The 56,005-nt window shown below is 65.9% G+C and carries 60 protein-coding genes and 2 pseudogenes (1 of these 62 cut by a window edge); 37 read left to right on the top strand and 25 right to left on the bottom strand.

Annotation, left to right across the window (positions count from 1 at the left end; translation table 11 throughout):
- A protein-coding gene (locus ACH438_RS43760; RefSeq protein ID WP_397016744.1) for a decaprenyl-phosphate phosphoribosyltransferase crosses the window boundary here: on the bottom strand, nt 1-205 show its 5' portion. It extends 743 nt beyond the left edge of the window; only the first 205 of its 948 coding nucleotides appear in the window; it begins with the start codon at nt 203-205; its stop codon lies off the left edge, out of view.
- A 280-nt stretch (nt 206-485) separates the two neighbouring features.
- On the opposite strand from ACH438_RS43760, the gene ACH438_RS43755 reads away from it, so the two are divergent.
- Nucleotides 486-1,478 carry an aldo/keto reductase gene (locus tag ACH438_RS43755; RefSeq protein WP_397016742.1) on the top strand — a complete coding sequence of 331 codons (993 nt, stop codon included), beginning with the start codon at nt 486-488 and terminating at the stop codon, nt 1,476-1,478.
- Between the two features lie 159 nt (nt 1,479-1,637).
- Entirely contained in the window at nt 1,638-2,219 is a 582-nt protein-coding gene (locus ACH438_RS43750) for a nitroreductase family protein (RefSeq protein WP_397016740.1), read from the top strand.
- 232 nt (nt 2,220-2,451) lie between these two features.
- Here the strand turns inward: ACH438_RS43750 and ACH438_RS43745 are convergent, their stop codons facing one another.
- Nucleotides 2,452-3,318: an oxidoreductase gene (locus ACH438_RS43745; RefSeq protein ID WP_397016738.1), complete on the bottom strand. Its 867-nt coding sequence runs from the start codon at nt 3,316-3,318 to the stop codon at nt 2,452-2,454.
- Between the two features lie 74 nt (nt 3,319-3,392).
- Between ACH438_RS43745 and ACH438_RS43740 the strand changes: the two genes are divergently transcribed.
- A complete protein-coding gene (locus ACH438_RS43740; RefSeq protein WP_397016736.1) occupies nt 3,393-4,022 on the top strand; it encodes a TetR/AcrR family transcriptional regulator in 630 nt (209 codons plus the stop codon).
- Nucleotides 4,023-4,249: 227 nt separating this feature from the next.
- Here the strand turns inward: ACH438_RS43740 and ACH438_RS43735 are convergent, their stop codons facing one another.
- Nucleotides 4,250-4,414 carry a hypothetical protein gene (locus tag ACH438_RS43735; protein ID WP_397016734.1) on the bottom strand — a complete coding sequence of 55 codons (165 nt, stop codon included), beginning with the start codon at nt 4,412-4,414 and terminating at the stop codon, nt 4,250-4,252.
- Between the two features lie 229 nt (nt 4,415-4,643).
- Between ACH438_RS43735 and ACH438_RS43730 the strand changes: the two genes are divergently transcribed.
- Nucleotides 4,644-5,081 carry a hypothetical protein gene (locus ACH438_RS43730; protein ID WP_397016732.1) on the top strand — a complete coding sequence of 146 codons (438 nt, stop codon included), beginning with the start codon at nt 4,644-4,646 and terminating at the stop codon, nt 5,079-5,081.
- 84 nt (nt 5,082-5,165) lie between these two features.
- Here the strand turns inward: ACH438_RS43730 and ACH438_RS43725 are convergent, their stop codons facing one another.
- Together ACH438_RS43725 and ACH438_RS43720 are read right to left on the bottom strand one after the other, a co-directional pair.
- A complete protein-coding gene (locus ACH438_RS43725; protein ID WP_397016730.1) occupies nt 5,166-5,816 on the bottom strand; it encodes an HAD family hydrolase in 651 nt (216 codons plus the stop codon).
- A gap of 54 nt (nt 5,817-5,870) precedes the next feature.
- On the bottom strand, nt 5,871-6,470 hold the full coding sequence (locus tag ACH438_RS43720; RefSeq protein ID WP_397016728.1) for a TetR/AcrR family transcriptional regulator: 600 nt from the start codon (nt 6,468-6,470) through the stop codon (nt 5,871-5,873).
- A gap of 63 nt (nt 6,471-6,533) precedes the next feature.
- Here ACH438_RS43720 and ACH438_RS43715 point away from each other — a divergent pair, with 63 nt between their 5' ends.
- A complete protein-coding gene (locus ACH438_RS43715) occupies nt 6,534-6,911 on the top strand; it encodes a hypothetical protein (protein WP_397016726.1) in 378 nt (125 codons plus the stop codon).
- A 99-nt stretch (nt 6,912-7,010) separates the two neighbouring features.
- Here ACH438_RS43715 and ACH438_RS43710 read toward each other — a convergent pair whose 3' ends face one another.
- The 3 genes from ACH438_RS43710 to ACH438_RS43700 all read right to left on the bottom strand — a co-directional run bounded on the left by ACH438_RS43710 (nt 7,011) and on the right by ACH438_RS43700 (nt 10,164).
- Complete coding sequence (locus ACH438_RS43710; protein ID WP_397016724.1) at nt 7,011-7,349, bottom strand: MmcQ/YjbR family DNA-binding protein; 339 nt, start codon at nt 7,347-7,349, stop codon at nt 7,011-7,013.
- A gap of 288 nt (nt 7,350-7,637) precedes the next feature.
- Nucleotides 7,638-8,414, bottom strand: coding sequence for a helix-turn-helix domain-containing protein (locus ACH438_RS43705; protein ID WP_397016722.1), 777 nt, complete (start codon nt 8,412-8,414; stop codon nt 7,638-7,640).
- Between the two features lie 220 nt (nt 8,415-8,634).
- Nucleotides 8,635-10,164, bottom strand: coding sequence for an MFS transporter (locus tag ACH438_RS43700; RefSeq protein WP_397016720.1), 1,530 nt, complete (start codon nt 10,162-10,164; stop codon nt 8,635-8,637).
- Between the two features lie 50 nt (nt 10,165-10,214).
- Here ACH438_RS43700 and ACH438_RS43695 point away from each other — a divergent pair, with 50 nt between their 5' ends.
- Nucleotides 10,215-10,643 (top strand): MerR family transcriptional regulator, encoded by a 429-nt coding sequence (locus ACH438_RS43695; RefSeq protein ID WP_397016718.1) that lies wholly within the window; start codon nt 10,215-10,217, stop codon nt 10,641-10,643.
- A 286-nt stretch (nt 10,644-10,929) separates the two neighbouring features.
- Here the strand turns inward: ACH438_RS43695 and ACH438_RS43690 are convergent, their stop codons facing one another.
- Nucleotides 10,930-11,166 carry a hypothetical protein gene (locus ACH438_RS43690; protein WP_397016716.1) on the bottom strand — a complete coding sequence of 79 codons (237 nt, stop codon included), beginning with the start codon at nt 11,164-11,166 and terminating at the stop codon, nt 10,930-10,932.
- 366 nt (nt 11,167-11,532) lie between these two features.
- On the opposite strand from ACH438_RS43690, the gene ACH438_RS43685 reads away from it, so the two are divergent.
- On the top strand, nt 11,533-12,519 hold the full coding sequence (locus ACH438_RS43685) for a hypothetical protein (protein ID WP_397016714.1): 987 nt from the start codon (nt 11,533-11,535) through the stop codon (nt 12,517-12,519).
- Nucleotides 12,520-12,738: 219 nt separating this feature from the next.
- Nucleotides 12,739-13,227, top strand: a complete 489-nt coding sequence (locus tag ACH438_RS43680; RefSeq protein ID WP_397016712.1) for a nuclear transport factor 2 family protein — start codon at nt 12,739-12,741, stop codon at nt 13,225-13,227.
- A gap of 104 nt (nt 13,228-13,331) precedes the next feature.
- Here ACH438_RS43680 and ACH438_RS43675 read toward each other — a convergent pair whose 3' ends face one another.
- Nucleotides 13,332-13,919, bottom strand: coding sequence for a TetR family transcriptional regulator (locus tag ACH438_RS43675; protein WP_397016710.1), 588 nt, complete (start codon nt 13,917-13,919; stop codon nt 13,332-13,334).
- Nucleotides 13,920-14,108: 189 nt separating this feature from the next.
- Here ACH438_RS43675 and ACH438_RS43670 point away from each other — a divergent pair, with 189 nt between their 5' ends.
- Both ACH438_RS43670 and ACH438_RS43665 read left to right on the top strand, forming a co-directional pair.
- A complete protein-coding gene (locus ACH438_RS43670; protein WP_397016708.1) occupies nt 14,109-14,975 on the top strand; it encodes an aldo/keto reductase in 867 nt (288 codons plus the stop codon).
- Nucleotides 14,972-15,985, top strand: a complete 1,014-nt coding sequence (locus tag ACH438_RS43665) for an NADPH:quinone reductase (RefSeq protein WP_397016706.1) — start codon at nt 14,972-14,974, stop codon at nt 15,983-15,985. Before ACH438_RS43670 ends, ACH438_RS43665 begins: the two co-directional genes overlap by 4 nt.
- Before the next feature lie 55 nt (nt 15,986-16,040).
- On the opposite strand, the gene ACH438_RS43660 is transcribed toward ACH438_RS43665, so the two are convergent.
- From ACH438_RS43660 to ACH438_RS43645, 4 genes are all read right to left on the bottom strand, one after another.
- Entirely contained in the window at nt 16,041-16,439 is a 399-nt protein-coding gene (locus ACH438_RS43660; protein WP_397016704.1) for a hypothetical protein, read from the bottom strand.
- Entirely contained in the window at nt 16,436-17,308 is an 873-nt protein-coding gene (locus ACH438_RS43655) for an alpha/beta fold hydrolase (RefSeq protein ID WP_397016702.1), read from the bottom strand. Before ACH438_RS43655 ends, ACH438_RS43660 begins: the two co-directional genes overlap by 4 nt.
- A gap of 56 nt (nt 17,309-17,364) precedes the next feature.
- On the bottom strand, nt 17,365-17,817 hold the full coding sequence (locus ACH438_RS43650) for a winged helix-turn-helix transcriptional regulator (protein WP_397016700.1): 453 nt from the start codon (nt 17,815-17,817) through the stop codon (nt 17,365-17,367).
- A 71-nt stretch (nt 17,818-17,888) separates the two neighbouring features.
- On the bottom strand, nt 17,889-18,329 hold the full coding sequence (locus ACH438_RS43645) for a MarR family winged helix-turn-helix transcriptional regulator (protein WP_397016698.1): 441 nt from the start codon (nt 18,327-18,329) through the stop codon (nt 17,889-17,891).
- Between the two features lie 104 nt (nt 18,330-18,433).
- On the opposite strand from ACH438_RS43645, the gene ACH438_RS43640 reads away from it, so the two are divergent.
- The gene (locus tag ACH438_RS43640; protein WP_397016696.1) at nt 18,434-20,020 is read left to right on the top strand and encodes a nitrilase-related carbon-nitrogen hydrolase; all 1,587 of its coding nucleotides are present in this window, start codon (nt 18,434-18,436) and stop codon (nt 20,018-20,020) included.
- Here the strand turns inward: ACH438_RS43640 and ACH438_RS43635 are convergent.
- Nucleotides 19,992-20,306, bottom strand: coding sequence for an ArsR/SmtB family transcription factor (locus ACH438_RS43635; protein ID WP_397016694.1), 315 nt, complete (start codon nt 20,304-20,306; stop codon nt 19,992-19,994). The genes ACH438_RS43640 and ACH438_RS43635 overlap by 29 nt on opposite strands.
- Before the next feature lie 103 nt (nt 20,307-20,409).
- On the opposite strand from ACH438_RS43635, the gene ACH438_RS43630 reads away from it, so the two are divergent.
- On the top strand, nt 20,410-21,120 hold the full coding sequence (locus ACH438_RS43630) for an SDR family oxidoreductase (RefSeq protein ID WP_397016692.1): 711 nt from the start codon (nt 20,410-20,412) through the stop codon (nt 21,118-21,120).
- 224 nt (nt 21,121-21,344) lie between these two features.
- On the opposite strand, the gene ACH438_RS43625 is transcribed toward ACH438_RS43630, so the two are convergent.
- Nucleotides 21,345-22,745, bottom strand: coding sequence for a serine hydrolase domain-containing protein (locus ACH438_RS43625; RefSeq protein WP_397016690.1), 1,401 nt, complete (start codon nt 22,743-22,745; stop codon nt 21,345-21,347).
- Between the two features lie 213 nt (nt 22,746-22,958).
- Nucleotides 22,959-23,831 (bottom strand): SAM-dependent methyltransferase, encoded by an 873-nt coding sequence (locus ACH438_RS43620; RefSeq protein WP_397016688.1) that lies wholly within the window; start codon nt 23,829-23,831, stop codon nt 22,959-22,961.
- Between the two features lie 86 nt (nt 23,832-23,917).
- On the opposite strand from ACH438_RS43620, the gene ACH438_RS43615 reads away from it, so the two are divergent.
- Nucleotides 23,918-24,430, top strand: a complete 513-nt coding sequence (locus tag ACH438_RS43615; protein WP_397016686.1) for a MarR family winged helix-turn-helix transcriptional regulator — start codon at nt 23,918-23,920, stop codon at nt 24,428-24,430.
- Between the two features lie 10 nt (nt 24,431-24,440).
- Here ACH438_RS43615 and ACH438_RS43610 read toward each other — a convergent pair whose 3' ends face one another.
- Together ACH438_RS43610 and ACH438_RS43605 are read right to left on the bottom strand one after the other, a co-directional pair.
- Nucleotides 24,441-25,130 (bottom strand): class I SAM-dependent methyltransferase, encoded by a 690-nt coding sequence (locus ACH438_RS43610; RefSeq protein ID WP_397016684.1) that lies wholly within the window; start codon nt 25,128-25,130, stop codon nt 24,441-24,443.
- A gap of 32 nt (nt 25,131-25,162) precedes the next feature.
- Nucleotides 25,163-26,014 (bottom strand): class I SAM-dependent methyltransferase, encoded by an 852-nt coding sequence (locus tag ACH438_RS43605; RefSeq protein WP_397016682.1) that lies wholly within the window; start codon nt 26,012-26,014, stop codon nt 25,163-25,165.
- 332 nt (nt 26,015-26,346) lie between these two features.
- Here ACH438_RS43605 and ACH438_RS43600 point away from each other — a divergent pair, with 332 nt between their 5' ends.
- Nucleotides 26,347-27,006, top strand: coding sequence for a hypothetical protein (locus tag ACH438_RS43600; protein ID WP_397016680.1), 660 nt, complete (start codon nt 26,347-26,349; stop codon nt 27,004-27,006).
- Here ACH438_RS43600 and ACH438_RS43595 read toward each other — a convergent pair.
- Nucleotides 26,975-27,681 (bottom strand): annotated as a pseudogene (locus ACH438_RS43595) (cysteine hydrolase family protein). The gene ACH438_RS43600 and the pseudogene ACH438_RS43595 sit on opposite strands and share 32 nt — an antisense overlap.
- Nucleotides 27,682-27,690: 9 nt before the next feature.
- A pseudogene (locus ACH438_RS43590) lies at nt 27,691-28,931 on the bottom strand (purine-cytosine permease family protein); the annotation flags it as partial.
- Nucleotides 28,932-29,275: 344 nt separating this feature from the next.
- Here ACH438_RS43590 and ACH438_RS43585 point away from each other — a divergent pair.
- Nucleotides 29,276-30,079, top strand: a complete 804-nt coding sequence (locus tag ACH438_RS43585) for an alpha/beta fold hydrolase (protein ID WP_397016678.1) — start codon at nt 29,276-29,278, stop codon at nt 30,077-30,079.
- Between the two features lie 48 nt (nt 30,080-30,127).
- Nucleotides 30,128-30,520 (top strand): hypothetical protein, encoded by a 393-nt coding sequence (locus ACH438_RS43580; protein ID WP_397016676.1) that lies wholly within the window; start codon nt 30,128-30,130, stop codon nt 30,518-30,520.
- 59 nt (nt 30,521-30,579) lie between these two features.
- Here ACH438_RS43580 and ACH438_RS43575 read toward each other — a convergent pair whose 3' ends face one another.
- Entirely contained in the window at nt 30,580-31,395 is an 816-nt protein-coding gene (locus ACH438_RS43575) for a helix-turn-helix domain-containing protein (protein ID WP_397016674.1), read from the bottom strand.
- Between the two features lie 130 nt (nt 31,396-31,525).
- On the opposite strand from ACH438_RS43575, the gene ACH438_RS43570 reads away from it, so the two are divergent.
- Nucleotides 31,526-32,386, top strand: a complete 861-nt coding sequence (locus tag ACH438_RS43570) for an alpha/beta fold hydrolase (protein WP_397016672.1) — start codon at nt 31,526-31,528, stop codon at nt 32,384-32,386.
- Between the two features lie 14 nt (nt 32,387-32,400).
- Here the strand turns inward: ACH438_RS43570 and ACH438_RS43565 are convergent, their stop codons facing one another.
- Nucleotides 32,401-33,435: an alpha/beta hydrolase gene (locus ACH438_RS43565; RefSeq protein ID WP_397016670.1), complete on the bottom strand. Its 1,035-nt coding sequence runs from the start codon at nt 33,433-33,435 to the stop codon at nt 32,401-32,403.
- 256 nt (nt 33,436-33,691) lie between these two features.
- Between ACH438_RS43565 and ACH438_RS43560 the strand changes: the two genes are divergently transcribed.
- From ACH438_RS43560 to ACH438_RS43530, 7 genes are all read left to right on the top strand, one after another.
- Entirely contained in the window at nt 33,692-35,107 is a 1,416-nt protein-coding gene (locus tag ACH438_RS43560; RefSeq protein WP_397016668.1) for a condensation domain-containing protein, read from the top strand.
- A complete protein-coding gene (locus ACH438_RS43555) occupies nt 35,104-36,552 on the top strand; it encodes an MFS transporter (RefSeq protein ID WP_397016666.1) in 1,449 nt (482 codons plus the stop codon). The genes ACH438_RS43560 and ACH438_RS43555 overlap by 4 nt, the downstream gene beginning before the upstream one ends.
- 293 nt (nt 36,553-36,845) lie before the next feature.
- On the top strand, nt 36,846-38,336 hold the full coding sequence (locus ACH438_RS43550) for a glycosyltransferase family 39 protein (protein WP_397016664.1): 1,491 nt from the start codon (nt 36,846-36,848) through the stop codon (nt 38,334-38,336).
- Nucleotides 38,333-39,301 carry a glucosyl-3-phosphoglycerate synthase gene (locus ACH438_RS43545; RefSeq protein ID WP_397016662.1) on the top strand — a complete coding sequence of 323 codons (969 nt, stop codon included), beginning with the start codon at nt 38,333-38,335 and terminating at the stop codon, nt 39,299-39,301. The genes ACH438_RS43550 and ACH438_RS43545 overlap by 4 nt, the downstream gene beginning before the upstream one ends.
- 9 nt (nt 39,302-39,310) lie before the next feature.
- Nucleotides 39,311-39,790: a universal stress protein gene (locus tag ACH438_RS43540; protein ID WP_397016660.1), complete on the top strand. Its 480-nt coding sequence runs from the start codon at nt 39,311-39,313 to the stop codon at nt 39,788-39,790.
- A 6-nt stretch (nt 39,791-39,796) separates the two neighbouring features.
- The gene (locus tag ACH438_RS43535; RefSeq protein ID WP_397016658.1) at nt 39,797-40,423 is read left to right on the top strand and encodes a TetR/AcrR family transcriptional regulator; all 627 of its coding nucleotides are present in this window, start codon (nt 39,797-39,799) and stop codon (nt 40,421-40,423) included.
- Nucleotides 40,420-40,923, top strand: a complete 504-nt coding sequence (locus tag ACH438_RS43530) for a thioesterase family protein (protein WP_397016656.1) — start codon at nt 40,420-40,422, stop codon at nt 40,921-40,923. Before ACH438_RS43535 ends, ACH438_RS43530 begins: the two co-directional genes overlap by 4 nt.
- Here ACH438_RS43530 and ACH438_RS43525 read toward each other — a convergent pair whose 3' ends face one another.
- Nucleotides 40,924-41,856, bottom strand: a complete 933-nt coding sequence (locus ACH438_RS43525; protein ID WP_397016654.1) for an alpha/beta fold hydrolase — start codon at nt 41,854-41,856, stop codon at nt 40,924-40,926.
- Between the two features lie 235 nt (nt 41,857-42,091).
- Between ACH438_RS43525 and ACH438_RS43520 the strand changes: the two genes are divergently transcribed.
- The 13 genes from ACH438_RS43520 to ACH438_RS43460 all read left to right on the top strand — a co-directional run bounded on the left by ACH438_RS43520 (nt 42,092) and on the right by ACH438_RS43460 (nt 54,770).
- A complete protein-coding gene (locus ACH438_RS43520; RefSeq protein WP_397016652.1) occupies nt 42,092-42,919 on the top strand; it encodes an SDR family oxidoreductase in 828 nt (275 codons plus the stop codon).
- A 188-nt stretch (nt 42,920-43,107) separates the two neighbouring features.
- Nucleotides 43,108-43,860, top strand: coding sequence for an SDR family oxidoreductase (locus tag ACH438_RS43515; RefSeq protein ID WP_397016650.1), 753 nt, complete (start codon nt 43,108-43,110; stop codon nt 43,858-43,860).
- Between the two features lie 82 nt (nt 43,861-43,942).
- Nucleotides 43,943-44,704, top strand: a complete 762-nt coding sequence (fabG, locus tag ACH438_RS43510) for a 3-oxoacyl-ACP reductase FabG (RefSeq protein WP_397016648.1) — start codon at nt 43,943-43,945, stop codon at nt 44,702-44,704.
- A 15-nt stretch (nt 44,705-44,719) separates the two neighbouring features.
- The gene (locus ACH438_RS43505; RefSeq protein WP_397016646.1) at nt 44,720-45,757 is read left to right on the top strand and encodes a phosphotransferase family protein; all 1,038 of its coding nucleotides are present in this window, start codon (nt 44,720-44,722) and stop codon (nt 45,755-45,757) included.
- A 23-nt stretch (nt 45,758-45,780) separates the two neighbouring features.
- The gene (locus ACH438_RS43500; RefSeq protein WP_397016837.1) at nt 45,781-47,001 is read left to right on the top strand and encodes an acyl-CoA dehydrogenase family protein; all 1,221 of its coding nucleotides are present in this window, start codon (nt 45,781-45,783) and stop codon (nt 46,999-47,001) included.
- Nucleotides 46,998-48,107, top strand: a complete 1,110-nt coding sequence (locus tag ACH438_RS43495) for an acyl-CoA dehydrogenase family protein (protein ID WP_397016644.1) — start codon at nt 46,998-47,000, stop codon at nt 48,105-48,107. The genes ACH438_RS43500 and ACH438_RS43495 overlap by 4 nt, the downstream gene beginning before the upstream one ends.
- Before the next feature lie 41 nt (nt 48,108-48,148).
- Nucleotides 48,149-49,384, top strand: coding sequence for an acyl-CoA dehydrogenase family protein (locus ACH438_RS43490; RefSeq protein WP_397016642.1), 1,236 nt, complete (start codon nt 48,149-48,151; stop codon nt 49,382-49,384).
- 28 nt (nt 49,385-49,412) lie between these two features.
- On the top strand, nt 49,413-50,414 hold the full coding sequence (locus ACH438_RS43485) for an NADP-dependent oxidoreductase (RefSeq protein WP_397016640.1): 1,002 nt from the start codon (nt 49,413-49,415) through the stop codon (nt 50,412-50,414).
- A gap of 32 nt (nt 50,415-50,446) precedes the next feature.
- Complete coding sequence (locus ACH438_RS43480) at nt 50,447-51,067, top strand: TetR/AcrR family transcriptional regulator (RefSeq protein WP_397016638.1); 621 nt, start codon at nt 50,447-50,449, stop codon at nt 51,065-51,067.
- Between the two features lie 93 nt (nt 51,068-51,160).
- The gene (locus ACH438_RS43475) at nt 51,161-52,081 is read left to right on the top strand and encodes an SGNH/GDSL hydrolase family protein (protein ID WP_397016637.1); all 921 of its coding nucleotides are present in this window, start codon (nt 51,161-51,163) and stop codon (nt 52,079-52,081) included.
- Nucleotides 52,082-52,158: 77 nt separating this feature from the next.
- The gene (locus ACH438_RS43470; RefSeq protein WP_397016635.1) at nt 52,159-52,548 is read left to right on the top strand and encodes a hypothetical protein; all 390 of its coding nucleotides are present in this window, start codon (nt 52,159-52,161) and stop codon (nt 52,546-52,548) included.
- An 18-nt stretch (nt 52,549-52,566) separates the two neighbouring features.
- Entirely contained in the window at nt 52,567-53,475 is a 909-nt protein-coding gene (locus ACH438_RS43465) for an SGNH/GDSL hydrolase family protein (protein WP_397016633.1), read from the top strand.
- On the top strand, nt 53,472-54,770 hold the full coding sequence (locus ACH438_RS43460) for an acyltransferase family protein (RefSeq protein WP_397016631.1): 1,299 nt from the start codon (nt 53,472-53,474) through the stop codon (nt 54,768-54,770). Before ACH438_RS43465 ends, ACH438_RS43460 begins: the two co-directional genes overlap by 4 nt.
- 257 nt (nt 54,771-55,027) lie before the next feature.
- Here ACH438_RS43460 and ACH438_RS43455 read toward each other — a convergent pair whose 3' ends face one another.
- Nucleotides 55,028-55,948, bottom strand: coding sequence for a zinc-binding dehydrogenase (locus tag ACH438_RS43455; RefSeq protein ID WP_397016835.1), 921 nt, complete (start codon nt 55,946-55,948; stop codon nt 55,028-55,030).
- Nucleotides 55,949-56,005: the final 57 nt, after the last annotated feature.

Genomic DNA, 56,005 nt, shown 5'->3' with positions numbered 1-56,005 from the left:
CGATGTGCACGTCGCGCGTGAGGTCGGCGATGGCGAAGCTGTCGGTCCCCGGAATCGTCCCCGCGGCCAGCGGTGCCGCCAATACCAGGACATTCTTGACCCACTGACGAGGCCGCACAGCCTTGACCAGGCCGCCGGCCAGGGTCTTGGGTGGTCCGACAAGGACGGCCTCGTCGAGTTCGAGGGTGGTCGGCTCTTCGCTCATAACAACGTGACTGCTTCCTATGGATGCGGACGAATCTTTTTCAGTGGCTGGCACTTTGCATCGACGACACCGCGTTCGTGACGACCGCAACACGGCCCCCGACATACTCCCAAACACCGGCTCGCCTGTCTCGGGTCAATCTTTCGGCAGGATCCACCGGATCTCCGCCGACGAGACCCGGCTCCGGGTTGACTTGGAGTGCACTCAAAGTCCTAGTGTCGGAGGCGTTCTCGTTCCTCGAGGTATCGACCGGTCCGTCGGGCAGGAGGAGTATCCGCGCATGATCAAACGAACCACGCTCGGCTCGCCCGGGCTCACCGTCAGCGCGATGGGCCTGGGGTGCATGGGGATGAGCGAGAGCTACGGCACCGCCGACTGGGACGGTGGCCTGGCCACCATCGACCGGGCCCTGGAGCTGGGCATCACCTTCCTGGACACCGCCGACGCCTACGGCACCGGGCACAACGAGGTGCTGGTGGGCCGGGCCATCCACGGCCGCCGGGACCAGGTGCAGCTGGCCACCAAGTTCGGCATCGACCGCAGCGCCGGTGACCGGGCTCGCCGCATCCGCGGTGCCCGCGACTTCGTGCTGCGCTCCTGCGACGCCTCGCTGCTGCGGCTGGGCGTCGAAGTGATCGACCTGTACTACGCCCACCGCCCACCCCAAGACGTGGAAATCGAGGAGACCGTCGGGGCTATGGCCGAGCTGGTCGAGGCGGGCAAGGTCCGCCATCTGGGCCTGTCCGAGGTCGACGGCGAGCTGCTGCGCCGGGCACACGCGGTGTATCCGATCACCGCGGTGCAGAGCGAGTACTCGCTGTGGACCCGCGACGTCGAGACGGTCACCCTGGTGATGGCCGAGCTGGGGGTCGGGCTGGTGCCGTACTCGCCGCTGGGTCGGGGGTTCCTCACCGGCACCCTGGACCGTTCCGCGCTGGGCGAGAAGGACTTCCGGCGCACCAACCCCCGCTTCGCCGGCGCGGCGGGCGAGGCCAACGAGAAGATCGCGCAGACCGTGCGCGAGGTGGCCGACCGGCTGAGTGCCACCCCGGCCCAGGTGGCGCTGGCCTGGGTGTACGCCCAAGCCGAGCGGCTCGGAGTGGCGGTGGCGACCATTCCGGGCACCCGCAGCCCGGCCCGACTGCAACAGAACGCGGCCGCGCTGGAACTCACCCTGGACGCCGAGGCCCTGGCCGCGCTGGACCCGCTCAGCGACCAGGTGACGGGCGAACGCTACACCCCCGCGCACACCGCTGAGGTCTCGCGGGGCTAGCCGATGGGCTCGACCCGAACGACGTCCAGCTCGACAACCGCGTTGACCTCTTGCCCACCGGTGCGGCGAGAAACCCGGCACGATCGCTCGCCACCTCACCGGACACGAGGAACTGAGGGAGCCGAACGTCACGCCCTGCGGGTCACCGCTCTGCCCGGCGTGCAGCGCGAGAACGTCTTTCTAGCGGCGCCGTCGAATTCCAACACCCAGCCGTGGACCGTCGACGTGGTCAGCGGCCCGGCACGTGACCGACTGAGTGAGGCATTACTGGTTGCGCACGCACAGCGGCACCTGTCCGTGGACTTCCCCTACCGCGACGAGCTCTATACCGACCTACATCGCCGACGCCGCAAGCACTTCGGGGAAACGGTCTACGCGGCTCTGGGCATCGCCCGTGACGATCACCCGGCGCGGGAGGCGCACAACGCGGAAAGCCTGCGCTTCTACGGCGCACCACACGTCGCGCTGATCTTCGCCCCGACCACCGCCGACGAGCGGATGGCCGCCGATATCGGCATGTACGGACAGACCCTGCTGCTGGCCATGACTGCTTACGGAATCGCCAGCTGCCCACAGGGTCTGCTCGGCTTCTACGGGAACACGATCCGCGACCAACTCGAAATCACCGATGGCAAGGTGCTTTTCGGAGTGTCCTTCGGCTACGCCGACACCGCTGCTCCGGTCAATCACACCCGGATCCCGCGCGCGAAACTCTGCGAGACCACAAGATTCCACCGTTAGGCTCGCCCATCGCTTCGCACTCCCATCCCGCGTGGCGCGCGGTCACACAACGCTCCCGAAAGATCAATGGGCAAAGAGCATCTCGACTCGGCGAATGTGCGCACATGCCGCCGACCGAACCGGCCAGCGCAGGCAGGCGAAGATCAACCGACCGTGCCGATCCTGGCCGGGATCCGATCCTGACACCAGCCTCTTACTAGCCGAAATAGCGGCCGTTCGTAAGGATGCCGGGTCAGCCGGGCAATTGCGCCCCTTCCGGGAAATCGGTCGTGCGCGATAGGTAGGCCCATTTCTCGATCTCGGCATCCACGGCCGCTCGGCCGGTTCGCACCAGCCGCAGGGCATCGGAGCCGAGCAGCAGGTGTGTCGGCGGGGTGACTGAGTCGATCACCGAAAGTATTGCAGCCGCAGCCTTTTCCGGATCTCCGAGCTGATTGCCGTCGGCGGCTTGACGGTGTGCGCGTACCGGATCCATCAGCTCGTCGTAGTCCGGGATGGAGCGTTGGGTGCGAACCATGGATCGCCCCGCCCAATCGGTGCGGAACGAACCGGGCGCGACTGCGGTGACGTGGATGCCGAACCCGGCGACCTCCTTGCCTATGGTCTCGAGGATTCCTTCCAGGGCGTATTTGCTGCCGTGGTAGTAGGCCAGGCCGGGCACGGTCATGAGCCCGGCCATGGAGGTGATGCCCAGAATATGGCCCGATCGCCGGGCTCGTAGGTGGGGCAGCACCGCCTGGATGGTGGCCACCGCGCCGAAGACGTTGACCGCGAATTGATTTCGCAGCTCGGTCATCGGTGATTCCTCGAACACCCCTTCGTGGCCGTACCCGGCGTTGGCGATGACGACATCGATGGGGCCGACAGTCGATTCGATGCCGTTCACCGTGTCCAGGACGGCCGCGTCGTCGGTGACATCGAGAATGCGGGCGAGTGCCCGGCTGGGGTGCAGCGCCTGGAACTCCCCGGCATCGGCCTCGCGCCGAACCGTGCCCACCACGACGTGCCCTTCCTGAATCGCCTTGCGCGCGATGGCCTGCCCGAACCCGGAACTCACGCCGGTGATCAGGAAGGTCTTGACGGTTGTTCGATCGGTCATACCGAGAATCTACACTCCGTTAGCTAAAATTGACACAGCGTAGAAAATAGTTGCCGCGGAGTAGAGTGAGGCTCGTGCCCGAGACCGGAACCACCCGCGCCCGCCGCCGCACAGCCCCCACCAAGGGCGACCAGCGCGAGCAAAACATCCTCGACACCGCCGAAAAACAGCTGGAAACAATCGGATTCGACCGAATGACAGTCGAGACGATCACCAAAGCGGTAGGCATCACCCGCGGTGCGTTCTACTTCTACTTCGCTTCCAAGGACGCAGTCCTGGCCGCCCTCGTTGAACGAACCGTCGCTACGCTACGCACGCAAATCGAATCCGCTGACTCCTCCGGCGAACCGGCCCTCGCTCTGCGTCGCAGCATCGACCAAACCCGCGATATGTGGCGCGACCACGGCAATGTCATGCGCGCCGCCGTCGAACTCACACCCGCCATCGCAGCAATCGGCGAGAGCTGGCATTCGGCCGTCACCGCCATCCGCGACATCACCCGGGCCATCGCCGAACGCGCCGGGCTTCCCGATGACGACGGACCGACCGGTGCGCAGGCCGTTACCACCGCACTCGTATGGATGACCGAACGCGCCTTCTATCAGGCGTCGAAGACCGGAATCTCGCTCGACGACACCGCGGCAACCCTCACGCACCTCTGGCTCAACGCCATAATTGAGACACCGAGCCCCTCGCCCCCGTAGCCATCACCACGCGACATTCAACGGCCAACACCCCCACCGGCTCGACAACACCAAGACATTCACATGCCGCTGGTCGCGCGGATTCGAATGGCCACGGGCTGTCATGCGGGCGTCCCGATAACGGTAATGATCGTGTCATGGCTGGCGAAGCATCTGATGGCGAGCAGTTTCGGTTTCTTGTTGAGGTGGCCTGCAGCGATCGCCCTCTGGTTCCGGAGCCCCATAAATCAGACTTCGAGCGCGGTGACCTCATCGTCGGCGAAACCGAAGGCTAGCAGCAGCTCGCCCAACGTCCGCAGCTGCCGCGTGGCGCGCGGACCGAACCGGCCAGCGCCGCGCCGCGGAAGGTCAACGAGCCCTTGCTGATCGGAGGCCGGCCAGTGTCCGCGCATGCCGAATATCCGAACGTTGGAATACCCCACGTGAACTGCTCGAACGTCTCGGGCAACGGTAAGGCAAAGTACGGATATCATTCCCAGTGGCACCTCATGCACTGAATACTGCCAGGTCAGACCCCCGGGATGCCCGGATAATGCGGAGTTGCACGAGAGACCCAACCTCTGTGGGGACGCTGTGCACGAACGAGACGATACGAGGGTCGGTGTGGGTTTTAGAACTCTGGTGATCTCTGCGGATCTGCCGTTTGCGCTGCCGTCGTGGTTCGTCGAGGCCCATCCCGAGCTGCACTTCGGCAACAACGGGGACGGATCGTCTCGCCTCCCGATCGCAAGTCGCAGTGAGCGCAAGTTCTACGGCTCCAAGGACGATCGGCTCTTTCTCGACCTACAGCGGGTGTTGAACGAAACTCCGTCATGGAGCCACAATGTCGAGCTGATCCTGTTCCATGAGTGCGGTGGGATTACCAAGGTACTGGTCACGCCCGACCGGATACGCATGGCCGAACCCACGGGATGGTCCGAAGTCGACGAGATCGAACACTGGTACTGCGGCTGCTCATTCGACACTCAAATCGAGCCCGAGCGCCCCGAACCCGAAGAGCAGAGCCGCACCGGGATCGGAAAGGCCGTCGGACCACAGGTCGGCCCGGATGAAGAGTGACGATCCGATCGGACCGGCCGCGGTGGCCTCCATCCGGATGAAGGCAGGAGCCTGCGGCCAGCTCGACCGCGTACCTGACTTGGTCTACGACAACAGTGCGTCCAGCGTCGAGATCGTTCTCGCATTGCTCTCGTGAAGGATCGCGGTGATACCCACCGACTCGGCTCCGGTCACCGCCATCTCGGAGTCATCGACGAATACCGCCTCACCAGGCTCGACACCGAGCCGCCGACACGCGAGAAGGTAGATCTCCGGATCCGGCTTGGTCATTCCGACCTCGTGGGAGTACACGATTTCATCGACGAGCTCTTCGAAACCGTAAGCGGCACTTTCACGTTGGCGCGCACCGACGAAGCTGTTGCTCAACAGCCCTGTCCGGAAACGAGGCCGCAACCTTGCCACGTAGTCGATGAGCTCGGTGTTCGCCACTCCGAGGTACTGCTTCCACATGTCGGTGATAACCGCATCCGCGATCTGCTGATCAACCGACAACCCGGTGCGGATCGCTTCCCGCACTTGGGATTCAGTGACAGTGCCGAGCTCGCCCGCTGCCCAGATCTCGATCAGCTCCGGCCCGACGTCATCGAAGCTCAACCTCAGTCGACCCAGCCAGTCCGCGATGAACGTCATAGCCGAGGTCACCTCGAGGACTCCGCCGATATCGAAAATGGCCGCTCGCACCCCCACGGCCACCAGCCTACTGATGCACCACTCAGCGCTGCAGAGGGTAGTCATCGCTGCCTGTGATCGGCTCGAACCGCGAAGCTCACCAGTGCGCGAATCATGGTTTCAACAGGTCAAGTCGGATGCGAGGGCGTGGGCGACATCGGCGAAATACTGCTCGTCGGCACCCTGAGCGAGGCCGAGGATGACGCCCTGACTGAGGCCGACGAACAGTGCCCTGAGCGCCACGACCAGGCGTTGTGCCTGATGCGGCGTCACGGTTTTGCCGTTGTGGGGTCTGCCGGTGAACAACGCGATCAGCTGGTTCTCCTGCGTCCGAATAGAAGCGGCGAGCTGGGAACCCAACTCGGGGTCGTGCACGGCCATGTCCAACAGGGTGATCTGTAGCGACAGGCCGGCCGTCGCGTCGGGGGCGTCGCAGCTGCGCCGGTAGTGACGGGCAAAGGCGTCGACGGCGTCGAGGAGGTCGGTGTCGGCGGGAACCGCCTGTTCGATCTGTTCGTAGTGGGGCTGCAGATAATCGCTGATCAAGGCGACCACCAGGCCGTTCTTGCTGCCGAACAGCGAGTAGATGGCGCCGGTGGTCATCTCGGCCAGTTCCGCGATCTCCTCGAGCTTGGCGCGATACCCGTCTCGGGACACGACCTGGAAGGCGGCATCGAGCAGTGCTCGCCGGTTGCGTTCCTTGGTCTCCGCTCTCGTCATTCGCATAATCTCATTATTGTCGTAATCTGATTATGAAATAAAGGGCTTCGAGGAGGACGTGTCATGACATCCACAGCGGCTCGCCCGAGGGTGGTGGGGATCATCGCCGACGGCGTCGTCAAGGTGCTGCTGGGCGCCGCCTTCGCCGTCGGCGCGGTCCCATTCGGTGATCTGCTCGGCGTGCCCGTCTGGCTGATGGCCGTCGCAGGCATCACCCTGCTGGTCGGCGGCGGGATAGAGATCAGATATGTACACCGCCGCCCGTTACGCAGCTACACGCGGCTCATGGTCGCCTACGACAGCGGCTGGGTGCTGGCGACACTCGCCGGCCTGCTGATGGCATGGCAGGGCGGAAGCGGCGGGGGTGAGGTATGGATCGGATACCAGATCGTCGCCCCTGCTGCATTTGCCGCACTACTGATAGCCGCCGGCCCTGAGTAGAGGATTTCGGGCATCGACGCACGGGACTTCCCGCGCTGACCGGGCCGATCGGATTCGACCATTGATCACGACCGGGTTCTCGGTGGTGGGACGACGCTGTCAGCCGTTGCTATCGAGGAGGTGTCGGGGTGCGGCTTGTTGCCATGAATCGAGAATGATGGCCTCGAGTTCGTGCTTGTCATCGAGGGCAGCGAGACGCACACGGACCCAAGCGTTGTTGGCTTCGTGCGTGGCGATCCAGAACTTGTTCGGCTCCGCGACGACCAACTCGTCGCGGTCGACGATCGGGCAGCGGACCGCCACCGAGGTTTCGGCCTCCGGGAGAGTGAGGAACAGCTTGCCGGCGACCCGGAAAACCGGCATCCCCCAGGAGAACTGTTCCGATGTCTCGGGCAACGACAAGGCTATAGCGCGGACATCGTCCCCAGTGGCACGCATGCGCCGATCCTTCCAGACGACCGGGCTACATGGATCGCCGGCGGTGACACGGCCTTGCTCTATGTATCCCGAAGGCGCACCAGCACCCCTGAGTGCCGCGGAGCGCCCCGGCTGAACTGGCCGGTGCGTCGCGCCGGAATGTCAACGCGCGGTGTCGATCGGAGGCCGGCTGATGCGGTGGACGTTCAGTCAGCCGCAGCCCCGTGGCTGGTCGAACGCCCGCGTATGCCGACGAACGGTAGCCGTGGGTTCTTCTGCTAATTGCGCGGTATCGCATCAAACATGGTGTCAATGCTCGTGGTCGATATTGAGCTGTGCACCCATGCGCGCCAGGTCGGTGGGAATGAATCCGAACATGCGGTGGAACACGTCGGTGTAGTGCGACGGTGTCGAGAACCCTGCATCGACCGCGCACCTGGTGGCATCGTGGCCCAAGAGGTAGCCGTGAGCGGCCCGCAGCATGCGCGCCCACTGCACGTAGCGACGGAAACTGGTCCCGGTTTGCTCGGCGAAAAGCCGGAAGAAGTAGGCCTGCGACAAACCCACCTCGGCGGCGAGCTTCGCCGCCCGGCGCGGGCTCGCCGGGTCGTCGCGAATGATGCTCGCCGCCAGAGCGATTCGCTGATCTCGAATCGTGGTCGCGGGAACACTTGCAAGCTCCAGGACGCGGTCGATGTCCAGACTGGGACGGTTGCAAAGCGCGATGAGCTCCGCTTCTCGGTGGTGATCGACCCCGTATCCGAGGACGGTGCGACTCATTCCTCCGAGGCTGCGTGTCATTCGCGCCGAGGTCGGGTCGAAGTAACAGAACAGCAAGCGACCGGCGCTCTGAACCACCTTGTGCTGCTTGCGGGCTCGAAAGAGGAAGCTGCGTGCGGTGATATCCGGACACCCGTCAGGCCGGACCGTGAACGGCTCGTCCACCCCGACGCCCAGACATGCGAGCGCACTGGAATGGGTGTCCAGCTCCATCGAGGCCCCCACGCTCACCACATGGCCCAGCCTCAACCACACATTGAACGGCTGCGCTTGATGGCACGTTTCTGACAGCGCGAAGGAGGCCACCTCGGCAACCATACGGACCAGTGCCGGCTGACGAAGGGGCGGCAAATCTGTAGGGGAGCAACCGACTATGCCGAACGACATACCCGTGTCAGTCGAGACTTTCGTCAGGGGTTTCGCGGACGCATGGGCAGACCCGACAACCGAACGCCGCAGCGCCGTGGCGAGACGGAGTACCGGCCAAGCCGTCGAATTTCCCCAGCGGGGTATAGCCGGCGTTGACCTATTCGAGTTGTCTCAGCCGCCGTGAGGCGGGTCGAGCGATCTGGATGCGTCGCGAGCGGCCGCCCGAATCCGGGTCACTCATGCTTTCGGCGGTATACCGGGCTGTATCTTGCGCCCAGGCGGTGGTGGTCAGGTAGCCGAGCGAAACAACCGTGAGCCCGAGGGCTGTCACAATCCACCAACAGGGGTGAGTGGCCTGCGCGAATCGTTGCTCGATCCCAGTGCCGTGTTCGGTGCCGGCGATGGCACCGAACACGGCCACGCCGAGCGTCATCCCCATCTGACGGCTGGTGGTGGCGATCGCGGACGCGACGCCGGCTTGCACCGGGGGCATCCCGGAGACTGCAGTGTTACTGATCGGCGGGTTGACCAACGCGACGCCGAGGCCCAAGACCGCAAAAGCGGTGAGCAGGTACAGCATCGACGTGTTGGGTGTGAGGCCGGTCAGCATCGAACCGCTCGCCGACACCGCGAGACCACCGACGAGCATGCAGGGGCGAGGACCGTATCGCCCCGTCAAACGCCCGGACAGTGGTGCGACAACGGTCATCACCATTGCGGTGGGCAGCAGGTCCAGACCCGCGTGCAGCGGTGAGAGTCCGCGCACATCCTGCAGATAGAGCGTGCCCAGGAACAGAAATCCGCCGAGACATGCCAAGAGGCACACTGCGATCGCGTTGGCCCCGGCGAATGGGACGCTGGCGAAGAACCGCATCTCCAGCAGCGGTTCGGTTCGGTTCCGCTCACAGAACACCAGCGCCGCGAGGCAGCCCAGAGAGATGGCCAGCGAGATGACGACCCGATGTGCGCCGAACCCGACCTGGCCGCCCTCGATGATCGCGAACGTGAGCGGGGCCAGCGCAGTGATCACCAGGAGCTGTCCGATCGGGTCGGGGCGTCGGGGTCGCGGTGCTCTGGACTCGGGCACGAACCGCGCTGCCATCGCGATCACTGCCAGCCCGATGGGCACGTTGACCATGAACACCGCCCGCCAGGAGATCGAGGAAACCAGGAACCCGCCCAGCACCGGACCGACAGCCATCGAGACACCGAACATCGCCGCATACACCCCGATCGCCCGAGCCCGCTCACTCGGATCCTCGAAGGTGTTGCGGACGATCGACATCGTGGCCGGACTGAGCATCGCCCCGCCGACTGCCTGCAATACCCGGAAGACAATCAGAAGGCCGAGGCTGGGGGCGAGCGCACAAGCCAGCGAACCGAGCGAGAACACAACGAGCCCGGTTTGGAAGACACGACGGCGTCCGAGCCTGTCCGCGGTGGAGCCGCACAGCATCAGCAGACTCGCCAGCACCAGCGTGTAGGCGTCGACGCTCCACTGCAAGCCCGTCAGGGTGGTCCGAAACGAGTGGCCGATGGCAGGCAGGGCGACATTCACGATCGTGGCGTCCATCCCGACGATCAACAGACTCGTCGAGCAGATGGCCAGGATCAGTTGGCGCCGTCGACGGTCGGACTCGCTGTGTCTCGATGTATCGGCTTGCGGGATAGGGATGTTCACCGACATCACCGTAGAATCTAGAGTCGACTCTAGGTCAAGGTTGTATCGTGAGGACCGTGGCTGATCTCGACGCAGAGCCGGACGACGATATGAGCATCGGGGAGGTCTCGCGGCAAACTGGCCTCGGCGTGCATACGTTGCGCTACTACGAGCGCGAGGGCTTGATGCTCTCCCAAAACGTCATGCGCGGAACCGGTGGTCACCGCCGCTACAGTCGGCAGGACGTGTTCTGGCTGCGAATGTGCATCAAACTGCGAGCGTCGGGAATGCCACTGGCGCAAATCCGCCGCTATGTCGAGCTGGTTCGCGAAGGGCCGGGCAACGAGCAGCCGCGCCTGGAACTACTCCGCGCCCAACAAACCCGCGTCGAGCACCAACTCGCCGAACTCCAGGAATGTCTTCGAGTCATCAACCGCAAGATCGGCATCTACGAGCAGCACGTCGCCGTCGGCACTGCTTCCGACCTATGGACGTTGACGAATTAGCACGAATCCGCGCGCCGCAATCCCGCGTACTCGACCTGCACGCCATCTACGCACAAGTGGGATGTCTTGCCAGATATCTTGACGTGGTTCCGCCCAGATCGGGCCGCCGCGAACGCAGTACTCTGCCGTGGACCGCGCTGACCGAACCGGCCAGCGCTGTGCAGCGGAAGATCAACGGGCTGAGGTCTTTTCGAGTACCGGTAAGGTCCGGCATTGCCGATGGGTGTGTGTTCGGTCCGCCTGTGAGTGGGGTCGCTGTCGGCCCTGTGGTTGTTGCGTCGATTCGTCAGTCGACGGGCCCTCGGGCCGTCAGGACGATCCTCAGCACGTGCTCGACCGCAGATTCGAACAGTGCTCCCCGCAGTTCATTTCGTTCGGCGAGGTTGCGGGTGGCGAGGTCGAGCATCTGATCGGGGGTCAGGCGGCGCACTACCAGGGCGGCGACGTCTTCCAGATCGAGTTCGTTGGTCGCGTTATCCAGTCTGGTCAGCGCAAACGCGACGATGATCTCCTCGTCGGTCATAGTTCGCCTCCGCCGGTCGCTCGTTCGGCCACGCCTTGGTAGCCAGGACCAATACTACGACCGTGGTCGATCGGGTTCACCCTGCTGATAGATGACGGCGGCGATCCGAGTCCTGCGTGAGGGCGCGGACCGCGCTGACGGAACCGGCGTGTGCCGCACCTTCGAAGGTCAACTGGCCGAGGGCATCTGACGTCGGGCTGATTGTGTCGAACAGCGCCCGTGCAGGTCACCGAATCATGTTCTACTGCAACTGAAAGTCGATCGGCTCGACGGGCGCCGCCATTCGCCGTGCCATAGGCTGGGCGGTCGGTGACGAATGGGGGGCGGATGCGGTGGTCGCTGTGGTGGCGACGGACGTGGATTACCGTGCTGACGGTGCTCGGGCTCGTCGTCGCCATAGTCGGCGGAATGGTTCTTGCGCTGCGGCTGGAGTATGCGGGGACACCGACGGCGCACACCAGGGGGCGCGACGCGCTGTGGCTGGGGCACGAGTGGATCGATGGTCGCAAGGACGAAGGCGACCTCGCCGCGTTGAAGGCGCAGTTGGCCGACACCGGCATCAAGGATCTCTACGTCTTCTCTGGTCCGCTCGACTCCGATGGAGGCCTTCCCGACGACCGGCATCCCAACGCGTCATGGTTCGTCGACGCCGTGCACCGCGAAATTCCCAACGCCCGGGTGCAGGCCTGGCTTGGAAACTTCGTCGCTCCGGAATACCCGGACGAATTGCACCTCGACGCCCCCGACGTGCGAGGAAACATCCTCACCTCGACCCGACAGCTGCTGGATCTCGGATTCGACGGCGTGCATTACGATTTCGAGCCGATTCGTTCGGGCACTACCGATTTCCTGACGCTGCTCGACCAAGCCCACGCCCTCACCACGGGCCGTCACGCCCTGCTGTCGATCGCCGCTCCTCAAATCGACCCGCTACCTGGATTACACGCGCCCTACCTTGCCGTCGCTGGGCATGAAAAGTGGTGGTCGCAAGCGTATTTCGCCGCGGCGGCACATCGGGTGGATCAGATCGCGGTGATGTCCTACGACACGGCCATGCCCTACCGGTTCATGTACGGCGGCTACGTCGCCGAACAGGCCACACTCGCCCTACAGGTCACGCCCCCATCCGTCGACCTGTTGATGGGCCTCCCGGCCTATCAGTGGGACAGTATCGCCCACCACAGCTCAGCGGAGACCGTTGATGTGGCAATCCGGGCGATCCGGCTGGGCTTGGGCCGCACTGACCCCAGCCGGCCCGCTTTCGGTGTCGCCATCTTCGTCGACTACACCGCCACCCCCGCGGACTGGGCCGCCTACCGATCCAACTGGGTTTCCACCACGTCGACCAAGTGACGGAAACCAACTCCGCCGCACACCATTACGCTGACGAGGCCGATCGCCGAGCCCTCATCGAATACGCGTTGGTCCGCGACGTCGACGACCTGGCCGGCGAGCGGACATGCTCGGCCGGCCGAGGTCCTACGATCTCGCTGGTGTTGCCTCTATCGTCGAGTGTCGGACTGCTCGTGAACCGTTTAATTCGGCTGTCCTCGGACAGGAAGCGGAGTGCAGATGGCTCAGACGACCGAGAACATCGAGTCCGATGAGATCCGGCGATGGATCGACCACGCGGAGATCACTGAGCTGATCAACCGCTACGCCAAGGTTTTCGACGAACGAACGTTCACCGCTGCTCTGCCCACACTGTTCATTGACGACGTGCACGTCGAACTGCCGCCCGGCGATCATCGCGGCATTGTGGATATGGACCAGTTTCATGCCCAGGTGAGGGCGCCCTTTGGGTGTACGCAGCACATCCTCACCAACGTGCTCACCGAGGTCGACCTCACGCGGGCAGTGTTTCGCGCCAACACTTACGTCACCCATGTCGTTCTTCCCGCAACCGGCAGCAGCCACGATGAGCCGGATAACCTGTTCGTTGCAGGCGGAATCCTCAGTGGCACAACGGTTCGGACAGCGCAGGGCTGGCGGTTTCAGAACGTCGTACTCGATGTCGTGTGGCGCTCCGGCGACTTCGGCCCGCCCCCGCCGGAGAACTGAACGAAAGACCCGAGTGCACGCTCATACCGCGAGGCGCGCGGTTTGAACCGTAGGGCGGGGGAGTAGCTGCCCGGTTTCGGTGGGCCAACGTCACCCCGTGGATGTCAGCGGGTTCGGAGGCCGTCGAGGATGAGCGAGACGACTGCCGCGGAGTCGGCTTCGGTCTCGGGGGATTGCCATTCTGCGGCGTGGGTCGGGTCGTGGAAGCGGCTGGTCGCGTTGAGCACTGCTCGCGCGATCAGTTCCGGTTCGCCCGAGGCGAAGTCGCCGGTGGCGATACCGTCGATGATGATGTCGCGGACCTGGGTGAGCAGGAAGCCGACGTGGTCGGAGGACACGGTGCTGTGCTCGGTCGCCAGTACTCGGAAGGTGGCGAACAGCTCGGGATCTTGCCTGGCTTTCGCCCATTTGACGGCGAACATCGTGGTGAGCAGTGCTTGCAATCGTTCGACCGGGGGCAGTTCGGAGTTTCGGGCCACGACGGTGAGTTCGGTGCGTACCTGGTCGAGCCAGCGCCGGATCACGGCCTCGCGGAGGGCGGCCTTGGAGGCGAAGTGGCGGTACACGCTGCCGTGGCTCACGCCGAGTTGTCGTGCGACGTCGAGCACCGTTGTCTTGTCCGGGCCGTGACGGCGTAGGACCTCCTCGGTGGCCGACACGATCGTCTCCGCGTCGAGCGGCTCCCCGCGCATCCGGGCCTCCTGGTCATGTCGTCAGCCACGCGAACTTATGTCGCCTCGGCGTCGGCGGTCAAACCTCATCGTATGACTGACAACTATTGAACTCTGTCAGCCATTCTATCTACAGTGTGTTCATCGCTCGACCATCGACCGAGGAGACTCGTCATCAACACATCCACCGCTTCCCTCGCCGGTCGCTCCGTGTCCCGGATCGGCTACGGCGCAGCCCAACTCCCGCGATTGCACGACCGCCACGACGAAGCCTCCGCCCTGCTCCGGCGTGCAATCGCACTGGGCGTCAACCACATCGACACGGCCGAGTTCTACGGCTTCGGCTTCGCCAACACCGTGATCCGCGAAACCTTGCGCCCTGAAGACGGCGTCCTGGTCGTCACCAAGGTCGGCGCCGACCCCAACCCGGGCGGGCAACTGCCGCTGCGGATCGCGCAGCGGCCCGAACAGCTGCGGGCCAGCGTCGAGAACAACCTGCGCAGTCTGGGCGTCGATCAGCTCGCCGTGGTCAACCTCCGGCGCCTGGACACCGGCCCCGGATTGCGCCCCGAGGGCGATCAGGTGGTCGACCTCGACGACCAGCTGGCGGTCATGACTGCCCTGCGTGACGAGGGCAAGATCGGCGCGATCGGCCTGAGCAGCGTCACCCTCGATGTCCTGCGCCGCGCGCTGCCGGCCGACATCGCTTGCGTGCAGAACGCTTACAGCCTCGCCTCCCGCGACGACGAGGACATGCTGCGGCTGTGCACGGCCGAGGGCATCGCGTGGGTGCCGTTCTTCCCGCTCGGCGGAGGATTCCCGAACCTGCCCAAGGTCACCGACGAACCGGCTGTGCACACCGTCGCCGAATCCCTGAACGTGACCCCATCGCAGGTCGGCCTGGCCTGGCTGCTGCACCACGCGCCGAATATCCTGCTCATCCCCGGCACCAGCGACTCCACTCACCTGGGAGCCAATATGGCGGTCGGCGAGATCAGCTTCGACGCGGACACGCTGGCCACCCTCGATGCCGTCGAATCCCGTTCCAACAATGTCGTGATCGGCGCGGAGTCGTGAAGGTTGTCGTCTACCGCGACAACGGTGGTCCCGACGTTCTCCAGCTGGTCGATCGCGAACCACCCGTGCCCGCGGCCGGTGAGGTCCGTGTCCGGGTGGCCGTGTCCGGGGTCAACCCCGCCGACTGGCAAGCCCGCGTCGGCCAGGCCATGGCGTTCCCGGAGATCACGCCGCACCTCGACGGTGCCGGTGTGATCGACGCCGTCGGTGCGGGCGTCGATCAGAGCCGGATCGGCCAGCGGGTGTGGGTGTACATGGCCGCTGCGGGCCGGGCCACCGGCACCGCGGCCGAGTTCACCGTCGTGCCGGCCGGGCAGGCTGTGCCGCTGCCGGACGAGGCCGGGTTCGATGTCGGCGCCGCGCTCGGCGTTCCCGCGCTGACTGCTCACCGCGCGCTCACCGTTGCCGAGGACGGGCCGAGCCGGCTGCGGCCCGGCGCGCTCGCGGGCAAGGTGGTGCTCGCCGTGGGCGGTGCCGGGGCGGTCGGGCACGCGGTGATCCAGCTCGCGCGCTGGGCCGGTGCCACCGTGATCAGCACGGTCAGCAGCCCGGAGAAGGCCCGGCTGGCCACCGCCGCCGGGGCCCACCATGTGGTCGACTATCGCGAAGGCGACCCCGCCGCCGAGATCCGCACGATCGCAGCTGACGGCGTGGACATCGTGGCCGAGGTGGCGCTGGGCGCGAATCTCGCCCTGGACCTGGCCGTGTTGCGGCCGCGTGGCACGATCTCGACCTACGCCAACGACGGTGGTCGTCCGGTCGAAGTGAATGTGCTGCTGAGCATGGTGCGCAACATCCGCATGCAGTTCATCGTGCTCTATACGGCCGGTCCTGACGTTCGCGCCGCGGCCGTCGCAGATATTGCCGCCGCTGTCGGTGACGGCGCTCTGCCGGTCGGTGAGGAGCATGGTCTGCCCCTGATCCGCTTTCCGCTTGACCGCACCGCGGATGCCCACCGGGCAGTCGAGGCAGGTGCGATCGGCAAGGTGCTCGTCGACGTCCTGCCGTGACAGTCCAAATCCGTTCTGCCACCGCCATTGTCGGCTCGCAGGTCGGCGCTGCCTGCTACATGACCGCGTCGGTCTGCAGTGGACCTGCTGTGATGCGAATCATCTTGATACGGACGGGTTCTCGGTCGTCGAGGTAGAAGATGTGCATGAACGGGGCGTGCACGACAATGTCGGGTTCGGTCTTCTTGGCCATGGTCGCCTCGCCGCGCAGCAGGCATACCCCGCCGGGTGCGGTCCAGAATTCGAGGACATCGTGGGTGATATGCAGGGGTTCGTCGATCTTGACGAAGAACGCCTTGATGGCCTCGGCGCCGACCAGATGTGCGGTGCCGAAGTACATTTCGGTCTCCTCGGTCATGTGCGCGAACCCCTCGCCGAAGGCGAGGGTGTCGATCTCGTGCATGATCTGCAGGAGCCATTGCGGCAGCGCGGCCGGAGTCGCGGTGTGCGTCATCGCTGTGCTTCCGTCAGGCCGCGAAGAGGCAGTTCGGCGAGGAAGGCGTCGATCTCAGCGTTGACCTCGTCCGGGTTTTCCCGGGCCGCGAGGTGGCCGGTGTGCAGCAGGACCCGGAAGGTGCTGCCCTTGATCGCGTCGGCCATCTTCCGCACCACGTGCACAGGGAACTGACTGTCCTCCTCGCCGGCGATGATCAGGACCGGGATGTCGGCGGGGATGGTGGCCAGCCTGCGATGCTCGTCTTTGCGACCGATGAGGATGCTGCGCAATGCCCACGCCACCGATTTCGGGTCATCGCCCAGCACGAAGTCGGTGAACTTCACGAACTCCGGATTGCTCTGCTCGGCAGTCGGCCCTGCGAAGGCGGCTCGGGCTGCTTTCGCCGCGAGCGCGGGCATTCTGGCGTGCAGCGACAGGTAGGTGGCAAGCGCTGTCGCCCAGACGCTTTCGAATGTGGTGGGCAGCGAGGCCGTGGCATTGATGCCCACGGTGGCGGCCGTGCGCCCCGGGTAGTACGCCGGGAAGACGCCCGCGAGCATGCCGCCCCAGCTGTTGCCGACCAGCACGCACTTCTCGATGCCGAGTGCGTCGAGGATTTCCACCAGTGCGTCGGCGCAGTCCTTCAGGTCGATGATCTTGCGCAGTGCCTCGGACTTGCCGTGACCGGGGCTGTCGATGAGCACCATCCGGTAGGCCGGGGCGAAGTGTTCGTACTGGTACTGCCACATGGTCGCGTCCATCATCAGGCTCGGCCAGCACACCATGACCGGACCATCGGCGCGCCCGCCCTCGTACACGTTGATCAGGCCCAATGTGGTCGGGATCAGCTTCTCGGTGATGCCTTCCGGCCAAGTCGCGGTTGTCATCAGGGTCCCTCTCGATTTCTAACTAGTAGTAAATCAGTACTAGTTAGAAAGTAGCACTAGTCTGAGGGTGTGGCCAGAGGCTCGAGGGTGGCGGCTTCGATGGGCTGGTGGCAGCTGCTGCAGGCGAGATACGGCTCGGTTTGGTTTCCGCAGGCGGTGTGCAACAGCGGCCGCGCATCGAGGGACTGACCGCTGGCGGAGGTCTCCGCCCAACGAGTGATCGCCACGAGAGCGGGCACGACCAGTTCGCCCGCGGCATCGGTGAGCCGGTACTCGTACCACTGCTTGTCGGGCCGGTACAGGTGCTTGTCCAGCAGTCCCATTTCCGTCAGATCGTTGAGCCGCGTCGTGAGCATGGTCGCCGAAATGCCCAGTGCGCGTTTGAGTTCGCCGAAGCGGCGGACGCCGAAGAAGACCTCGCGCAGGATCTGATAGTTCCAGCGTTCCGAGATCGCGGCAAGGAATGCCTGGCCATGTTGAAAGGTGACGTGCTCGATGTTGCCGGCCACGATGCTCTCCTTGGTAGTGATTTGCAACTAGTTTCACACTAGTATCACTTGACGAGGAGGCTGCGGCGATCTCAGTCGCGTTTCGCTCGCGCGGCCTTGGTCAGTAGCCGGCTGAGTTGGCGTTGCTCTGTCGGGCTGAGTTGGGCGATGGATGACCGGGTGCGCATTGCCGTTGCGAGCTGTCGCCGGACTTCGAGGCCACGCTCGGTGAGGGTCACGATCTTGGCCCTCCGATTCGCCGGATCGATCTCTCGGGTGATCAGGCCCTTGTCCTGCAGGCGGTCGGCGAGGAAGGTCACCGTCGACGGGTCGCAGCCCAGGTCGGCGGCGAGTTGCCGCATCGACGGGGTCGCGGACGGCTCGATCTTCCACAAGGTGTTGGCCATGACAGCGGTCAGGCCCAGGTCGCCGACCGTGTCGGTGAGTAGTGCATTCGTCTGCTCGGCCACAGCGAAAACCAGGTCCAGCACGTCATAGACCAGCGATTCTTCCGCATCCGCCTGCTCCGCCACGACCCGACAATACTTGGTCACTCAAACACTTGACAACTCCAAGTATCGGCATGGGAGACTGCAAACACTTGGACACTCCAAGTGTTTGATTCAGGAGATCCCGAATGACCACGGGCACAAGCAATCTGCGATCCGACACCTCCGACCCTGACACCAGCGCGCCGCCCAGTACCTCACCGAAAATCGGGCGACCACCAGATCGGTGGCGTTACCTGTGGCTCGCCGCCGGCGCGGTCCTGTCGTTGTTCGCGGTCAACGGCCGCTGGGATATCCCTTTGGCCGCATGGGCTTTCGCTATTCTGCTGCTGCGCTTTTCGCGAACCAGCCGGGCGGGCATCGGTATCGGTCTGGTCTGGCTCGCCAGTGTCGGGGCCTCGATGTTCTTTCTATGGCACGTGGCCGTTCCGCTGACGGGCATGACCGCACTGGGCGGGCTGGGCTTCGGCACCGTGCTCACCCTGCCCTACCTGGCAGACCGCCTGCTCACGCCGCGGCTCGGCACCCTCGCACGCCTGCTGTTGTTCCCGATGGCACTGGCCGCGTGCGAGTTCGTGCTGGGCGTTTTCGCTCCGTTCGGCACCGCCTACGGCCTGCTCGCCGACACTCAGTACACCAATCCTGAGCTGCTGCAAGTTATCTCACTGACCGGCCCGTATGCCATCGGATTCCTCATCGGCGCCCTCGCCACCGTGGCGAACCATGTGTGGGAGTATCCGCTGTCCTGGCGCACCGCCCGCGTGCCCGCCATCTACGCGCTCGTGCTCGGCATCGTAATCGTCGGCGGCAGTGCATGTTTGGCGTTCTTTCCGGTAACTACCGCCCAGACCGTACGCATCGCCGGCATCAACCCGAGCACCGCGGCCCTGGACGCGGAAATGAAGGCACTCGGCCAACCCGGATTCGACCCGATGGCCATACCCCGTTTCGACCCGGACACGGTCTCACGGGAATCGAAAGCAGTCATCGACAGCCTCTTCGACAACACTCGCCGCGCCGCGCGAGCCGGCGCGAGAATCGTTGTCTGGTCGGAGAACGCGGCCAGGATCTCGGCCTCGGGCGAACCGGCGTTCCTGGCCGCCGCACAGGCCGTCGCCCGAGAGGAGAAGGTCTACCTCGACGTGGCCGCCAACGTCTATCTGCCGATCGCACCTTACGCCCGTGACGAGACACATTTCATCGGCCCGGACGGGGCACTGCTGTGGACATACCAGAAAGCCCACCCAATTCCGGGCCTGGAAACCTACACCCCCGGTGACGGAACGGTTCCCGTGGTGAGCACACCATACGGCCGAATCGCGAACGTGATCTGCTACGACGCAGACTTCCCAGCCATGATGCACGCCGACGCGGACATCAAGCTGGTGCCCGGCGGCGACTGGCCGCAATTCGGCCGGCTGCACACCCAAATGTCGAGCCTGCGCGCGATCGAGAACGGCTACTCACTGGTCCGCCAGGACTTCGACGGCTGGTCGGCCGCCTACAACCATCACGGACAACCCATTTCGACACAGGACACCACCGTCGACCACGACCCATGGATCGTGGATGTCCCGACCCACGGCACCACCACGCTCTACCGACTGACCGGCGACCTCTTCGCCTGGCTATGCCTCGCAGGCACTCTCGTGCTGACGGTTATCGCGGGCTCTCGTGCCTGCGGGTTCAGGCGGTGGCCGGGGGTGCGGCATTGAGTACGGCGTCCAGCAGTCCGGGGAATCGTGCATCGAGATCTTCGCGGCGCAGTTCGACGGCTTTGTAGCGGCCGACCTTGTGTTCGCGGGTGATGCCGGATTCGCGAAGTACCCGCCAGTGGTGGGTGGCGGTTGCTTTGGTGACCTCTACCGGGAAGCTGCCGCACGTGCGCTCGCCGGTGGAGGCCGCGAGGTCGCGCACGATCCCGAGGCGGACGGTGTTGCCGAGGGCGGCCAGCACGTCCTCGACGAGTAGGTGCTCACGGACGGGGTGGTAGGTGGTCATAATTCCGATTGTACGACCAATCACATACTGTCGTACGGACGCGGGTATGACTGTACGGTAGATGTCATACAGTCGTACTGACCCTGAATCGGAGGAATTCTCAATGCCCGCCAGCCTCGCCCCTGTCGCGATCGTCACCGCCGCCGGTTCCGGTATCGGCGCTGGAATGGCCACCGAACTGGCCGCCGCCGGCTATCGCGTCTCCCTGTTCGACATCGATGACGCGGTCGAGGACTTCGCACGTGAGCTCGGCGGGATCGCCACCATCGGGTCGCTCACCCGACCCGATGACCTCTCGTGCCTGGTCGACACCACGCTCGCGCGGTACGGGCGCATCGACGCGGTCGTCAACGGCGGCGGCCACGCCCACAACAACGAACTGCTGAAGATCACCGACGAGCAGTGGCACGACGGTCTGGACATGTTGCTGCTCAGCGTGATTCGCATGGCACGCCTGGTCACCCCGCACATGGAGCAGGCCGGGCGCGGCGCATTCGTGAACCTGTCCTCGTACACCGCGTTCGAGCCGATGGGGGCGATCCCCGTCAACTCCAGCCTGCGTGCCGCCTTGAGCAGCTTCACCAAGCTCTACGCGGACGTGCACGCGGCCAAAGGCATTCGCATGAACAACCTCATGCCCGGCTTCGTCGACAGCTGGCCCACCGACCCCGAATTCCTCGCCAGGATCCCCGCCGGCCGCTACGCCACCACCGCCGAAATCGGCAAACTCGCGCGCTTCCTCGTCTCCGACGACGCCGCCTACATCAATGGCGAATCCATCCGCATCGACGGCGGCGCCGCCCGCTCCCTCTGACCGACCTTCCAACAGGAGATCCACCCGATGAAACGATCGATCGCGCTCGTTCTCGTCCCGCTACTGGGGATACAGCTGCTGGCCGGGCGCTCACCGCGCAGGAAGTTCGAGAATCCGGTCGAACAATCCCATGACCCCGCCCGCATCTGGTCGCGAGGGGCCGACAACTGGCATCGAGGCACACCGACCGGCAAGTGCCCCCGATCTTCGGGGCGACAGCCGGGTCAGTCGGCCACGCGGCGGGTCATGCGACCGCCCGCGGAACGGTACTGGGCCCGGCCATCTCGGAAATCGTTGTAGGACACCAGCAGCTGGCGCGAGTAACCGGTGAAAATCTCCAAGGGCAGCCCGGCGGGTGCGAACAGGTCTTTGCCGACCGGGAGGAAACGGCGGGTCATGACCGGAATCGAGCCGCCGGCGAAAGCGGTGAAGATGCGGGACTGTTCGTCATCGGCCGGTTCGTAGATGGTGGTCTCCTCCAACGCGCCGTCCACCGCGCGGACGTCGATGCGCAGCTGGTTGGACCGGTAGGTGCCCTCATAGCGATGCAGATCCTCGTCTTCGACCGTGGCGGTGATCAGGTCCGGGATCGTGGCGCCCAGCCGATCTCGCAGCAACGACAACAGGATTCGGTCGAACAACGCCATGGCGCGGGCGTCATTGCCGTAGGCGGCGAACACCAGATCGTGGCTGGGTACCGCGACCAGCACGGCGACTCCGCCGGGCGAGGCGCCCGAGTGCGACAGGACGTTGATGTCGCCGAAGGGCATGAGCAGCCAGCCCAGCCCGATCGGCGGACTGTGCAGGCTGCCATTGGAATGCGTGACAGTCTGCATACGCCGCACCGACTCCTCGGAGAGCACCCGGGCACCCGAGGGGGACAGGCCGCCGTCGAGGTGAGTGCGGCCGAAGGTCAGCAGATCGCCGATGCCGGCGATGGCCGAGGAACCGGCCGGGCCCCACGTGTCGGGCAGTTTGAACAAGTCGGTACGGCGCGCACCGTCCTGAGTGGGGAAATGGCCGACCGCGGTGCTGCGCAGAATCGCCTGCGCGGGACTGGTAACGGCGCCGGTCATCCCGGCCGCGGTGAACAGATTCCGTTGCAGCAGTTCGTGATACGGCAGTCCGGTCACAACTTCCAGCACGCGGCCCGCGATGATCATGCCGGCATTGGAGTAGCTGATGTGCTCGCCGGGCGCGAACAGCGTGCCGACCTGTTCGGCCATGCCCTCGACCGCGATGCGCAGCGCGTCGGGACCGTCGGCGTCGGGAAAGTGCAGGTCGCCGTCGATGCCGTTGGTGTGGTTGAGCAGGTGCCGGATTCGAATGTCCTCGGCACCAGGGGAGTTGAGGTGAAACTGCGGCAGATAGGTGACAACCCGCTCGTCCAGATCGATACGACCCTGCTCGACCTGCTGCATGACCAGCGTCGTGGTCAACACCTTCGTGATCGACCCGAGCAGGAACCCGGTGTCCTCCCGCATCGCCTCGCCTGTGACCACATTGGTCACCCCGTGCGCCACTACTTCCTGCTGTCCCGCGTGATACACACCAGCGACCACGCCGGGTACCCCGCTGGTTTCGATGAATTCGCTGACCAGTGCGTTCAAGCCCCTGTTCGACATCGTGCCGACCTTTCTCCATGTCCGCCGGGGCGGATCTCTTTGCTGAGATCGACAATGGCTGGCTGCGCTGACAGGCCACCGACAGCACGCCGACAGTGGCACCCGGCTCGATTGCGGGGCGTTGTCTCGGCGGCGAGCCCCATGAAACATGGGCATTTCAAATTACGGGTCCGACGGTAAGTTTCGAGCCCCGGAGGCTGCCGTAATACGGATCTACTCATGCCGTGGAGACGGTTCGGTGAGCGACCGGGTGTGCGCGTGTACGCAGCGTTCGAGGTCGGTGATGTCGGTGCGGCCGGCGGGTTGCAGGTACCGCGTCGTGTATTCGTGTGCGCCGACTTGTTCTACCTCGCGCCAGCCGTATTCGGCGAGCAGATCGCCGACCTGGGCGGGTCGCAGGCCGAATTGCCACAAACCTCGGCCGACGAACTGCTTGTAGGTGGATTCGGTGCCGTAGAAGTTCGTGCCGTCGAGGAAGTCCTGCTGGATGTAGGTGAATCCGAGGGTGCTGTCTGTCGCGGCGCCGGCGAGTGCGGTGAGGGTGGTGCGGACGGCCTTCTCGGTCAGGTATTGGGTCACGCCCTCCCAGAGGAACAGCGTTTTCGCCTGCGGGTCGTAGCCGTGGGCGATCAGTGTGGCGGTGAGGTCCTCGGTTTCGAAGTCGATGGGGACAGCGGTGATGGTGTCGGGCAGGGCGATTCGCTGTTGTTTGCGGGTGATGTTGACCGGCAGATCGACTTCGAACGCAGCGATACCGGCCGTCGCGGCCAGGCGGCAGGCCCGGGTGTCCAATCCGGCGCCCAGCACGACCACCGCGTCGAGGCCCGCATCGATCGCAGCGGTGGTGAGGTCGTCGAGGTAGCGCTTGCGGCAGGCCAGGCTGTTCCACATCCCGGGTGATCGCTTGTCGGACATGCCTTGTACCCAGCGTTGCGCGGCGGGCCAGCGGACGAACGGCCGCAGTGTACGGGGGAGTACCCCGAGTGCGAGATCGTCTGTGAGCAAGCGTGTTTCGGGTGGTTGCAGGGTTTCGACGGCGGCGATCATCATCGGCACCACCGAGGTACCCGCGGCTCCGTTGCTCATTGTCGGTTCTCCTCGAGCGGGTGTTTCCCTCCACTGGTCTATGCTTGCTTGCATGAATCAAGACTCTGCATGGAGGAAGTATCTGCATGAATGCAGATAAATCTAGGCCCAAGTCGGCGCCCGCGTCAATGGACCCCGAGAAGTGGGCCCAGCTCGCCCAGGGCAGCGCCGCCTACCGTGAGTACCTGACCGCGCAATCCGTGACCGCCCACGCCGCCGCCCAGGCGCTCGGCCTGGGCGGCACCGACTTCTTCGGGCTGAATCTGATCGCGCTGGCCGGACCCATGACCGCAGGCGAACTGGCCACCCGCACCGGCCTGACCACCGGCGCCGCGACGCGCCTGATCGACCGGCTCGAGCGATCCGGCTTCGTGCGCCGCACCACCGACCCGGCCGACCGGCGCAAAGTGGTCGTCGAGGAGGCCCCGGACCCCTCGGGCCGCGTCCAGGCAGTCCTGGAACCGCATCGCGCACGCATGGCCGAAGTCTTCGTCGACTACACCCCCGAGCAACTCGAGGTGCTCTTCGACTACTTCGCCCGCGCCACAACCGCATTGCGCAAGGCCGCTCAGGATCTGGGCGAGCGGCCCGCCGACTGAACCTTGGCGATCAACCCAGATGCGCCTGCAACAGCCACGCGGGCACCGAACTCAGACCGCTGGGTTCGTCACGCACATCGTTGAATCGGATGGGCACCTGCGATTCCCGGGGCAGGTTGTTGCCGTGGATGCGCGCCGGTGCGATGTCATCGACCACCCAATGCTTGGACACGATCTCGCGCAGCTCGTCCGCGGTCACCGGGTTGGGCCCGAATTCCAGATTCTCCGGCAGCGCGGTGCGGTCGAACACCAGCACGAAATACGAGGCGCCCGGCGCCGCGGCCCGCACGATCGACTCCTGGTAGCCCTCGCGCAGTTCCACCGGAATCGAGTGGAACAACGTGCTGTCCACGATGGTGCCGAAGCGCCCGTCGTAGCCGGTGAACGCCGAAATGTCGGCCACCTCGAACGAGGCATTGCTCAAGCCACGCCGGGCCGCCTCGGCCTTGGCCAGTGTGATTGCGGTCGGTGCGCTGTCCAAACCCACTGTGGTGTGGCCGCTTTCGGCCAGATACAGCGAGATCGCGCCCTCCCCGCAGCCGACGTCGAGGACGTCGCCGTGAAACTTGCCTTGATCGATGAGTGCCTGCAACTCCGGCTGCGGCCTGCCGATGCTCCACGGTGGTTTCGTCCCCGGCTGCAGGGGGCCGCCCTCACCCTTGTAAGTGCTTTCGAATGTGAACTCACTCGGTGTGGTCATGTCCTCCGGGGTATCAGCGCGGCCGTTGGGTGTCAATGTTGCCGGCCTGCCTGGAAAAGATTCATGCGGTAGTTCGCGAAATCCTTGGCATTGAGCAGTGCCGACATCCGCAGTCCCAGTTGCTGCCCGCGCGGTAGCGTTCTGCGGATGGCCGGCTGGGTGTGTGCGAGGTTGCGAGACTCGTGCAGGGTGAGCCCGATATCCTCCAGGACGCCGGGAGTGTCACAGGCCCAACGCATTCGGGCGCGCATGGCGCTGATCGCCGCCAGTCGATCCTGGGCCGCGACCGCCTTGCTGCCGCAGGTGTCGAAGGTGATCAGGCTGCCGGGGAAGCGTTCGACCATGGTGGTCAGCACCTTCCGGGCCTCGGTCTCCTCGAAGTAGGGCAGTACGCCCTCGGCGATGAACAGATACGGTCCCGGCGATTCGGCGATCTCGTCGAGCCATTCGGCATCGAGGATGGATGCGGTGATCATCCGCCGCCGTTCGGTGTCGGTGAAGAATCGGCCGCGGAGCTCGATCACCTCCGGCAGATCAAGATCGAACCAATGGCACGAGCCATTGTCGAGGCGGTCGAATCGGCTGCTCAGTCCCGCACCCAGTTCGACCACCGTGCCACCGGGATGCGCGGTGAGGAATTCGCGGGTCCAGGCGTCGAATACGCAGGCGCGCAACGCGGTAATGAGAATGCTCGGCCCGTCGAACTTGCTGAAGTCGTAGTCGATGCTGTCGACGATGCGCACGGCTTGTTCGTCGCGCAGCAGCCCGTGCGGTTTGCGTGACTCCACCGCACGTCCGTGCAGTGGGATGACCAGGGTTTCCTGGACCGGGGTCAGGGTGAGCTGCCGGCGGTTGTCCTCGGACGGTGTGGTGTGACCAGACATGGCGTAACCCTAACCGTGAGTGTCGAATCATGTTGGTATGCAGCACATTCGGTGCTCCCGGAGCAATCGGTAGCCGGGAGTTCGCAATTTGGGTATTTGCTGCGTTCATGTGCCGTTTTTGTGAGTACGCTGCGTATCCAGAGATTTGCCTGAAGAACTATATATATGTTCAGAAAACGTTGTATCCGCTGCAAAATGAGTCTTACGATTCGGTCTCGGCGCAAGCAAGCAACGTCCCGGCTACATTTGCTGGCGATTCTTGTAGACGAGTGCTCGATGAGGTCCTCTATCCCAAATGAGGGTTGCGCCTGCGGAAGAAAGTACGGATTCATATGCAGTTCAAGAAGTTCGCCGCGACCTCGGCCCTGGCCATTGCAGCGCTCGCCATCGCCACCGGCACGGCCTACGCGGATGGCCCGGCTCCCGCCGGTGACCAGGCCATTCACTGGAATGACAAGATCGAAGGCAATTCGGTCCTGGTGAATACCGACCTCGGCTCGCTCACCACCGACGGCGACCAGTTCCAGGTGCGCGACAACCAGGGCGCCCTCGTCACCGCGTTCCCGCTGAATTTCGTGATGGACGGCCTGTCCCACCCCGTCGACGCCCAGATCAACGGCAATACCGCCACCCTGACCCCGAATATGGACCCGGCGGTGGCCATCCCGGCGCCCGCACTGCACTACGTCGCCAGCCAGGCTGACCAGGATGCGGCTTTCGGCAATGCCGTCAACCAGCTCGGCCTCGCCAGCTCGGTCGGCACCCTGATCGGCACCCTGGTCGGCGGCGTCGGCGGCTGCGCGATCGGCGCCGTGCTGGGCACCCCGGTACTGCTGCCCGGCTGGATCGGCGGCTGCCTGATGGGCGCCGGCATCGGCATCCCGATCGGCGCCGCGGCGGGTCTGGTGCTGGCCGGTGGGCCTGCCGCGATCGCGGTCGGCATCGGCCTGTTCAACCGCCTCAACGCTCCGGATGCTCCGCCGGCGTCGTAAGAAGAGCTCCGATCAGCGCGGCCGAGTCCGCGACCGCGCCGAAGACGCCGCCCTGCATGGTGACCATCCGTAGGGCGGCGTCGTGGTTGGCCGGGTCGGTGGCGCCGGTGCAGTCGGACAGGATCAGGCATTCGTAGCCACGATCGTTGGCATCGCGCATGGTGGTGTGCACGCAGACATCGGTGGTGATCCCGGTCAGGATGAGATGGGTGATGCCGCGAGCACGCAGCAGCAGGTCCAGATCGGTGGCGTAGAACGAGCCCTTACCGGCTTGTCGATGATCGGCTCACCCGGCAGCGGCGCGACTTCGGGAACGATCTCCCACCCCGGTTCGCCACGGACCAGAATGCGGCCCTGCGGTCCTGAACTCCCGATCTCCGCACCGATCTGGGCCGAGCGCCAGCGCTTGTTGGCGGGCAGATCACTCAGATCGGGACGATGGCCTTCCCTGGTATGGATGACCATCAGCCCGGCAGCGCGCGCTGCGTCGAGGACCTTTGCGGTCGGCTGCAATCCCGCCCGAGTCAACGCGATGTCGTAGCCCATCGCATCGACATATCCGCCCGGTCCACAGAAGTCGACCTGCCAGTCGATCAACAACAGCGCGGTACGCGCCGGATCGATCGGGCCGTCGAAGGGCCAGGTATACGGATTCGCGGGCACCTGCTCGGTCATCGAGCCACCACCTCGGGACGGGCCGCGATCCGCAGCAAGACGAAAAAGACTGCACCGGTAACCATTCCGGCAAGAGCCTCGGACAATCCCGGCGCCCACAAATGCGCGGCCATCGCACAACCCGCACCACCGGCCCACGCCAGGAACGGCTCGAGGTGCCATTGCCCTTCCGCACGAGCGATACCGAACCTCGGCAATACGAGCAGATCGAGAATCATCACGACCCCGATCGGCGGCACCACCACGCCGAGCAGATTCAGCCACGTATCGAAATGCGACCAAACCCCCAGCCCGGCAAGCACAATGCCCACCACGCCCAGCATTACCGTCAGTGCCCGCATCGATCGCCCCGTGAGCTGACCCCACCCGATGGCGCCGTTGTAGAGGCAATGGGTACACACCGAACCGAGATTCACGAACACGAACCCGATCGCGACCGGAACCACCCACCCACCGTGATCGACGAGAATCCCGAGGAAGTTCCCGCCCTCGGTAGCAGTATTGCGCGAGACCCCGAGCGCCACCACCAGCCCGCCCACCATATTCGCGACGATATTCGCCACCGGAAAAGCCGTGAACGCGGCAAGAAACCCTTCCCGCCCGCTGCGCGACCACCGCGTGAAGTCGGCAGTCATGGTCCCCGAATCCGCGAAGCAGGCAATGATCAAAGTAAGGCACGCACCGAAACTCAGTGCACCGGAACCACCCTGGTAATCGAAGGCATTGCCGATCGAGGTCGACGACGTGGCGAACACCAAGGCCACCACCGCCAGCACCACATACAAAGGCGCAGCGACCATCCCGATGACCGACAGCGCACGAATGCCGATCAACGTGATCAGCACATACCCCACACCCGCGAGAACCGTTGTCGCCGTCTCGTTCCAGCCGAGCGTGCCATGAATGACCGACCCCGTAAGACCGGTCTGAAACGCGAACCAGCCGATCACGACCGTGGCCAGAAAAGCTGCGGGCACCACCCGCCCACTCCGCCCGAACGTCCGAGTAGCCAGCTGCGCAAAGCTCTTCCCCGTATCCCCGGCAACATAACTGAGCGCCCCGACATATCCCATCAGCACGAGATTGCCGAGCACGATCGCCAGCATCCCCCGCCAAAACCCTTGCGAATAAACGACCAACCCACCGAACACCGCACAGGTGAGAATCATCGGAAAGCCCACCCACACCGCCGAAACCGACGCCAGACTGCGGCGTGCCGCCATCGGAACAGGTTCGGTCTCGTACTCGGCCAGCGTATCCGTGTCCGGGGGTGCGGTCTTGTCGGAGTCGAGTACGCCCGTCATTATCCGACCTCGTTCCAGTCGCGCCGCATGGCTGTAGAGAATTCCGGCGCCATGTTTCATGCTCAGGCCCCGCGCCGTAACGCTCCGATGACCGATGATTGCCGTTATGTTGCTGATTGCGTTGGGTTGAGTTGTAGATCGACCGGCAGCCGCGTCGACCGGGGCGTGCTGCGCTACTGCGGTATCGGTGGGTGCTGCTACTCCGGTAGCTGTCCACCGTGCGGTACCGGTGGGCAGTGTGGTGTTCCATGGCTGGATATGTGACTCGACTGGCGCGATTTTGCGGTGTCGTGGCTGCCGTGGCGCTGGTGATCGCCGCCGCGGGATCCGCGACAGCGGCAGCGCCGCAGATGATTTCGAACGACGGGCATCGGCTCGCCTTCTACGTGACGCCCGGGAAGTTGCCCGCGATCGTGCTGGATGCCGGTGGCGGAAACGACGCCTCGTACTGGAAGGATCTGGTGCCCGCCCTGTCTGCGCGCACCGGCTCGGAGGTCATCACCTACGACCGCACAGGCAGCGGCCTCAGCGATGAGGTGCCCGGACCATGGAAGGCGCAGGCGGCCGCCTCGGACCTGGAGGCAGGACTGACCCAGCTGGGCGTAGCGGGCCGGGTCATTCTCGTTGCGCACTCGCTCGCCGGTGAGATCGCCACGTACTTTGTCAATGACCATCCCGATCAGGTCGCCGGTGCGGTGCTCGTGGACGCCAATCTCCCGGAGTTCTTCACCAAGAGTGAGACGGCCAAGATCGTTGCCGCGAACCAATCGCAGATAACTGCGCTACAAGCCCAGCCCTCGACGCGAGAAACCCGTCAACTGCTCGCGCAAGCAGCCGATTTCGGACCGGTGCATCTGGCCTACCACGAGATGTCCTGGCCGCCGAGCATCCCCGCGACAGCCATCGTCTCTTCCTCGACGCCTTTCGACACCCCCGACGATGCCCTGCTGTGGAAGGCCGCCCAGGCCGATTTCGTCGCCGAAGCGTCGAACCGCCGACTCATCGTGGCAGACAACAGCTCTCACGACATCCCTATCGACCGTCCGGACGTCGTCATCGCGGCGATCGAGCAGATGACCGAACAAGGTTCTTAGTGGGTGGGGCCAGGATCGGCGGATGATGGGTCGAATACGCTGCAGCGCATGTCGAATACCAACAACAGGATCGCCGCGGCCGCGGGCATTGCGGGCCTGGGCATCGTGGCGGCACTCACCGGCGCCGGGTCGGCCAATGCGACCGTCACCGTCCTGGATCACGATGGCACCTATGCGATTCCGGGCGATATCGCCCCCGGTCAGTACATGACCTATCACGCCAACCAGGACTGCGAGTGGGCCGTCTACGACGCGTCCGGCAATACCCTCTTCTCCGGCGGCATCGGCGCCGCGATCCGCGGCACCGACGGCCAGATCCAGATCGGAATCGGCGGCAACGCCGCCTCCTTCTCCACGACCAGCTGCGGCACTTGGCAACTCGTGAACGACGGCCGCCAGCCCACCGGTCAGAACTCGGGATCCTCGGGTCTGGGCTTCTGACACAGCGGTAGCCGTCGAGGCGATCAACGCTTGTTGATCGCCTCACCTGGGCATATGGTTCAGTTCGGCTGGGAGGCGCGGGACAGGTCCCAGAGGATGTCGTGGGTGGCGGGGTCGGCGGGGACGAAGGTTTCGATGGTGAGTTCGGACAGGCCGATATCCATCGGGGTGCCGATGACGCTCATGATGGTGAACAGGGCGAGGTCCTGCTCGTGCAGGCGGATACGCCAGGTGAGGACCGGGCTCTCGGGGGTTGTGCGCGCGGGATCGGACCAGTTCTTGCGGGCTGGAATGGTGGGCCAGGACTGTGCCTCGACAGCCAGAGCCCGGAGGGCGGGATCGTCGGTGCGGGCGGTGACCCGGTCGAAGTTGCGCAGGACGTAGGGCGACCATTCGGCGAAATTGGCGCTGCGGGAAGCGAACCCGTCCGGGTGCAGGGCGATGCGGAAGACGTTGCGAGTCGGCTCCAGGACATGGGCGGGCAACGAATCGGTCAGCCGTTGCGCGGCGCGATTCGTCAGCTGCACGTTCCAGGCGCGGTCGAGCGCGACAGCAGGGTAGGGGTTCTGACCGTCGGGGAAGGTCTGCAGGGTGGTGCGTACCCGCTGCATCTCGGGAGCGTCCAGGTAGGTCTGGGCGTAGCGGGGGGCGTATCCGGCGGTGAGCAGCCATTCGTTGCGTTCGCGCAGGGGTACGTCGAGGCGTTCGGCTATGGCCATCAGCAGTTCCGGGCTGGGGCGGGATCTGCCCAGTTCGACGAAGCCGAGGTGGCGGGTGGATACGCCGACCTCGAGGGCCAGCGCCATCTGGCTGAAGCGGGCGCGCTCGCGGTGGCGGCGCACCAGTGGTCCGACATGGTCGCGAGTCGAGGTCATGCGGCCGAGCGTAGGACGCGGCGGGTCGGCGAGTCGACTACCTGCGAGGTAGTCGACACTGACCCTGCTGCCGTCCGATGCTCGAAAAGCACTGTCCCGCAACGGGGCAACGCCCACGGATTGGAAGATCATGCCCTTCATCGAAACCAAGGACCGCACCAGCATCCACTTCACGGACTGGGGCGGCGCCGACCGCAGGCCCATCGTTTTCACCCACGCCTGGGGTGTGCACAAGGGCATGTGGGACTACCTGCTGCCCGAATTCCTCGACGCCGGATACCGCTGCATCGCCTACGACCGCCGTGGCCACGGCCGCTCCGATATCGCCGAATTGCGTTGTGACCTCGATACACTCGCCGACGATCTGGCCGAGCTGCTCGAGTCGCTCGACCTGCGCGATGTGCTGCTGGTCGGTCATTCGCTCGGCGGCGCCGAGGCGGTCCGCTACCTCACCAGGCACGGCAGCGGGCGCGTGGCTGGCCTGGTGCTCAGCGCCCCGAGCGCTCCGATGCTGGCGCAGGCGCCGGGCAATCCGAACGGGATCCCGCCGGAAGTCGTCGGCGCGATGCGGCAGTTCGTCCGCACCGATATCGGTGCGATGCTCGACTCGTGGCAGGTCGAGGACTTCTTCGGCACCGCCCGCCCGATCTCGGCCGCGCTCGCCGACAGCGTCCGCCGCCAAATGGTGGACACGCCGGTACCGGTCATGCTGGCGACCTTCGAAACCAATATGGGCGTGGACCTGACCGCCGAACTGCCCGGCATCGAACTGCCGACGCTGATCATCCAGGGCGACGCCGACATCAACAACCCGTTGGAGCTGACCGGCCGCCGCTGCGCGGAACTGATCCCGCACGCCTCGCTCACCGTGCTGCCCGGCGCCGGGCACGGGCTGTATCTCGGCGAAGCGGACGCCTACGCCGACGCCATCGGATCCTTCGCCGCGCTGCTGCCGGGCCGGCATCGATCCGCAGCGGTCTTTGCTGGTTGAGCGCGAGTCGCGGATCAACCATGCAGGGCCTGCGCGAAGAGTGGCCAGGAGTCGTGCAGGTCCTGCTGCCAGTAGCCCCAGGAATGGGTGCCGGCCGGGCGGAGGTTGAAAGTGGCCGGTATCCCCAGGGATTGGAACCGGTCCTGGAGGGTGTGAGCGCACTCGTCGGTAATGGCTTCCAGCAGAGCGCCGCTGGTGAGCTGAGCCAATAGCTTGGCGGGATTGCCATGGATTCCGGGGCCGTCGAGAGTATCGAGGGCCCCGGGCACACCGGTGCCGCTGGAGACGTAGACCGCGGTCCCACGGAAGCGGTCGGCATGCAGGTAGGGATCTTCGGCGGACCAAGCAGGGTCGTCGGGTGGACCCCACATATTGGTGGGATTGCCACCCCAACGCAGCACCACAGCATCGACGAAGAAGCGCCCGGCAAGGTCGCTGGTGCGAGCGCACCCGCTGTAGGAGCCGATTGCCCGGTACAGACCCGGCGCATCCAGCGCGAGCTGGAAAACCGAAGTGCCGGCCATCGAGATGCCCGCAATTGCGTTGGCTCCGTTGCCGTTCAACGCCGAATCGATGATCGGCGGCAGCTCACGAGTGAGGACCGTGCTCCAGCGAGCCCGGCCCATGACGGGGTCATCGGCATGCCAATCGGTGAAGTAACTGCCGTTGCCGCCCATCGGCGTCACGACATTGAGCTGTTTGCCGCGGAAGAAATCGACGATATCGGTCTGCTCCGGCCAACTGCTGGCATCCGAGCCACCGCTCGCACCATTGAGCAGATACAGGGTGGGGGCCGGTTTCGAACCGTCGGGTGCGCGCAGCACCTTCAGCGTGATGTCGGTGTTCATGGCCGTGGAATGCATCCGCAGGTCGAGCAGCCCGTCGGCGTCCTCGCTCGCGGCGATCAGCGCGGAGCCGTCGGGCGCCGGCCGTGCGGCCGCCGACACCGCGTCCGGCGCGGCGGGCTCGGCTTTTGCCGGAATCGTGGCGCAGAGCCAGAGTAGGACGCCGGCGAGGACGAGCGGGATGAGCGGGCCAGTCGGTTTCACCCGGGTACTCCGATAACGATGAGTGGGGCAGTTCGGAGCGTGACGCTAGGCCGAAAACAATGCGGGGACAACGCAAATCACCCCGGTTTGGGAGACCATCCGGACCCCGGCGGCCCGGCTTGGGAATCATCACAGACATTGAACCGGGCGCTGGCCACGAGACGGCTCGATGCCGTTCACTCGAATCCTGTTACCGCCGGGCAACTGGCCGCGGCGGGAGCACACGCTGCTCAGCTGTAGGAATCGAGGGTCATCCATGGTCGCATTCGGCCTCTTCGACGACTGGCATCCCGAGCCCGGCCGGCTCACCACCTGGACGGCCTCGCCGGGCTCCCGCTCCGCGGTACGGCGCGCACCCGCACACGAGGTGCCGCCCTCATATCAGCAGGAGGCTTACTTACGCGGGGTGCATCGCAATTCCGCTGCGGGAATGCGTGTTTCACGACTGTGCATGATCTCGTTCGACATTCCGGGCGAGCCGGACCGCCGGGCCATGACCACCGCGGTGAACGCCTTCCTGCGCCGGCACGACACCTTCCACAGCTGGTTCGAACCCGAACGCGACGACCACATCGTGCGCCACGTCGCGGACCCGGCCGACATCGAGTTCACCCCCACCGAATACGGGCAGTTCGACGATCTCGCCGCACTCCGCGAACGCGTGCAGGCCGAGACACCCGGACCCTACGACTGGGATTGCTTCTCCTTCGGCATCATCGAACGCCCGGGATCGTTCACCGTGTACGCCGCCGTCGACCATCTGCACACCGACGGTGTGGCACAGGCACTGTCGTGCGTGGAACTGCTGCTGCTCTACGGCAGCGAATTGTCCGGCACCGCAACACCACTGGCGCCCGTCGAAGGACACATCGGCTACTGCGCGCGCGAACGCCGCCGCAACGAACAGCTGACCGCGGAGTCGTTCACCGTCCGCCGCTGGATGGAGCTGCTGCGGCGCAATGACGGTGAAGTGCCGAGCTTCCCGCTCGAACTGGACGGCGGCGGCTATCAATGCGGCGCACAGCACACCATGCCGCTGCTGAGTGAACCCGATGCGCTGCGCTTCGAGCAGGTCTGCACCGACCACGGCGGACGGTTCCTCGGCGGACTGTTCGCGGCCGTCGCCATGGCGGAATTCGAATTGGCAGGCAGGGAAAGGTATTTCGGCCTCACGCCCGCCAATACACGATTCCTGCCCGGGGAGATGAACTCGGTGGGCTGGTACACCAACCTCATCCCCGTCGAAATCCGCGTCCGCCCTGAGGATTCCTTCATCGCACTGGTCGCCGCCGCCCAGGAATCGGCCGAGCGGGCCAAGGACCTCACCGACGTCTCACTGCACCGCGTGCTGGAACTGGTCGAACCCGGGGACGGCATCGCCGCGCGGCCCGGCTTCGCGGCACCGATGGTGTCCTACGTCGATGTCCGGAAGATGGCCGGCGCGGACATGTTCGACGCCATCAAGGGCGGACTGTTCGGGAGCAACGGCTGCTCCGGCGAGGTCTTCCTCTGGATCAACCGATTCAACGATGTGACGACGATGAGCCTGCTCTTCCCGGATACCCCCAAGGCACACGCGGCCATCGAACGCTACGTGCGGACCCTGGTCGCCGTCATCACCGCGGTCGCGTCCGAAGGCGACTACGCGCTGCGTGTCCCGGCCTTGTCATGACCATCCGCATCTCCAGCCGGACCGATCCCGACGCCCGCCCTCCCGGCGCGTGGATCGCCTTGGCGGCGTGCCTGATCGCGGTATTCATGCAGATGCTCGACCTCACCGTCGTACACACCGCCATGCCCGCACTCGCCCGGGACCTGCGGGCCGGTAGCTCGGCCGAACTGCTGATCGTCAGCGTGTACGGACTGGCCTTCGCCTGCACCCTGCCCACCGCCGCCCGCATCGGTGACCTACTCGGTCGGCACACCGTCTTCGCGGGAGCGTTGGTCGCATTCGCCGTCGCCTCCGCGTGGTGCGGGATATCCACCAGCGCAACAGAATTGATATTCGCGCGTGGATTTGCGGGCATTGCCGCCGCAATGGCCTCCGCACAGACGATCGCGATCATCACCGCCGCGTTCCCCGAGCAGGCACGTGCCACGGCTTTTGGGGTCTACGGCGCGGTCGCGGGGCTCGCGGGCATGGCAGGTCCGACACTCGGTGGCGTGCTGGTGGACGCCGATCCGCTGGGACTGGGATGGCGCGCCGTCTTCTTGATCAATATCCCGCTCGCGGGTGCTGCTGTGGCGTTCGCACACGGACAACGGAATATCGTTGCCGAACGGACAGTGAAGGATTCGAAGCGACCCGGAATGCCGAGCCGCCTCGACATAAAGGGCGCGGTGTTGTCCGCCGCAGGCCTGGGATTGCTGGTCTATCCACTGACCTCCGGCCACGAGAAGGGCTGGTCGCCCGCCGTCGTACTGCCGCTGGCCCTTTCGATACCGACCCTGGCCATGTTCGTGCGCTCGCAACGGAATGAGCAGGCCCGGGGCCGGGAGCCGCTGGTGCGACTAGAACTGTTCGCCGACCGCGGATTCGCAGTCGGCGCGGTCCTCACCGCGCTGTTCTACGGCATGTTCACGGCCCTGCTGTTCACGGTCTCGGTGACGGCCCAATCCGGACTGGGCTGGTCGGCCTCACACACGGGCCTGGTCATGCTCCCGTTCGCGATCGGCGCAGTATGCGGCGCCCTGTCCTCACCGATCCTCGTGTCCCTGTGGGGATCCCGGGCACTGACGGTCGGCATCACCGTTTTCGCGATCGCGTTGGGGGCGATCGCGGACACCATCCACCTCTACGGCCCCACCCTCAACCTCCGAGAACTCGCCTGGCCGGTCTTCGCGGCAGGCACAGGCATGGGCTGGTTCGCCGCCCCACTCCCGGCCCTGATGCTGGCCGGAATCACTGACCGCGCCACCGGGTCTGCCTCCGGGCTCGTCCCCACCGTCCAGCAGGTCGGCAGCGCACTCGGTGTGGCCGCCCTCGGCGCAGTCTTCTTCGCCCAGGCGACCGACCACTCCTATCCCGTCGCACTCACCACGGTGCTGTGGACCATGGCCGGTCTCTCGGCCCTGATGATCGTCCTCACTCTCGCACTGCCCCGGCGGCGGACATGAACGCGGCAGGCTCGCCCGAGGCGGTTCCGGGCGCTCGTTCGGAAATCGTGTCCCAGTCTGTGCCCCTGCCACTGCGGTGCAGGGAGGAAGCGGAATTTCCGTCGCAGTCCGCGGTGGTCGTAGGGCTCGGGGCACAGCAGGGCGCGGCCGTCAGCTCGAGTGCAGCATTCTCTCGACCGCGACAGGAGCCGACGCTACCGCTGCAGCCGGAGGCACCGGATCGCGATTGGATCGACGGCTCACAGCGGGCGCGGCCGGCACAAGATGCGCTGCCGGCGTGGAATGTCCGGGCGGTGGGTGCGATCGCGGGGATCGCGGCCATGCTGTTGTGTCTGCGGGCGGGGCGTTATGGCTACTTCGGGGATGAGCTGTACTTCCTCTCGGCGGGGCGGCGGCCCGCGGTCGGGTATGCCGATCAAGGGCCGTTGGTGCCGTTGCTAGCGCGGGGGATTGCGTGGATCGAGCCGGAATCGCTGGTGGCGTTGCGGATGCCATCGATCGTGTGCGGGATTGTCGCGATCTGGGTGTGCGCGGGGATCGCGCGGGAGTTCGGCGGTGGGAAAGCTGCACAGCGGCTGGCGGCGGTCGCGTTTGCGACGAGTCCGTTCCTGATCACCTCGGCGGCGACTTTGTCGACCTTCGCGCTCGATGCCGCGTTCTCGGCGCTGCTGGTATGGATGTTGGTGCGCTGGGCTCGTATTCGTGAGGATCGGCTGCTGGTGTGGGCGGCGGTGTGTGCCGTGGTCGATCTGCAGATCAAGCTGTTGTTGCCGGTGCTCGGGGTGGGAATCGTGCTGGGCGTGCTCGTGTTCGGGCCGCGCGCGGTGTTTCGGCGTCCGGCGCTGTGGATGGCAGTGGTGGTAGCGGCGCTCACCGTGGCACCGAGCCTGCGATGGCAGGCGCGGCATGACTGGCCGCAACTGGCGATGGGACCGGTGATCGCGAACGAACAGCGCGCAGCTACCGGGGGAGTGATCGGGCTGCCGGTGCAGTGGGCGCTGCTGCTCGGGGTGCTCGGAAGTCCACTGGTTTTCGGCGGATTGTGGTTTCTGCTGCGATCGGCCCGCGGGCGGGCGTATCGGTTCGTCGCGGTCATGGTGCTGGTGCAGGCGTTGTTCGTGATCATCACCGATTCGCGGCCCTACTACCTGGCGGGATTGTTTCCGGTATTGCTGGCGGCGGGCGCGGTGTGGTGGACCGAGCGCGAACACCGGCTGTGGCGCACAGTGATCGGCGCTATGGCCGTAGTGGTAGCCGTGGTCATTGCCGTGACCGTGATCCTGATACTGCCGTTGCCCGCATCGGCACTGCACGAACCCACCAACTCCCAGCAGGGAGTATCGGCTCGCATGCGGCTTTTCGGTATGGACGGCTGGAACGAACTCGTCGACGACGTGTCTGCCGCGGCCAGCGAATTGCCGCCCGAGGAGCGCTCGCAAGCCGTCGTCATCGCCCAGACCTATTGGCAGGCCTCGGCTTTGGATCAACTCGGCGTCGATCTGCCACCGGTGTTCAGCCCGAATCGTGGATTCGCCTACTTCGGCAGACCACCGGCGACCGCCACCACCGTGCTCTACGTCGGTTCGGCGGCGTCGGAATCGGCACTGCACCGGGACTTTCGCACCGTGCAGCCGGTAGCCGGGCTGGATGACCCCCTCGGCTTCCCGGGCATCACCCGCCACCTCGTCATCTTCCGCTGCGAGCACCCGCTCCGCTCATGGTCCGAGATCTGGCCGGCGTGGCGCACCACCGCTCTCGACTCCGCTGAAAGGACAGTCCGATGACGTATCGGAGAGGCTCCGCCGAAGTGAGCTGGTTCCACCATCATTCGTCAGTGCCCGACCTGATCGCGCGCAAAGGCGGGCGCACCGTGTCGGTGGTGCTGCCCGCGCTCAACGAGCAGGCCACCATCGCCGGCGTGCTCGCCTCCATCCGCCACCTGGTGGGCACCCTGGTGGACGAGCTGGTGGTCGTCGACTCCGGCTCCACCGACGACACCGTGCGCATCGCCGAATCCGCCGGTGCCACCGCGGTTTACACCCGCGAGGAAGCTATCCCGAGCATCCCGGTACGGCCCGGCAAGGGCGAGGTGCTGTGGCGGTCACTCGCCGTGACCACCGGCGATCTGATCGTCTTCGTGGATTCGGACCTGCTGGCGCCGAGCCCACTGTTCGTCCCGGCGCTATTGGCCCCACTCCTGCTCGACGACGACATCGCACTGGTCAAGGGCTGCTACCGGCGTCCCCTCGCCGCCGGAATGCCCGGCGAGGTCGATGGCGGCGGCCGCGTCACCCAGCTCGCGGCCCGTCCGCTGCTCGCCGCGCTCGCCCCCGAACTCGGCGAAGTACTGCAACCTCTCGGCGGCGAATACGCGGCCACCCGAAACCTGTTGACCAGCATCCCCTTCGCGCCCGGCTACGGCGTCGAGATCGGCATCCTGCTCGACACCTGGCAGCGTCGCGGCGCGCACGCCATCGCCCAGGTCGACCTCGGCACCCGCATACACCGCAACCGCCCCACCCATGAACTGGCCGTCATGAGCCGCCAGCTGGTCGCCACTCTCCTGGACCGGCTCGGCATCCTGGATTCGGGCGCCGGCCTGGTGCAATACCACCCCGACGGCCCGTCCTGGCGGCGCACGGTCAGCACGGTCTCCCTCGCGGATCGCCCGCCCATGGCGAGCCTGCACAGCCTCGACAGCGCCGTTTCCGCCCCGAGCTTGATGCGGCCGGTGAGTCGTACAGACTAGGGTGAAGTGGTGGCCGAACCTACGACTCCCGGAGCGCAGGGCGCATCCGGCTTCGAATTGGGTACCGACGGTCCACTGGTGATCGTGGTGGGCGTCGATGGATCCGAATCTTCCTGGCGGGCTGCCGCTTACGCGGGTGGTCTGGCGCGGCGGCAGCGGGCGATGCTCGCGGTGGTGTACGTGCAACCGTGGATGCCGATGGTGACCGCGATGGGCGCGGACGTGCAGGCGCTGACCACCGATATCGCCGACGAACTGGTGCAGGAGATCCGCGAGGCGGTCGAGCGGGTGGAGGACGTGTTCACCATCCGCTGGAAATTCCTGACCCGCCGCGGTGATCCGTATACGGAACTGTCCAAGGCCGCCGATGAACTCGGTGCCGATGCGGTGGTGGTGGGCGCCTCGCAGCAGGCGGGACATCGGCTGATCGGGTCGGTGGCGGTGCGGTTGGTGCGATCCGGGCGCTGGCCGGTCACCGTTGTACCGTAGCTGGCTGTGAGCGAATCCGGTCGAGTGGCGCCGCGTACCCAGCGGGGAGTGCGGACCCGCGCTGCGCTGATCTCGGCCGCGCGCGAGGTCTTCGAACGCGACGGCTATCTGGATGCGCGAATCGCGGATATCTCGAAGGCCGCGGGGATGGCGTCGGGTTCGTTCTACACCTACTTCGACAGCAAGGAAGAGATTTTCGCGGCCCTGGTCGAACAGGTGTCGGAGGAGATGCTGCATCCGCATGTGCGTGAACGCAGCGGGACCACCGATGTGGCGGCGCTCATCGAGGCCGCGAACCGCGATTATCTGCTGTCCTACAAGCGCAATGCGCGTTTGATGGCCTTGTTCGAGCAGGTCGCGCAGGTCGATGAGAATTTCCGGCGCATGCGGGTCGAGCGCGGCCGCGCCTTCGCGCAACGCAATGCGCGGCTGATCCGTACGCTGCAGGAATCCGGGCAGGCCGCCGCCGATCTGGATCCGATGATCACTTCGCATGCCTTGTCGGCGATGGTGAGTCGTATGGCGTATATGGTTTTCGTTCAGAACCAACGCATCTCGTTCGAGAAGCTGGTGACGACACTGACCCAGCTGTGGATCAACGGGCTGCAGCTGAAACCCGGAGAGAATTCATGACTGCGGTTTTACCGTCCTTCGCGCAAGCGCACGAACTTCTGCGTTCCTTCGACCGGGTCATCCCGCCCGAATTCGAGGACGGCAACGGTCACATGAACGTGATGCATTACTACGGGCTGCACGGTGAGGGTTTGTGGCAGATGCACCGAGAACTCGGCTACGGACCCCACGCCGGCAAGTTCGGGTCCTTCGCCAAGGAACAGCACGTCCGGTACCTGCGCGAAGTACTTGTCGGGCACGAGGTTTCGATTCACGTCGGCCATCTGGGGCGGACCGGCAAAGCCCTGCACGGAATCTCGTACCTGCTGAACCTCTCGACCAGCGAGGTCGCGAACTCGTTCGAATTCCTCGCCGTCAACGTCGATCTGCAATCGCGGCGCCCGGCGCCGTTCCCGGACGATATCGCCGAGCGGCTCGACGCGCGCATTGCCGCGACCGCGGCCGCGGGAGTCGGCCCGGAATACGGGGTACTGGAACTGCGGACCGCGCCCGCGGTCTGATCAGGCGACCGCGCGCGCGAAATCGATGAGGGCGGCATTGACCTCCGCCGGCCGCTGCTGCTGAATCCAGTGGCCGGCGCCCTCGAGAATGATCGAGCCGCGCAGATCGGTCAGCATCTCCGGCATCTTCGCCAGCGGGGTGAACCGGATGACCGGATCGGTGGAACCGGCGATGAACAGCGACGGCTGAGTGATCTTCACATCGGCCAGGTGCGCGGTGAGCTCCCAGGTGCGGTCCAGAGTGCGATAGTAGTTCAGACCGCCGGTGAACCCGGTCGTGGTGAAAGCCTGGACGTAGTAATCGAATTCAGTGGGGGAGAGCCAGGCGGGCAGGGGCGGTTCGGGGCGGTCGGTGTCGAGGAAGTTGCGTGCACTGAGCACATCGTCTTGCAGCAGTGTGTGGCGGACATTCTTGTCCAGCACCGGATCGGCGACGCCGGGTTCCTGGAACCACACCATGTAGAAGTCCTCGCCGAGGCGCTTGCGCAGGATGGGGACCGGCGGGGCCGAGGAGCGCGGTGTGGCCGGCACACTCAGCCCGGCGACCGCGCGCACGCGATCGGGATAGGCGCGCGCCAGCTGCCAGACCACCGAGGCGCCCCAGTCGTGGCCGACGAAGATCGCATCCTCGAGCCCGGCAGCATCGAGCAATCCGACGAGATCCGCACTGATGGTCAGCAGGTCGTAGTCCTCGACGCGTGCGGGCCGCGAGCTGCCGCCGTAGCCGCGCATATCCGGGGTCAGGGTGCGGAAGCCCGCGTCGGCGAGCGCGAAAACCTGGTGCCGCCAGGAGAATCCGAGTTCGGGGAAGCCGTGGCAGAACACCACCGGCGCACCCTCGCCGTGCTCGACGACCCGCAGTTCGATGCCATTGGCGGGCACCTGTCGGCTGCCCAATGCTTGCCAGTTCGCGAGCAGATCTCGTGCGGTCACGTTTCCTCCACGTCGCATGCCGTGTGCTCGGTCCGGGATGGGGCTCACGGTATGCAAAATTGACGCCGAGTTCAACTACGAGGCGAAAGGCGCAGCGCCGCACTGATCTTCGCCGACCGTCGGTGACACACCGAAATCAGGGGCCTTGAATGCGGTGTCCGGGGCGAGTAGACAGGCGACATCATCGACGCGGATCCGCTGCCGGATCCGCGTCTCCGGCTCGGAAGGAGAACTCGTGCAGGTCGCGGGGAAGATTGCGGTGGTCACCGGTGGCGGCGGGGGCATAGGCGGCGCGCTCGCGGCCCGGCTGGTGCGCGACGGCGCGAAGGTCGTGGTCGCCGATCTCGACGGTGATGCCGCCGCGCGCGTCGTGGCGGCCATCGACGCGGACACTCCCGGCGCGGCCGTCGCGGTCGGCGCCGATGTCGCCGACGCCGCCGAGATCGAAGCGCTGATCACCCGCGCGGAGGTCGAATTCGGCCCGGTCGATCTGTATTTCGCCAATGCCGGCGTCGCCGGCCCGGTCGGCCTGGGCGAGGACGACAAGGACTGGCTCACCGCCATCGATGTCAATCTGCAGGCGCACGTGCGCGCGGCGCGACTGTTGGTGCCGGGCTGGCTCGAGCGCGGCGAGGGCTACTTCATCGGCACCGCCTCCGCGGCCGGCCTGCTCACCCAGATCGGTTCGGCCGCATACTCGGTCACCAAGCACGCGGCCGTGGGCTTCGCCGAATGGCTCTCGGTCACCTACGGCGACCGCGGCATCCGCGTCAGCTGTCTGTGCCCCATGGGCGTGGAGACCGCGCTGCTGCGCGCGGGCCAGAACTCCGGCGATGCCCTGGGTGAAGCGGCGACCCGCGCGGTCACCTCGGCGGGTGTGGTCCTGACCCCCGACGAGGTCGCCGAGGTCGTCATGGCCGCCCTCGACGAGGAGCGATTCCTCATCCTCCCGCACCCGGAGGTCCTGGAAATGTATCGCCGCAAGGGCGACGACTACGACCGCTGGCTCTCGGGTATGCGCCGCTACCAGCAGCATCTGCTGGACAGTGCCCCCGACGCCTGAAACCTGAATCCGGATTCGATAACACCCGCGTAGTGCCTGGTGGGGGCCGCGCACGGGCTTCGATGTGTCACGAGTCACACTGAAGTCGTGCGCCGACGCCCTTGACCTGTGAGGCTTGCGTCCCGCATGGTGGCCATGAATTACTAAGCGCTCAGTAAGTTCTGCCCAAGCTCCGAAAGGACCACTCTGTGAACAGATTCGACGGCAAGACCGCGATCGTCACCGGCGCCAGCCGGGGCATCGGGCTCGGCATCGCCCAGCGCCTGGTGGACGAGGGCGCGAAAGTGGTGATCACCGCGCGCAAGAAGGACGCCCTCGACGAGGCGGTCGCGCAGCTCGGCGGTGCCGCCCACGCCCTCGGCGTCGCCGGTAAGGCCGACGACATCGCTCACCAGGTGGAGACCATCGAGCGCGCGATCGACACCTTCGGCAGCGCCGATCTGCTGATCAACAATGCCGGCATCAACCCGGTCTTCGGGCCGATGGTCGAACTCGACCTGGACGCCGCCCGCAAGATCGTCAACGTGAACTGCCTGGCCGCGCTGTCGTGGGTGCAGCAGATCTACAAGGCGTGGATGAACGAGCACGGCGGCGCGGTCGTGAACGTCTCCTCGGTCGCCGGGCTCAAGCCCGCACCGGGCATCGGGTTCTACGGCTCCAGCAAGGCGATGCTGACCCACATCACCCAGGAACTCGCGGTCGAACTCGGCCCCAACATCCGGGTCAATGCCGTGGCCCCGGCCGTGGTGAAGACCAAGTTCGCCAGCGCGCTGTACGAGGGCCGCGAAGACGAAGTGGCCGCGCCCTATCCGCTCAAGCGCCTCGGCGTGCCCGAGGACATCGGCGGCGTGGTCGCCTTCCTGCTCTCCGCGGACGCGAGCTGGCTGACCGGGCAACTCGTGGTCATCGACGGCGGCGTCACCCTGACCGGCGGCGTCTGACCCGCACTCCCCACGCCGTGGCCGACCTGCCGCAGCGCCCGAACATCATTCAGCCGCAACATCACTCGAAGGAGAGGCAGTAATGAGCAACCAGCCGGAGCGGATCGCGATCGTCACGGGTGGAGCACGCGGGATCGGCGCGGCCGTGGCACGCCGGCTCGCCGATGACGGAATGGCCGTCGCCGTCATCGATCTCGACGAGAACGCCTGCAAGCCCGTCGTCGACGAGATCGTGCAGAACGGCGGCCGCGCCCTGGCCGTCGGCGCCGACGTCGCCGACGAGGCCGCCGTCGCCCAGGCCGTGGACCGCGTGGCCACCGAACTGGGCGCACCCACCGTTCTGGTCAACAACGCCGGCGTCCTGCGCGACAATCTGCTTTTCAAGATGTCCGTCGACGACTGGGACACCGTCATGAACGTGCACCTGCGGGGGTCGTTCCTGATGTCGCGCGCGGTGCAGAAGCACATGATCGACCAGAAGTGGGGCCGCATCGTCAGCCTCTCCAGCACCTCGGCGCTGGGAAATCGCGGTCAGGCCAACTACTCCGCGGCCAAGGCCGGTCTGCAGGGCTTCACCAAGACCCTGGCCTTCGAACTCGGCAAGTTCGGCGTCACCGCCAACGCCGTGGCCCCCGGCTTCATCGAAACCGAGATGACCGCGGCCACCGCAGCCCGGGTCGGGGTGCCGTTCGAGGACTTCAAAAAGGCTGTGGTGGCGACCATTCCGGTGAACCGCGCCGGACAGCCCGAGGACATCGCGCACACCATCTCCTTCCTCGTCAGCGAGGGAGCGGGATTCGTCTCCGGCCAGGTGATCTACGTGGCCGGCGGACCCAAGAACTGAATCGGGAAGGACCAGATGAGCGGTTCACACACGGCGAGCGAGCTGCCGGGCCTGGATCTGGACAAGCTCACCGACTGGCTGACGGCGCAACGGCCGGATCTGGCGAAGGGGCCGCTGCGCGGGCGCCTCATCGCCGGTGGCAAATCCAATCTGACCTATGAGATCAGCGATGGGGCAACGGCGTTCGTGCTGCGCCGCCCGCCGCTGGGACATGTGCTGGCGACCGCACACGATATGGCCCGCGAACACCGCGTGATCAGCGCCCTCGCCACCACCGGCGTTCCGGTGCCCGACACCTACGCGCTGTGTGAGGACACCGAGATCATCGGCGCGCCTTTCTATTTGATGGAACTCGTGGTGGGCACGCCCTACCGCACGGCTGCCCAGCTGCAAAAGCTGGGAGCGGACCGGACGACAACGGTGTCTACCGGTTTGATCGATACCCTCGCCGCCCTGCACACCGTCGACCCGGCCACGGTCGGGCTCGTCGATTTCGGGCGGCCGGAGGGATTCCTGGAACGGCAGGTCCGGCGCTGGAAGAAGCAACTCGACGCCTCCTTCTCCCGCGACCTGCCCGCGGCCGTCGAACTGCACGAGCTGCTCGCCGAGCGGCAACCGCCGGAATCGGCGGCGCGGATCGTGCACGGCGACTACCGGCTCGACAATGTCCTGATCGACGACCGCGATCAGGTTGCGGCCGTACTGGATTGGGAGATGGCCACCCTCGGTGACCCGCTCACCGATATCGGCCTGCTGCTGGTCTATCAGCGCATGGGGCAACGCCACATTCCCGGCGTGACCGATGTGGCCGCGGCGCCGGGCTTCCTGCCCGAAGCCGAGATGCTCGACCGGTACGCGCGCCTGGCCGGGCGCGACCTGACCCATATCGGGTTCTATGTCGCACTCGCTTCGTTCAAGCTCGCGGTGATCGCCGAGGGCATCTATTACCGATTCATCCACGGCCAGACCGTGGGATCCGGTTTCGACGGCGTGGGGGACATGGTGGATCCACTCCTGCGCGCCGGAATCGCCGCTCTGCAGGAGAACGAATGACAACAGCATCGCGAAGCGATTCGATGAGGGGTGGCGGTCGGGCGACGGGTGGGCCGAATCCCGAAGCGGTACGCGAGGATCTGCAACGCCGCGTCACCGCCCTGCTCGCCGCACACGACCCCGCCACCACCGACCCGATCACCTTCCACCGCGCCCGTTTCGACGCGGGCCTGGCGTGGGTGTACTACCCGGAGGGACTCGGCGGACTGGGCGCCGACCGCGAACTGCAACCCTTCGTCGACGCCCTGTTCGAGCAGGCCGGCGCGCCGGGCAACAATGCCGAGATCAACGGCATCGGCCTCGGCATGGCCGCGCCGACCATTCTCGCCTGCGGCACACCGGAACAGCGCCGCCGCTACCTGCGGCCGCTGTGGGCGGGGGAGGAGATCTGGTGCCAGCTGTTCAGCGAACCCGGCGCCGGCTCCGATCTGGCCGCGGTCAGCACCCGCGCGGTGCGCGACGGCGACGACTGGATCGTCAACGGGCAGAAGGTATGGACCTCGGTGGCGCACAAGGCACAACGAGCCATCCTGGTGGCGCGCACCGATCCCGACCGGCCCAAGCACGCCGGGCTGACCTACTTCATCTGCGATATGACCGATCCGGGCGTGGATGTGCGGCCACTGCGCCAGATCACCGGGGAAGCCGAATTCAACGAAGTCTTCCTCACCGATGTGCGCATCCCCGATGCCAATCGGCTCGGACAGGAAGGCGACGGCTGGCGGGTGGCGAACACGACGCTCAACAACGAGCGCGTCGCCATCGGCGGACGCCCGGTCCCGCGCGAGAGCGGAATACTGGGCGCGGTCACCCGCACCTGGCGCAACAATGCCGACAAGCACACCCCCGAACTACACGACCGGCTGCTGCGACTGTGGGTGGAGGCCGAGGCCGCACGACTGGCCGGCACCCGCCTGCGCCAGCGCGTCGCGGCCGGCGCGCCGGGACCGGAGACCTCGGCCCTGAAACTGCCGTTCGCGCGAATCAACCAGCAGCTCAGCGGATTCGAACTCGAACTGCTCGGCGAGGACGGCCTGCGCTACGACGACTGGACCATGGTGCGACCCGACCGCGTCGACTTCGCCGGACGCGACGCCGGCTACCGGTATCTGCGCGCCAAAGGCAATTCGATCGAGGGCGGCACCTCCGAGATCATGCGCAATATCGTCAGCGAACGGGTGCTGGGCCTGCCACCGGAAGCGCGCGCCGACAAGGACATCGCCTGGAAGGACCTCATCCGATGAGCGAGGACATCCTGCTGCTCGACACCGACGTCGAAACGGCACTGCGCGCGGCGGTCCGAAGCCTGCTCGCCGAGCGATGCGATCCCACCTCCGTGCTGGCCGCCTACGCGGGAGACCGGTCGCTGACGCGGGCGCTGTGGAAACCGCTCAGCACCGAACTCGGACTGGCCGGACTGCTGATCCCGGAAAACCGTGGCGGCGCAGGCGGATCCGCTCGCGATGCCGCAGTGGTGCTGGAGGAACTGGGACGCTACGTCGCACCGGTCCCGTTCCTGACCAGCAGCGTGATCGCCGCGACCGTGCTGCTCGCGGGAGATTCCGAACTCGTCGGTGAGCTCGCCGCGGGGGAAACCACCGCAGCGCTGCTCGCGCCGTTCTCCGCCGCCACCGTCGAGCAGGTTCCCACCCTCGTCAAGGACGCCGACGGACGGCTCTCGGGCCGGATCACCAGCGTGGCAGGGGCACTCGACGCCGATGTACTGCTCGCAGCGGTGCAGACACAGTCGGGGACCGAGGTCCATGCTCTCGAAGCCTCGCTCGTGACGATCGATCCCGTGGTCTCCCTCGATATGACCAGGCCTCTCGCCGACATCACCGTCGACTCCGCGCCCGGCCGGATCGTCGTGGCCGCCGGGGCCGGATTGGCCGCGCTGCGTACCGGTTTGACCACCGGCGCGGCCCTGCTGGCCTCCGAACAAGCCGGCGTCGCGGGCTGGTGCCTGGACACGACCGTCGAGTACCTGAAGGTCCGGCGGCAGTTCGGGCGCGTGGTCGGCGGATTCCAAGCGCTCAAGCACCGGCTCGCCGACCTGTACGTGGAACTCGAATCCGCCCGTGCCACCGCCCGATACGCCGCCGGCGCCCTCGCCACCGAGGACCCCGACGCCGCCGTCGCCACCGCCGTCGCCGCCGCGTACTGCGGTGAGATCGCGGTGCACGCCGCCGAAGAAGCCGTGCAGCTACACGGCGGCATCGGCATGACCTGGGAATATCCGGTGCACCTGTACCTCAAGCGAGCCAAGGCCGACCAGATCGGGCTGGGCAGCCCCGCCTACCACCGCTCGGTCCTGGCCGAGCTCGTCGACCTGCCCCTCGGCCGCGACTGATCTCGCATGCGCCACACCACGAACCACGAACAGGAGTAGAGATGTTCGAGCTCTCGGAGAAGGCCCAGCGCTACCGCGACGATCTGCTCGCCTTCATGGACGAGCACATCTACCCCGCCGAATCGGTCTACGAAGCCCAGATGACCGACGCCGGCGACCCGCACTTCCAGCCGCCCATCATCGAGGAACTCAAGACCGAGGCCAAGAAACGCGGACTGTGGAATCTGTTCCACCCGCACCCGGAATGGGGCCCGGGCCTGACCAATTCCGAATACGCGCCCCTGGCCGAGATCATGGGCCGCAGCGCGCATCTCGCGCCGGAAGCCACCAACTGCAGCGCACCCGACACCGGCAATATGGAAGTGCTGACCCTGTTCGGCACCGAAGAGCACAAGCGGGAATGGCTGGCGCCCTTGCTCGCCGGTGACATCCGCTCCGCCTTCGCCATGACCGAACCCGCCGTCGCCAGCTCCGATGCCACCAATATCCAGCTGCGCATGGACCGCGACGGCGACGACTACGTGCTCAACGGGCGCAAATGGTGGACCTCCAATGCCCTGCACCGCAACTGCAAAGTGCTCATCGTCATGGGCAAGACCGACCTCGACGCACCCGTGCACCGCCAGCAGAGCATGATGGTCGTCCCGCTCGACACCCCCGGCGTCCACGTCGTGCGCGGCCTGCCCGTCTTCGGCTACCAGGACCGAGAAGGCCACGCCGAGGTCGTCTTCGAGAACGTCCGGGTACCGCGCACCGCGCTGCTGGCCGGCGAAGGCGACGGGTTCATGATCAGCCAGGCGCGGCTGGGTCCCGGCCGCATCCACCACTGCATGCGCGCCATCGGCATGGCCGAACGGGCACTGGACCTGATGATCGACCGCGCCCAGTCGCGGGTCACTTTCGGTGAACCCGTGGCCAACCGCGCCAATATCCAGGACTGGATCGCCGAATCCCGCATCGACATCGAGATGGCGCGCCTGCTCACCCTCAAGGCCGCCTACCTGATGGACACCGTCGGAAACAAGAACGCGCGCACCGAGATCGCCGCCATCAAGGTCGCCGCACCACAGGTGGCGCTGAAGGTGATCGACCGCGCCATCCAGGTGCACGGCGGCGGCGGAGTCTCCGACGACTTCCCCCTCGCGAGCATGTACGCCCACGTGCGCACCCTGCGCCTGGCCGACGGCCCCGACGAAGTGCACAAGCGCACCATCGCCCAGCGCGAACTGCGCCGCCGCGACCCGTCCTGGGGACGCAAGGCCCTGCCGGACAACTGAATTCGACCTGCCGAGAAGGAGTCACCCTATGACGAAGACCCAGCAGATACTCCTGGCGGAACGGCCCACCGGCCTGCCCACCGAAAGCACGTGGACCCTCACCACCACCGAACTGCGCGACCTGCAACCCGGCGAGATCCTGGTGAAGATCGCCTACATCTCCCTCGACCCGGCCATGCGCGGCTGGCTCAACGACGTCCGCTCCTACCTGCCGCCCGTCGGCATCGGCGAGGTGATGCGATCGCTGGACATCGCCACCGTGGTCGAATCCACCCACCCGGACTTCGCCGTCGGTGACTCGGTCAGCGGCACCTTCGGCGTCACCGAATACGCCATCAGCGACGGCCGCGGCGTACAGCAGGTCGACCTGAGCGCCGCACCCGGACCCACCTGGCTGGGCGCGCTCGGAATGCCCGGCATGACAGCCTATTTCGGGCTCCTGGAAGTCGGGAAGCTGAAGGAAGGCGACACTGTCGTGGTGTCCGCGGCCGCGGGCGCGGTCGGCAGCGTCGCCGGGCAGATCGCGAAAGCCAAGGGCGCCACTGTCATCGGCATCGCCGGCGGACCCGAGAAGTGCCGCATGCTCACCGAAGAACTCGGCTTCGACGCGGCCATCGACTACCGCGAAGGCAACGTGCTGCGCCAGCTGCGCGAGGCCGCCCCCAAGGGCATCGACGTCTACTTCGACAATGTCGGCGGTGAAATCCTCGATGCCGCACTGGCCAACCTCCGTCGTGGCGCGCGCGTCGTGCTGTGCGGTGCGATCTCGGCCTACAACGAGGAGAAGCCGCCGCCGGGACCCTCGCGCTACATGTCGCTGCTGGTCTTCCGCGCCTCCATGATCGGATTCGTGGTCTTCGACTACGCCGACCGCTACCCCGAAGCCGGCGCACAGCTCGCCCAGTGGCTGGCCGAAGGACGCCTGCAGAGCCGCGAACACGTCGTCGAGGGCGGGCTGGCCCGCTTCGGCGAAACCCTGAACATGCTGTTCAGCGGCGCCAATACCGGCAAGCTCGTGCTGGCGGTCTGAGACCCGGCCCGAGCGGATGGGAGACTGACCCGGTGACCGAACCAGAGGACCGCTCACGAGCGGACGAGACCAGGGCACGGCTGCTCGAAGCGGCCGTGACCGCGTTCGCCGAACGCGGCTTCCACGGCTCCACCACCCGTGACGTCACTTCGATAGCCGGGCTCAGCACCGCCGCGATCTACGTGCACCACCGCTCCAAAGAGGAACTGCTCTACCAGATTTCGCGCACCGGCCACGAGAACACCCTGGCACTCATCCGCACGGCGATCACCTCCTCCGATGACCCCGCCGCGCAGCTCGTCGCCCTGATGCGCGACTTCGCCATCCACCACGCCCGCGCCCACACCGTCGCCCGCGTCATCAACTACGAACTCGCCGCGCTGAGCCCCGAACACCAGCGCGAGATCAAAGACCTGCGCCACACCATCGACGCCGAGGTCCGCACCCTCATCGAACACGGCGTCACCACCGGCGCCTTCGACAACCCCAACCCCCACATGGCCACCGTCGCCCTGCTCTCCCTCGGCATCGACATCGCCCGCTGGTACCGCGACGACGGCGCCTGGACCCCCGAAGCCCTCGGCGACTACTACGTCGACCTCGCCCTGCGCATCGTCGGCGCGAAACACCCGGAGCCACGGTCGGAGGCCTAGTTTTTCGATTCCGGGTGGGATCGGGGGGAGTGGTTTGTACACTCCCCGCTGAAGTGGAAAGTCAACACTTCAGATACTGATCAGAAGGTCTCGATGAAGTCTGTGTTCGGCAACGGCGGACGGTGGTTGTGCGCTACCGTGGTCGCCCTCTCGGTCTCGGCGACCGGAGCGTCCGTGGCGGGGGCCGACAGTGCTCCCGGCGGGAAAGAGCTTGTGGTACTGGGTGATTCGTTCTCCGCGAACGCGTGGGACCTGATGGATCCGAGCAACAGCTGCCTGCGGCACGGCAAGACGGCGTGGCCGGCGCAGCTGGGCGATCTGATGGGCGTGTACGGGACCGATGAGATGGTCGATCCGTCCTGTCCGGGGGCCTCGATCGACAGCGGGCCGGGGTGGACGCTGGCGCAGGAGACCGCGAAAGCCGACAAGGCGGGGGCGTTCGGGCCGAACACGAAACTGGTGACGTTGCAGTTCGGGCTCAACGACCATTGGGGGCAATCGAAGCAGACGCTGTGGAATTCTTTGCCGGGCTGCGTGTTCGACCTCGTCGACGGGTGCGGGCCGGATTCGGTCGCGCAGGGGCGAATGACCGATTACAACGGGGTGTCCGGTGCATTGTTCGCCGATCGCATGCGCAATGCGGTGACCTACATTCGGTACTACGCGCCGAACGCGCACATCGTGCTGGTCGGATATCCCGAGTTGTTTCCGTCCGGAACGGATGTCGTGTGCCTGAACTTCTTCGGGGTCGCGCCGTTCGTGCAGCCGCGCGGTCGTGCGGTGGTCGAGTACTTCGATCGCATCGAGCAGGCGCAACGCGAAGCAGCCCAGCTGCTGAACCTGGATTTCCTGGATGCCCGCGCGCTCACCGCCGGTCACGGACTCTGCTCGGCCGAACCGTGGCTGAACGGGGTCGCCGATCCGCGCACCGATATCGACGGGTTGTTCTTCCATCCCTCCACCAAGGGGGACGCGGTCGTCGCGGATGCGATCTACGACCGCTACGGAAAGTGACACTTCGCGCGGGGTAGTGGTTGTACACTCCCGCCGAAGTGAAAGATTTGCACTTCAGTTCACGATTCGAGGATTCAATGAAGTTTCGCACCCCTGGGGTGTTCGTCCTGCGCACCACGGCAGCCGTGGCCGGAGGCGTCCTGCTGATCGCGGCGGCGACAGCATGCGGGAGCGATAAGGCGAGCGACAGCTCACCGAGTACCACACCGACCACCACGATCGCAGCTCCGGCGACCACCACCACGACCGCGCCGCCGCCCCCGGTGACCAGCGCGGCAGCACTCGTCCCCAGCACACCCGCCCCCGCACCGGAGGCCCCGCAAGCCCCTGTGGTCCAACCACAACCGGCCCCCGCGACCGTGGAAGCGCCGGCCCGGGAACCGGTCGCCCCCAAGCCCGCACCGCAGACCAAACAGGCGCCACCGACCCTGGATGTGCCCGGGTTCGAACCGCACGCCGGTTACTGAGGAAGCTGGGTAATTCAGGTGTCGGGTAACAGCGGACGGTGGTTGTGCGCTGCGGTGGCGGCCGTCGCGGCCGCCACCACCGTGGCGGCGGGAGCGAACGCGGATTCGGCTCCCGAGGGGAAAAGGCTTGTGGTCCTGGGGGATTCGTTCACTGCGAACGCCCTGGACCTGATGCCCGCGGACAACAGCTGCGCACGGGGCGCGACTGCGTGGCCCGCACAGTTGAGTGCGCGGATGGGTATCGAGGGCACCGATCAGGTGGCCAACCCGTCGTGTCCGGGAGCATCGATCGACAGCGGACCGGGATACACGCTGGGCTTCGAAGCCAAGGACGCCGACAAGGCCGGCGCCTTCGGGCCCAAGACGCAATTGGTGACCTTGCAGTTCGGGCTGAACGACCACTGGGGGAGTAGCACCCAAACGCTCTGGGACGCAATGCAGAAATGCGTCTTCGACCTGGCCGATGGGTGCGGGACCGATGCGGTCGGCGCCGGGCGCATGCCCGATGCGCACGCGGTGTCCGGCGCGGCCTACGCCGACCGGATCCGCAATGTGGTGACCTACATCCGCTATTACGCACCGAACGCGCACATCGTGCTCGTGGGATACCCGGAAGTTGTTCCGGCCGACCAGGACAGCGTGTGCCTGGACTTCTTCGGCGTCGTCCCGTTCACCCAGCCGCGCGGGCGCACCGTCGTCGACTACTTCAACCACATCGACCAGGCGCAGCGCGAGGCCGCGCAACTGTTGAACGTGGACTTCCTCGATGCGCGTGCGCTCACCGCCGGGCACGGATTGTGCTCGCCGCAGCCATGGGTCAACGGGGTATTCGATCCCGGCACCGATATCGGCGGACTGCCCTTCCACCCGTCACCCACCGGTGACGCCGTGGTCGCCGATGCGCTCTACGAAAGGTACGTGCGATGACTCGCCCGCCCGAAGTGCGCCCCGACGTGCGCGTGGACACCATCACGCCACCGCCGGATCTCCTTGCACCCGAAGCAATCTCCGCGGAAAGAGCCTCACGAGAGCGGCCGCCGCTGCCTTCGCTGACCGGGGCGCGCTGGTGGGCGGCCTTCGCGGTGTTCGTCTTGCACGCGCTGGTATTCCTGCCGGTGTACCCGTTCCAGAAATCGGAGCTGTTCCGGCACATCCACGAATGGGTGCCGATGCAGTTGGGCGCCTTGGGCGTCACGTTCTTCTTCGTGCTGTCCGGCTTCATCATCTACTGGTCGTTCCGGCCGGGCACGACCCTGCGGGCCTTCTATCGCCGACGTGTACTGAAGATCTATCCCACCCACCTGCTGGCTGCCGCGGCCTTCATCGTGGTGGCGAGCGTGCCGCTGCACCGGCTGGTGGTGTGGGTGCCGAATCTGCTGCTCATCCACACCTGGGTGCCGAAATGGACCACCGTCGGCGGGCTCAACGTCCCGTCCTGGTCACTGGCCTCGGAAATGCTGTTCTACCTGAGCTTCCCGCTACTGCTGCCGGTGATCCGCCGGATTCCGTCGAACCGGTTGCTGCTCACGATGGGCCTGCTGTTCCTGGGCATCGTCGCGATGCACACCGCGTACTTCCTGTGGATCGACGGCCCGAAGGGCATCGCGAATACCTTTGCGCCCCGGCTGGTTCCGGGCAACACCTCACCGTATTTCGAGCTGCACTCCTCACCGGCCTGGTTCGCACAACCGAACATCCCGGTCTCGCCCTCGTATTGGCTCAGCTACAACTTCCCGCCTTCGCGACTGCCCGAGTTCTTCCTCGGCGTCCTGGCCGCGCGCATGGTGCTCGAAGGCCGCTGGCGCAATACCGGTCTCACCCTGCCACTGGTGTCGCTGGCCCTCACCTACGCGGCGACCTGGGTGGTCCCGGTGAACTACAAGATGTCGGTCCTGCTGCTGGTCCCCATGACCGCGGTAGTCGCCACCATGGCAACCCGCGACCTGCAAGGAATCCGCGGCCTCAACGCCCATCCGCGCATGATCTGGCTCGGCAATATCTCCTTCGCCTTTTACCTGATCCAATTCCCGGTCATGACGCTGGTGACCCGATACCTCATCGGCGGAAAGGAATTCGGCATCCTCGGCTGGGCCGGCTTCGCCCTGCTGTGCCTGCTCATCTCGACCGCACTCGGCGCAATCCTCTACCAATGGGTCGACGTCCCGCTCATGCGCCGCTTCGCCCGCGCCCGGCCGAAGGTGTCAGCGCGCCGAACTGCCTAGTGCCATAGGCAATACCGAGAGCGCCTGTCCGATACTGGTGACGGTAGCGGACAGCAGCGTGAACGGATCGTTCCAGTACTCGAGACTGCCCCGGCCCACGCGGGCAGTCCTCGTACACGAGCTCGAACGCATCGAATCCTCCGCATCGCTTCATTCCCGGTCTGCCTGCACGCTAACGGCGAACCTCGCCGGCTCACCACCACCGAGTCCGAGATGCCCGCACAGACCCTCGCATGGCCGGGAATGCCCTGACCGGCTCACGGGCGAACCAGGACTTTCAGCGCCTCACGGTCGTTCATGAGCCGGTAGCCCTCGGCGATGTCCTCCAGTCCGACGGTGCGGTCGAACACGCGGCCGGGATGAATCTCGCCGTTGAGAATGCGCGGCAGCAGTTCGGGGATGTAGGCGCGCGCGGGTGCGACCCCGCCGGTGAGGGTGAGGTTGCGCATGAATTCGCCGAAACCGAAAGGGATCGCGGGGTATTGCGGCGCACCGACGCGGCTGATGACGCCACCGTCGCGAACCACACCGGCCGCCTGCGTGACGGCATCGGCGAGACCGACACACTCGAGTACCCGCGCGACACCGCCGCCGGTCAGTTCCCGCACCGCGGCGACGCCGTCTTCACCGCGGTCGGCAACGACATCGGTCGCACCGAATTCGCGGCCCAGATCGGTGCGCTGTGTGTGGCGACCCATCAAGATAATCCGTTCCGCACCAAGCAGTTTCGCGGCAATGACCGCGGACAACCCGACCGCGCCATCACCGATCACCGCCACAGCGTCCCCAGGTGAGACACCCGCGGTGTGGGCGGCGTGATAGCCGGTGCACAACACATCGGACAACGTGAGCAGATCCGGCAGCAACTCGGAATCCTCTGCGACAGGGAGTTTCACCAGCGTGCCGTCGGCATACGGAATACGAGCCGCCTGGCCCTGGCCGCCGTCGACACCGCCCATACCCCACGCGCCACCGTGCACACAGGAGGTCTGCAACCCGCGCCGGCAGTACTCGCACGTGTTGTCGGAGTAGGTGAACGGCACCACGACCAGATCACCGGGTACGACACTGCGCACCTCGGCCCCGATCTCCTCGACCACACCGAGGAATTCATGCCCCATATGACGAGGATGGTCGGTAGGGCCTTGACCCCGGAAGTTGGACACGGGGTTTGTGATTACGCGGCTTGAGCCATGTTATCGGGTGCGTGAACGGATTCGTAGTCGGCGGGGCTG

The organism is Nocardia sp. NPDC020380, from assembly GCF_044386975.1.
Taxonomy (GTDB): domain Bacteria; phylum Actinomycetota; class Actinomycetes; order Mycobacteriales; family Mycobacteriaceae; genus Nocardia.
This window is presented reverse-complemented; position numbering and strand designations above follow the sequence as displayed.

What these genes read in the sequence shown, in the direction of transcription:
- ACH438_RS43660 (WP_397016704.1), bottom strand. Translation starts at nt 16,439, where the DNA reads ATGACGCACACCGCGACTCCGGCCGCGCTGCCGCAATGGCTCCTGCAG.
- ACH438_RS43635 (WP_397016694.1), bottom strand. Translation starts at nt 20,306, where the DNA reads ATGACCACCTACCACCCCGTCCGTGAGCACCTACTCGTCGAGGACGTG.
- ACH438_RS43690 (WP_397016716.1), bottom strand. Translation starts at nt 11,166, where the DNA reads ATGACCGACGAGGAGATCATCGTCGCGTTTGCGCTGACCAGACTGGAT.
- ACH438_RS43720 (WP_397016728.1), bottom strand. Translation starts at nt 6,470, where the DNA reads ATGACGAGAGCGGAGACCAAGGAACGCAACCGGCGAGCACTGCTCGAT.
- ACH438_RS43735 (WP_397016734.1), bottom strand. Translation starts at nt 4,414, where the DNA reads ATGCGCGGACACTGGCCGGCCTCCGATCAGCAAGGGCTCGTTGACCTT.
- ACH438_RS43560 (WP_397016668.1), top strand. Translation starts at nt 33,692, where the DNA reads ATGGTCGCATTCGGCCTCTTCGACGACTGGCATCCCGAGCCCGGCCGG.
- fabG (WP_397016648.1), top strand. Translation starts at nt 43,943, where the DNA reads ATGAGCAACCAGCCGGAGCGGATCGCGATCGTCACGGGTGGAGCACGC.
- ACH438_RS43475 (WP_397016637.1), top strand. Translation starts at nt 51,161, where the DNA reads ATGAAGTCTGTGTTCGGCAACGGCGGACGGTGGTTGTGCGCTACCGTG.
- ACH438_RS43600 (WP_397016680.1), top strand. Translation starts at nt 26,347, where the DNA reads ATGCAGTTCAAGAAGTTCGCCGCGACCTCGGCCCTGGCCATTGCAGCG.
- ACH438_RS43505 (WP_397016646.1), top strand. Translation starts at nt 44,720, where the DNA reads ATGAGCGGTTCACACACGGCGAGCGAGCTGCCGGGCCTGGATCTGGAC.
- ACH438_RS43620 (WP_397016688.1), bottom strand. Translation starts at nt 23,831, where the DNA reads ATGAGCAACGGAGCCGCGGGTACCTCGGTGGTGCCGATGATGATCGCC.
- ACH438_RS43615 (WP_397016686.1), top strand. Translation starts at nt 23,918, where the DNA reads ATGAATGCAGATAAATCTAGGCCCAAGTCGGCGCCCGCGTCAATGGAC.
- ACH438_RS43500 (WP_397016837.1), top strand. Translation starts at nt 45,781, where the DNA reads ATGAGGGGTGGCGGTCGGGCGACGGGTGGGCCGAATCCCGAAGCGGTA.
- ACH438_RS43610 (WP_397016684.1), bottom strand. Translation starts at nt 25,130, where the DNA reads ATGACCACACCGAGTGAGTTCACATTCGAAAGCACTTACAAGGGTGAG.
- ACH438_RS43655 (WP_397016702.1), bottom strand. Translation starts at nt 17,308, where the DNA reads ATGACAACCGCGACTTGGCCGGAAGGCATCACCGAGAAGCTGATCCCG.
- ACH438_RS43755 (WP_397016742.1), top strand. Translation starts at nt 486, where the DNA reads ATGATCAAACGAACCACGCTCGGCTCGCCCGGGCTCACCGTCAGCGCG.
- ACH438_RS43460 (WP_397016631.1), top strand. Translation starts at nt 53,472, where the DNA reads ATGACTCGCCCGCCCGAAGTGCGCCCCGACGTGCGCGTGGACACCATC.
- ACH438_RS43700 (WP_397016720.1), bottom strand. Translation starts at nt 10,164, where the DNA reads ATGTCGGTGAACATCCCTATCCCGCAAGCCGATACATCGAGACACAGC.
- ACH438_RS43485 (WP_397016640.1), top strand. Translation starts at nt 49,413, where the DNA reads ATGACGAAGACCCAGCAGATACTCCTGGCGGAACGGCCCACCGGCCTG.
- ACH438_RS43675 (WP_397016710.1), bottom strand. Translation starts at nt 13,919, where the DNA reads ATGCGCGGGGAGCCGCTCGACGCGGAGACGATCGTGTCGGCCACCGAG.
- ACH438_RS43495 (WP_397016644.1), top strand. Translation starts at nt 46,998, where the DNA reads ATGAGCGAGGACATCCTGCTGCTCGACACCGACGTCGAAACGGCACTG.
- ACH438_RS43630 (WP_397016692.1), top strand. Translation starts at nt 20,410, where the DNA reads ATGCCCGCCAGCCTCGCCCCTGTCGCGATCGTCACCGCCGCCGGTTCC.
- ACH438_RS43710 (WP_397016724.1), bottom strand. Translation starts at nt 7,349, where the DNA reads ATGCGTGCCACTGGGGACGATGTCCGCGCTATAGCCTTGTCGTTGCCC.
- ACH438_RS43605 (WP_397016682.1), bottom strand. Translation starts at nt 26,014, where the DNA reads ATGTCTGGTCACACCACACCGTCCGAGGACAACCGCCGGCAGCTCACC.
- ACH438_RS43625 (WP_397016690.1), bottom strand. Translation starts at nt 22,745, where the DNA reads ATGTCGAACAGGGGCTTGAACGCACTGGTCAGCGAATTCATCGAAACC.
- ACH438_RS43640 (WP_397016696.1), top strand. Translation starts at nt 18,434, where the DNA reads ATGACCACGGGCACAAGCAATCTGCGATCCGACACCTCCGACCCTGAC.
- ACH438_RS43470 (WP_397016635.1), top strand. Translation starts at nt 52,159, where the DNA reads ATGAAGTTTCGCACCCCTGGGGTGTTCGTCCTGCGCACCACGGCAGCC.
- ACH438_RS43715 (WP_397016726.1), top strand. Translation starts at nt 6,534, where the DNA reads ATGACATCCACAGCGGCTCGCCCGAGGGTGGTGGGGATCATCGCCGAC.
- ACH438_RS43570 (WP_397016672.1), top strand. Translation starts at nt 31,526, where the DNA reads ATGCCCTTCATCGAAACCAAGGACCGCACCAGCATCCACTTCACGGAC.
- ACH438_RS43680 (WP_397016712.1), top strand. Translation starts at nt 12,739, where the DNA reads ATGGCTCAGACGACCGAGAACATCGAGTCCGATGAGATCCGGCGATGG.
- ACH438_RS43555 (WP_397016666.1), top strand. Translation starts at nt 35,104, where the DNA reads ATGACCATCCGCATCTCCAGCCGGACCGATCCCGACGCCCGCCCTCCC.
- ACH438_RS43725 (WP_397016730.1), bottom strand. Translation starts at nt 5,816, where the DNA reads ATGACTACCCTCTGCAGCGCTGAGTGGTGCATCAGTAGGCTGGTGGCC.
- ACH438_RS43490 (WP_397016642.1), top strand. Translation starts at nt 48,149, where the DNA reads ATGTTCGAGCTCTCGGAGAAGGCCCAGCGCTACCGCGACGATCTGCTC.
- ACH438_RS43545 (WP_397016662.1), top strand. Translation starts at nt 38,333, where the DNA reads ATGACGTATCGGAGAGGCTCCGCCGAAGTGAGCTGGTTCCACCATCAT.
- ACH438_RS43530 (WP_397016656.1), top strand. Translation starts at nt 40,420, where the DNA reads ATGACTGCGGTTTTACCGTCCTTCGCGCAAGCGCACGAACTTCTGCGT.
- ACH438_RS43575 (WP_397016674.1), bottom strand. Translation starts at nt 31,395, where the DNA reads ATGACCTCGACTCGCGACCATGTCGGACCACTGGTGCGCCGCCACCGC.
- ACH438_RS43580 (WP_397016676.1), top strand. Translation starts at nt 30,128, where the DNA reads ATGTCGAATACCAACAACAGGATCGCCGCGGCCGCGGGCATTGCGGGC.
- ACH438_RS43745 (WP_397016738.1), bottom strand. Translation starts at nt 3,318, where the DNA reads ATGACCGATCGAACAACCGTCAAGACCTTCCTGATCACCGGCGTGAGT.